Annotated in this window: 52 protein-coding genes (1 of these 52 running past the window's edge); 21 read left to right on the top strand and 31 right to left on the bottom strand. The window is 43.5% G+C overall.

From position 1 onward, the window contains the following. Positions 1-792, top strand: partial view of a fatty acid desaturase gene (locus FTV48_RS06425; RefSeq protein ID WP_074382733.1) — the 3' portion only. It extends 270 nt beyond the left edge of the window; only the last 792 of its 1,062 coding nucleotides appear in the window; its start codon lies off the left edge, out of view; the stop codon is at positions 790-792. Positions 793-833: 41 nt separating this feature from the next. On the opposite strand, the gene FTV48_RS06420 is transcribed toward FTV48_RS06425, so the two are convergent. Continuing rightward, positions 834-2,150 carry an alpha/beta hydrolase-fold protein gene (locus FTV48_RS06420; RefSeq protein ID WP_218945885.1) on the bottom strand — a complete coding sequence of 439 codons (1,317 nt, stop codon included), beginning with the start codon at positions 2,148-2,150 and terminating at the stop codon, positions 834-836. Between the two features lie 236 nt (positions 2,151-2,386). On the opposite strand from FTV48_RS06420, the gene FTV48_RS06415 reads away from it, so the two are divergent. Then, positions 2,387-3,097 (top strand): SGNH/GDSL hydrolase family protein, encoded by a 711-nt coding sequence (locus FTV48_RS06415; RefSeq protein WP_005097011.1) that lies wholly within the window; start codon positions 2,387-2,389, stop codon positions 3,095-3,097. A 32-nt stretch (positions 3,098-3,129) separates the two neighbouring features. Beyond that, positions 3,130-3,714, top strand: a complete 585-nt coding sequence (locus tag FTV48_RS06410) for a uracil-DNA glycosylase family protein (RefSeq protein WP_005097010.1) — start codon at positions 3,130-3,132, stop codon at positions 3,712-3,714. A 96-nt stretch (positions 3,715-3,810) separates the two neighbouring features. On the opposite strand, the gene FTV48_RS06405 is transcribed toward FTV48_RS06410, so the two are convergent. The 3 genes from FTV48_RS06405 to FTV48_RS06395 form a co-directional block, all read right to left on the bottom strand. After that, positions 3,811-4,287 carry a hypothetical protein gene (locus tag FTV48_RS06405; RefSeq protein ID WP_005097009.1) on the bottom strand — a complete coding sequence of 159 codons (477 nt, stop codon included), beginning with the start codon at positions 4,285-4,287 and terminating at the stop codon, positions 3,811-3,813. A gap of 161 nt (positions 4,288-4,448) precedes the next feature. After that, entirely contained in the window at positions 4,449-4,886 is a 438-nt protein-coding gene (locus FTV48_RS06400) for a hypothetical protein (protein WP_005097007.1), read from the bottom strand. A 168-nt stretch (positions 4,887-5,054) separates the two neighbouring features. Continuing rightward, positions 5,055-6,611 (bottom strand): phospholipase D family protein, encoded by a 1,557-nt coding sequence (locus FTV48_RS06395; RefSeq protein WP_179999728.1) that lies wholly within the window; start codon positions 6,609-6,611, stop codon positions 5,055-5,057. 120 nt (positions 6,612-6,731) lie between these two features. On the opposite strand from FTV48_RS06395, the gene FTV48_RS06390 reads away from it, so the two are divergent. The 4 genes from FTV48_RS06390 (at position 6,732) to FTV48_RS06375 (ending at position 11,597) form a co-directional block, all read left to right on the top strand. Next, positions 6,732-7,844, top strand: coding sequence for an S-(hydroxymethyl)glutathione dehydrogenase/class III alcohol dehydrogenase (locus FTV48_RS06390; RefSeq protein WP_005170751.1), 1,113 nt, complete (start codon positions 6,732-6,734; stop codon positions 7,842-7,844). Positions 7,845-8,054: 210 nt separating this feature from the next. Continuing rightward, positions 8,055-8,585, top strand: a complete 531-nt coding sequence (locus tag FTV48_RS06385) for a hypothetical protein (protein ID WP_005097004.1) — start codon at positions 8,055-8,057, stop codon at positions 8,583-8,585. A 514-nt stretch (positions 8,586-9,099) separates the two neighbouring features. Then, positions 9,100-10,149: a 3-deoxy-7-phosphoheptulonate synthase gene (locus tag FTV48_RS06380; RefSeq protein WP_100535139.1), complete on the top strand. Its 1,050-nt coding sequence runs from the start codon at positions 9,100-9,102 to the stop codon at positions 10,147-10,149. Between the two features lie 251 nt (positions 10,150-10,400). Further along, positions 10,401-11,597, top strand: coding sequence for a PilT/PilU family type 4a pilus ATPase (locus FTV48_RS06375; RefSeq protein WP_100328582.1), 1,197 nt, complete (start codon positions 10,401-10,403; stop codon positions 11,595-11,597). Positions 11,598-11,652: 55 nt separating this feature from the next. On the opposite strand, the gene FTV48_RS06370 is transcribed toward FTV48_RS06375, so the two are convergent. The 5 genes from FTV48_RS06370 to FTV48_RS06350 all read right to left on the bottom strand — a co-directional run bounded on the left by FTV48_RS06370 (position 11,653) and on the right by FTV48_RS06350 (position 17,018). After that, positions 11,653-12,837, bottom strand: a complete 1,185-nt coding sequence (locus tag FTV48_RS06370; protein WP_179999726.1) for an MFS transporter — start codon at positions 12,835-12,837, stop codon at positions 11,653-11,655. 241 nt (positions 12,838-13,078) lie between these two features. Beyond that, positions 13,079-13,453, bottom strand: coding sequence for a glycine cleavage system protein GcvH (gene gcvH, locus FTV48_RS06365; RefSeq protein WP_005097000.1), 375 nt, complete (start codon positions 13,451-13,453; stop codon positions 13,079-13,081). 82 nt (positions 13,454-13,535) lie between these two features. Then, positions 13,536-14,564: an AraC family transcriptional regulator gene (locus FTV48_RS06360; RefSeq protein ID WP_005096998.1), complete on the bottom strand. Its 1,029-nt coding sequence runs from the start codon at positions 14,562-14,564 to the stop codon at positions 13,536-13,538. A 151-nt stretch (positions 14,565-14,715) separates the two neighbouring features. After that, positions 14,716-15,165, bottom strand: a complete 450-nt coding sequence (locus tag FTV48_RS06355; RefSeq protein WP_179999724.1) for a MaoC/PaaZ C-terminal domain-containing protein — start codon at positions 15,163-15,165, stop codon at positions 14,716-14,718. Continuing rightward, positions 15,165-17,018 carry an ABC transporter ATP-binding protein gene (locus FTV48_RS06350; RefSeq protein ID WP_005096995.1) on the bottom strand — a complete coding sequence of 618 codons (1,854 nt, stop codon included), beginning with the start codon at positions 17,016-17,018 and terminating at the stop codon, positions 15,165-15,167. Before FTV48_RS06350 ends, FTV48_RS06355 begins: the two co-directional genes overlap by 1 nt. A 205-nt stretch (positions 17,019-17,223) precedes the next feature. Here FTV48_RS06350 and FTV48_RS06345 point away from each other — a divergent pair, with 205 nt between their 5' ends. Further along, a complete protein-coding gene (locus FTV48_RS06345; protein ID WP_179999722.1) occupies positions 17,224-17,880 on the top strand; it encodes a hypothetical protein in 657 nt (218 codons plus the stop codon). Positions 17,881-18,011: 131 nt separating this feature from the next. On the opposite strand, the gene FTV48_RS06340 is transcribed toward FTV48_RS06345, so the two are convergent. From FTV48_RS06340 to FTV48_RS06315, 6 genes are all read right to left on the bottom strand, one after another. Then, positions 18,012-19,250: a mechanosensitive ion channel family protein gene (locus FTV48_RS06340; protein ID WP_179999720.1), complete on the bottom strand. Its 1,239-nt coding sequence runs from the start codon at positions 19,248-19,250 to the stop codon at positions 18,012-18,014. Positions 19,251-19,437: 187 nt separating this feature from the next. Then, positions 19,438-19,974: a DUF2058 domain-containing protein gene (locus FTV48_RS06335; RefSeq protein WP_005096992.1), complete on the bottom strand. Its 537-nt coding sequence runs from the start codon at positions 19,972-19,974 to the stop codon at positions 19,438-19,440. A 15-nt stretch (positions 19,975-19,989) separates the two neighbouring features. Continuing rightward, positions 19,990-20,664, bottom strand: a complete 675-nt coding sequence (locus FTV48_RS06330; RefSeq protein WP_005170772.1) for a YoaK family protein — start codon at positions 20,662-20,664, stop codon at positions 19,990-19,992. A 42-nt stretch (positions 20,665-20,706) separates the two neighbouring features. Continuing rightward, a complete protein-coding gene (gene sstT / locus FTV48_RS06325) occupies positions 20,707-21,903 on the bottom strand; it encodes a serine/threonine transporter SstT (RefSeq protein WP_179999718.1) in 1,197 nt (398 codons plus the stop codon). 328 nt (positions 21,904-22,231) lie between these two features. Next, positions 22,232-23,980, bottom strand: coding sequence for a SulP family inorganic anion transporter (locus tag FTV48_RS06320; protein WP_005170778.1), 1,749 nt, complete (start codon positions 23,978-23,980; stop codon positions 22,232-22,234). Between the two features lie 221 nt (positions 23,981-24,201). Beyond that, the gene (locus FTV48_RS06315; protein WP_005170781.1) at positions 24,202-24,519 is read right to left on the bottom strand and encodes a helix-turn-helix transcriptional regulator; all 318 of its coding nucleotides are present in this window, start codon (positions 24,517-24,519) and stop codon (positions 24,202-24,204) included. Positions 24,520-24,800: 281 nt separating this feature from the next. Between FTV48_RS06315 and cysK the strand changes: the two genes are divergently transcribed. The 4 genes from cysK to FTV48_RS06295 all read left to right on the top strand — a co-directional run bounded on the left by cysK (position 24,801) and on the right by FTV48_RS06295 (position 29,366). Next, a complete protein-coding gene (cysK, locus tag FTV48_RS06310; protein WP_179999716.1) occupies positions 24,801-25,799 on the top strand; it encodes a cysteine synthase A in 999 nt (332 codons plus the stop codon). A gap of 191 nt (positions 25,800-25,990) precedes the next feature. Then, complete coding sequence (locus tag FTV48_RS06305; protein ID WP_179999714.1) at positions 25,991-28,693, top strand: heavy metal translocating P-type ATPase; 2,703 nt, start codon at positions 25,991-25,993, stop codon at positions 28,691-28,693. Further along, positions 28,690-29,097, top strand: coding sequence for a Cu(I)-responsive transcriptional regulator (gene cueR, locus FTV48_RS06300; protein WP_005096982.1), 408 nt, complete (start codon positions 28,690-28,692; stop codon positions 29,095-29,097). Before FTV48_RS06305 ends, cueR begins: the two co-directional genes overlap by 4 nt. 74 nt (positions 29,098-29,171) lie before the next feature. Continuing rightward, positions 29,172-29,366 (top strand): heavy-metal-associated domain-containing protein, encoded by a 195-nt coding sequence (locus tag FTV48_RS06295; protein WP_005096981.1) that lies wholly within the window; start codon positions 29,172-29,174, stop codon positions 29,364-29,366. Between the two features lie 65 nt (positions 29,367-29,431). On the opposite strand, the gene FTV48_RS06290 is transcribed toward FTV48_RS06295, so the two are convergent. Next, positions 29,432-30,037, bottom strand: a complete 606-nt coding sequence (locus tag FTV48_RS06290) for a TetR/AcrR family transcriptional regulator (protein WP_005096979.1) — start codon at positions 30,035-30,037, stop codon at positions 29,432-29,434. A gap of 532 nt (positions 30,038-30,569) precedes the next feature. On the opposite strand from FTV48_RS06290, the gene FTV48_RS06285 reads away from it, so the two are divergent. The 3 genes from FTV48_RS06285 (at position 30,570) to FTV48_RS06275 (ending at position 35,220) form a co-directional block, all read left to right on the top strand. Continuing rightward, positions 30,570-32,351: an acyl-CoA dehydrogenase C-terminal domain-containing protein gene (locus FTV48_RS06285; RefSeq protein WP_005170789.1), complete on the top strand. Its 1,782-nt coding sequence runs from the start codon at positions 30,570-30,572 to the stop codon at positions 32,349-32,351. A gap of 79 nt (positions 32,352-32,430) precedes the next feature. Then, positions 32,431-33,606 (top strand): thiolase family protein, encoded by a 1,176-nt coding sequence (locus FTV48_RS06280; RefSeq protein WP_179999737.1) that lies wholly within the window; start codon positions 32,431-32,433, stop codon positions 33,604-33,606. Between the two features lie 117 nt (positions 33,607-33,723). Continuing rightward, positions 33,724-35,220 (top strand): succinate CoA transferase, encoded by a 1,497-nt coding sequence (locus tag FTV48_RS06275; protein ID WP_074382747.1) that lies wholly within the window; start codon positions 33,724-33,726, stop codon positions 35,218-35,220. Between the two features lie 87 nt (positions 35,221-35,307). Here FTV48_RS06275 and FTV48_RS06270 read toward each other — a convergent pair whose 3' ends face one another. Then, a complete protein-coding gene (locus tag FTV48_RS06270) occupies positions 35,308-36,384 on the bottom strand; it encodes a putative zinc-binding metallopeptidase (protein WP_005096974.1) in 1,077 nt (358 codons plus the stop codon). Between the two features lie 403 nt (positions 36,385-36,787). On the opposite strand from FTV48_RS06270, the gene FTV48_RS15180 reads away from it, so the two are divergent. Both FTV48_RS15180 and FTV48_RS06260 read left to right on the top strand, forming a co-directional pair. Beyond that, positions 36,788-37,078 (top strand): GNAT family N-acetyltransferase, encoded by a 291-nt coding sequence (locus tag FTV48_RS15180; RefSeq protein WP_005096971.1) that lies wholly within the window; start codon positions 36,788-36,790, stop codon positions 37,076-37,078. A gap of 116 nt (positions 37,079-37,194) precedes the next feature. Then, positions 37,195-38,082 (top strand): DMT family transporter, encoded by an 888-nt coding sequence (locus FTV48_RS06260; protein ID WP_005096969.1) that lies wholly within the window; start codon positions 37,195-37,197, stop codon positions 38,080-38,082. A 69-nt stretch (positions 38,083-38,151) separates the two neighbouring features. Here the strand turns inward: FTV48_RS06260 and pcaD are convergent, their stop codons facing one another. From pcaD to FTV48_RS06200, 12 genes are all read right to left on the bottom strand, one after another. After that, positions 38,152-38,931, bottom strand: coding sequence for a 3-oxoadipate enol-lactonase (gene pcaD, locus FTV48_RS06255; RefSeq protein WP_005170799.1), 780 nt, complete (start codon positions 38,929-38,931; stop codon positions 38,152-38,154). A 63-nt stretch (positions 38,932-38,994) separates the two neighbouring features. Next, positions 38,995-40,200: a 3-oxoadipyl-CoA thiolase gene (gene pcaF / locus FTV48_RS06250; protein ID WP_005096966.1), complete on the bottom strand. Its 1,206-nt coding sequence runs from the start codon at positions 40,198-40,200 to the stop codon at positions 38,995-38,997. Positions 40,201-40,326: 126 nt separating this feature from the next. Beyond that, the gene (locus FTV48_RS06245; RefSeq protein ID WP_159515746.1) at positions 40,327-40,980 is read right to left on the bottom strand and encodes a 3-oxoacid CoA-transferase subunit B; all 654 of its coding nucleotides are present in this window, start codon (positions 40,978-40,980) and stop codon (positions 40,327-40,329) included. 19 nt (positions 40,981-40,999) lie between these two features. After that, positions 41,000-41,671, bottom strand: a complete 672-nt coding sequence (locus FTV48_RS06240; protein WP_005096964.1) for a 3-oxoacid CoA-transferase subunit A — start codon at positions 41,669-41,671, stop codon at positions 41,000-41,002. Between the two features lie 43 nt (positions 41,672-41,714). Then, entirely contained in the window at positions 41,715-42,929 is a 1,215-nt protein-coding gene (gene benE, locus FTV48_RS06235; protein ID WP_074382750.1) for a benzoate/H(+) symporter BenE, read from the bottom strand. 60 nt (positions 42,930-42,989) lie between these two features. Further along, positions 42,990-43,775 carry a benzoate diol dehydrogenase BenD gene (benD, locus tag FTV48_RS06230; protein WP_179999712.1) on the bottom strand — a complete coding sequence of 262 codons (786 nt, stop codon included), beginning with the start codon at positions 43,773-43,775 and terminating at the stop codon, positions 42,990-42,992. Between the two features lie 24 nt (positions 43,776-43,799). Continuing rightward, on the bottom strand, positions 43,800-44,816 hold the full coding sequence (benC, locus tag FTV48_RS06225) for a benzoate 1,2-dioxygenase electron transfer component BenC (RefSeq protein WP_005096960.1): 1,017 nt from the start codon (positions 44,814-44,816) through the stop codon (positions 43,800-43,802). 90 nt (positions 44,817-44,906) lie between these two features. Continuing rightward, on the bottom strand, positions 44,907-45,398 hold the full coding sequence (gene benB, locus FTV48_RS06220) for a benzoate 1,2-dioxygenase small subunit (RefSeq protein WP_005170815.1): 492 nt from the start codon (positions 45,396-45,398) through the stop codon (positions 44,907-44,909). Then, positions 45,395-46,783: a benzoate 1,2-dioxygenase large subunit gene (gene benA, locus FTV48_RS06215; protein ID WP_074382752.1), complete on the bottom strand. Its 1,389-nt coding sequence runs from the start codon at positions 46,781-46,783 to the stop codon at positions 45,395-45,397. The genes benB and benA overlap by 4 nt, the downstream gene beginning before the upstream one ends. A 74-nt stretch (positions 46,784-46,857) precedes the next feature. After that, positions 46,858-47,778, bottom strand: coding sequence for a catechol 1,2-dioxygenase (catA, locus tag FTV48_RS06210; protein ID WP_005170822.1), 921 nt, complete (start codon positions 47,776-47,778; stop codon positions 46,858-46,860). 157 nt (positions 47,779-47,935) lie between these two features. Then, positions 47,936-48,226: a muconolactone Delta-isomerase gene (gene catC / locus FTV48_RS06205; protein ID WP_005170825.1), complete on the bottom strand. Its 291-nt coding sequence runs from the start codon at positions 48,224-48,226 to the stop codon at positions 47,936-47,938. Positions 48,227-48,241: 15 nt separating this feature from the next. Next, complete coding sequence (locus FTV48_RS06200) at positions 48,242-49,351, bottom strand: muconate/chloromuconate family cycloisomerase (RefSeq protein WP_005170827.1); 1,110 nt, start codon at positions 49,349-49,351, stop codon at positions 48,242-48,244. Between the two features lie 115 nt (positions 49,352-49,466). Here FTV48_RS06200 and FTV48_RS06195 point away from each other — a divergent pair, with 115 nt between their 5' ends. The 3 genes from FTV48_RS06195 (at position 49,467) to FTV48_RS06185 (ending at position 53,403) form a co-directional block, all read left to right on the top strand. Continuing rightward, positions 49,467-50,378, top strand: a complete 912-nt coding sequence (locus FTV48_RS06195; protein WP_005096953.1) for a LysR family transcriptional regulator — start codon at positions 49,467-49,469, stop codon at positions 50,376-50,378. Between the two features lie 229 nt (positions 50,379-50,607). Then, positions 50,608-51,978 carry an aromatic acid/H+ symport family MFS transporter gene (locus FTV48_RS06190; protein WP_005170831.1) on the top strand — a complete coding sequence of 457 codons (1,371 nt, stop codon included), beginning with the start codon at positions 50,608-50,610 and terminating at the stop codon, positions 51,976-51,978. Between the two features lie 111 nt (positions 51,979-52,089). Further along, positions 52,090-53,403, top strand: a complete 1,314-nt coding sequence (locus tag FTV48_RS06185) for a DcaP family trimeric outer membrane transporter (RefSeq protein WP_179999710.1) — start codon at positions 52,090-52,092, stop codon at positions 53,401-53,403. 63 nt (positions 53,404-53,466) lie between these two features. Here FTV48_RS06185 and FTV48_RS06180 read toward each other — a convergent pair whose 3' ends face one another. Beyond that, positions 53,467-54,873, bottom strand: coding sequence for a PLP-dependent aminotransferase family protein (locus FTV48_RS06180; protein ID WP_179999709.1), 1,407 nt, complete (start codon positions 54,871-54,873; stop codon positions 53,467-53,469). Between the two features lie 471 nt (positions 54,874-55,344). Between FTV48_RS06180 and FTV48_RS06175 the strand changes: the two genes are divergently transcribed. Next, a complete protein-coding gene (locus FTV48_RS06175; RefSeq protein WP_179999707.1) occupies positions 55,345-56,982 on the top strand; it encodes a long-chain-fatty-acid--CoA ligase in 1,638 nt (545 codons plus the stop codon). A 150-nt stretch (positions 56,983-57,132) separates the two neighbouring features. Here the strand turns inward: FTV48_RS06175 and FTV48_RS06170 are convergent, their stop codons facing one another. After that, positions 57,133-57,444 carry a hypothetical protein gene (locus FTV48_RS06170; RefSeq protein ID WP_005096948.1) on the bottom strand — a complete coding sequence of 104 codons (312 nt, stop codon included), beginning with the start codon at positions 57,442-57,444 and terminating at the stop codon, positions 57,133-57,135. Positions 57,445-57,671 lie beyond the last annotated feature (227 nt).

Genomic DNA, 57,671 nt, shown 5'->3' with positions numbered 1-57,671 from the left:
ATGTATTTCAAAAAAACGCCCTGGGCACATCACTTGATGCTGGCTTTGGTGTGGTTGGCACGTCCAAATACCATTAGTCCGTGGGCACGTCGTCGTTTACACCTGCATCATCATAAATATTCTGGAACTGAACATGATCTGGAAGAACGTGGAATCAGCAATGGTATGCCCTGGGGAATTCGCCGGATTTTGATCATCAGTGATCAATTGATGTCGGTTTATCTGCGTCCTTTCCAGATGTTTAAAATGATCCATCTTTTTCTGGAAAAACAGCCTGAAAAAGAACGTAAAATTGCCATGATTTCCCAGCTATTGGGCTTTGTGCCATTAAGCATTCTTTATTATGGCTTGTTCTATTTATTTGTCGTGTTCCATGTTTCAAATGCAATCGTGCCTTTATTTGGCTATGAGATGCGCTGGTCGCAAGTCGTAATCGAAGCAATGCCAATCATTAATTTTATTGCAGTCATCTGGCTGATTCCCAATTTTATCCGTTCATTTAGCCTGCAATTTGTCAGCTCGAATATGCATTATTACGGCGATATTGATCCGAGGGATGTCATCAAGCAAACACAAGTACTGACGCCTTGGTGGATGATGCCATTTCAGTTGTTCTGCTGCAACTTTGGGGCCACGCATGCGATTCATCACTTTGTCGTTAAAGAGCCTTTTTATATTCGTCAAATGACCTCGAAAACGGCGCATAAAGTGATGAAAGAAGTGGGCGTACGTTTTAATGACCTAGGCACATTTAAACGTTTAAACCGCTGGAATGATATTCAAACAAAATAAAACTGAATTAAAAAAATCCTGCAAATGCAGGATTTTTTTATCTATTCTTTGGAATTTTCAAAGAAGTGCAGCAAAGCATCTTGTAATATCACCTGCCAAATTGCATAGGAATGTGCGCCTTCATAAACCTGATATCTGACCTCATGCCCTTTGGATTTTAAAGCTTGTGCCACGATGGGTGACGTTTCCAGAATACTTAAGTCATTGTTGGTACGCGAGGATTCATAACGATTCGCTGAAATATGAAAATACTGTTGAGGCTGATTCTTTAAGTTATGAATCAATTGATTCATACCATTGATTTTTGAGTGTGGTTCAGGTGACCACCAGAACGAGCCGGATAAAGGCACAGCATGACTAATGTGCTGTGGATTTTCCAAGGCAAGATAAGCGGCACTCAGCCCTCCCAAACTGGAACCGAGAAGAACTGTTTTTTGCTTATCACGTACAATTTTCTGATCGAGCCAAGGCAAAAATTCCTGATTAAAAAAACCTGAAAATTTCGGGTTTGGTGTCAGCTCTTTAGGACGAAGTTCACTATTCGGTGCATGTAAAAAAACCGCTTGAATCGGTGGAAGTTTGCCTTGTTCCACCAGAATATCCAGCACTTTTGGCACATCAACCAAATGGGCATATTCATTTCCATCAAAGAAAATAGCCGTGATATAAGATTGTTGTGCAGTTTTTTTAGATTGATAGATTTCAACACGACGTTGATTTTTTAAAAACTGGCTGGATAGCTGATAACGTTTTAGTTCAGGCTGCGGATGATCTGGATAGCGTTTAGGATCGATAAAGGGAGGGGCTTGATCCAGGGCGATAATATTTTCATTCCTCAGTTTAGAGGCAGTATTTTCTTTAAGCCAGCGTTTTGGATTCAATGGATCAAGTTGTAATACCTGCAATACAGCACGGCGCTGCGCCTGGGGTTCTTTGAGTTCTGGGTTTAAATGTGCACAGTAATTCGATAGATAACCGTCCAAATTTGGTAAATCCACTGCAAAACTATAACTGCCGATATAGCGACGGTTCACAATATTTTCCTTAAACCAGATATCGGTATCGGGCAGGCGAGTCAACCATTCATGATCATTACTCGGGCCACCGACCAGACGCACATTATGTTTGGCTGCTTTCCATAAAAAAATCAGTCGAACATGATCCTGATCAAGTGGCTCAATAATCGGTGTAGTTTGATTTTGCACTTTTTCCCAGAATTGTTGGATTAATCCCGCTCGGTTTTCAGGAGACTGCTTTAATTGCTGCTGTAAACTTTTTAACAGGTCGCTTTTGGGTTGAACTGCTTCACACGCTGCAGCATAGGGTGCTTGCTCTATTGAAGAAGGTGAATCTGTCAAACTATGTAATGATAGTGCGCTTAGTAAGAGTGTGCTTAAGTATAAGTAGTTCAAATCATCCCCAATTAATTTTAAAAAATAGTAATGATAATTATTATCAATTATAAACACAGATTTGTCTTTCAATTATTTTTATATATTTATTCAATTATTTACATGATGTTTTATCAAAATTCATAGCATGACAGGTTACAATAAAGTTCTAATTCATTGTTTTATATTTAAAGTATAGATTTATGTGGCTGAAAATATCGACTCTTGCATTAATTCCAGCATTGGTAATTCAGGGCAATCGCGTCAAAAAAAACACTGTGCAACTCCCAGAACCGGAGGGTGAACGTGAAGGAACGTGCGGTCAAGGCCAGCCGCTTTCTATACTGATTGTCGGCGATTCTGCGGCTGCCGGCGTTGGGGTAGAGCATCAGGATGATGCATTGCTGGGCGCCATTTTAAAAGATTTGCAGCATAACTTTAAAATTCAATGGAAATTGCATGCAAAAACAGGGGATAGCACAGCTAAAGTGATTCGTGCCATAGAACAACTGGAGACAGAACATTTTGATGTGGTCATTAGCTCAGTTGGTGTAAATGATGTAACCAAGCTCATGCCGGCTGATATCTGGATTCAAAAACAGAAAAAACTATATGCTATGATTCAGCAAAAATTCAGTCCTGAATTGGTCATTGCAGCAGGTGTGCCACCCATGAATATGTTCCCGGCATTACCAAATCCTTTGGCCTGGTTATTTGGACAATATGCCAAAAAAATGAATCAGCAACTGGCGAAATTCGTAGCAAGCCAAGACAGCATGCAATGGATTGAATATGATATTGAAAAATATCGTGCCATGAATTTAGAAATGGCTGCAGATGGTTTTCATCCGAGTAAGGAAGTTTATACACTTTGGGGACAAGAAGTGGCTAGCAAGATTCGGCAGACACTCTAAAATAGTTGAAAGTTCTCAATTTAAGGAATTCTATGTCTGATATTGAAACGCATCCATTACCGCCTTTTTTACCGCCAAATGCCAAATTACTGATGTTGGGTAGTTTTCCACCACCAGCAACTCGCTGGAAAATGAATTTTTATTATCCAAATTATCAAAACGATATGTGGCGGATTTTTGGTTTAATTTTCTTTCAAAATAAAGATTACTTTCTGGATATTGAGAATAAAAAATTTCAGGAATCATTGATCCGTGAATTTCTATTGGAGACTGGAATTGCGATTTTTGATAGTGCCTCTCAGATCAGACGGCTGACGGGCAATGCTTCAGATAAGTTTCTGGAAATTGTGGTACCGACCAATTTAAAGGATTTATTGCTACAGATCCCAGAATGTACCTACATTATGACCACCGGTGATAAAGCCACCGATACCATGATGCTGTCTATGCCTGAAGATGCAGAAAAGCCCAAAATTGGAGAGCCGACGCAAACCAACCTGGAAGGACGCGAACTGCATTTATATCGAATGCCATCTTCATCTCGAGCTTATCCGGTTTCTCTGGAGAAAAAAGCCGAAAGTTACCGGATGATGTTTGAGCATGTGGGTTTGGTTTAATATTTAATCTAATAATCAGATAAAAAATGGTTAAAGAGGTTTTAGGTTGTAGATAAGAAATAAACTTACTATTTGTAAGTTAGTAGCTTTATTCATTCACATATTTGGATATTTGACCCAGCGATAGCTATTGATTTTAATCTCCCGGACATGATGAAAGCTGGACCAGATTAACTGGCTACCTTTGGTCCATTTTAAAGCTCGAATACGAGACTCCACCTGCTGTATTTCCTCTGGCGAGGCCGGACGTAAAGGGCCAATTTCTGCATATAAGCGTACTCCTGGATAACGCTTAAATTTACCTTTAAGCAACGAATGAATCCAAAACAGTTTGCTACTGTTGACGGCCTGTATGCAGGCCATGGGTTGATGCTGTAAATTTTCAGAAAAAGTAGTGGAATAAGTATCAAAAAAGAAACCCGCACTGGTCTTTTTGTTGAGAAATATGGTTCCAATCGGAGTAATACTAGGAAAACCTTTGCAATTGACTGTTGCAATAGAGCAATGCATGGCAGCCCGTTGTGCATCAGCGACCACTTGGCGTATCTGATGCCATTCATTATCAGAAATCATGTCTTGATTCTCTTATTATTTTTTATAAATTTTATAACAACTTACTTAGCTTGGCATTGTCTGAAAAAATTGAAGATAGGGCAATTTAATCAATCTAAAATGCTATTTACATCATAAAAAAAGAGCCACATGAGCTCTTTAAAAAATAGAAAACTCGGCGATTAACCATCATATTCCACATAGTCCCACAGGTTTAAACGGGTTTTAATTTCCTGACGGATCTCTGGCAACATCGGCAATAACGTCCCATCAATCCATAAACTGAGCGCCTGTGCAGAGAGCAATTGCTGTTGTTCATCGACTAGTTGTGCGCCTTTTAAGATCACGCAGGTTTCTTCAAGCGCTTCAGTTTCGACACCTTTGAATAATACCTGTAAATCATGACCGCTATCGTGAATCAACCACTCTAACTCGAGCTGTATATTTTCACTGGATTTTAGAACAACTTGACCCTGAATAATATCGGATTCAGACAGACAATCATGTTCTACCCGAATTTTGGCCAAATACCATTCTTGCTGAGATAAATCATGGAGAGTTTTTACAGGCGTCAGAATATCACTGAATTTAAACTGACGGCTTAAATCAAAAAATTGCATGGGAGTAGAGGGCGAAAAAATCGCAAAATATTGGAAAAGTTGAATTTTAAAGCAAGGCTAATCGCCTGTAAAACCCTTTAAGCGATGATAGCGCCAGATGACTTGACGCTACCATGCCCGGAAAATAGATTCTGTACGTTGTGTAATACCAAAGTCATTACAATGTCATTACATTAGCCATTCCCCGGGGAATTTTGTCACCAGATTCATCATAAAACGCTGAAATTTTGTGGTTTCAGGGTCATGTACATGCTGAATAGTACGGCCATCTTTTTGGTGCTCTAACCAGATTATTTCATCTTTTTCATTTAGTTTGAGCTGATAGGCCACACGCGGTAAAAATTGATTCATCGCATTAGAGATTTCCTTTTGAAAATCTTCCGATTTAACCACCAAACCGACTTCGGTGTTCAGATAAGCTGAACGCGGATCAAAATTAAATGAACCCACAAACACCATACCATCCAGATCAAAAAATTTGGCATGTAGACTCGAACTGTTTTTATTTTTGGCCGGGATGATGTCACCAGTCATAATTTCATACCAAGTCCGTTCTGGCCGGACTATATACGGTTTAAACTCCCAGAGTTCGATGCCATTTTTCAAGAGCTGCTGACGATATTGCTGATAATAAGCATGTACCACAGCTACATCATTGGCCTGAAAAGAATTGGTCAGGATTCTAATTTTGACACCCTGTTGTGCACGCATACTTAAATAATCTGTGCCTTTTTGTGTGGGAATAAAATACGAGGAGACCAGTTCCAGATGATTTTTCGGCTCGCCCATCAGTTCAAGCATATGGGTGTAAATATAATCGCCATTTTTTGCATGAGGACGTGCTTTTGCGGGTGTATCCGCGACAAAATAAGCCAGTGCCCAGTAGATGGGTTGTTTCTTTAAGTGCTCTGCAACTTGTTTTTCGGCAATACCTACTCGGCGTTTTAATTCAGTTTCATCCACTTCTTCGCGCGCAAAATCAGCTCTTAGCCTTTTTAACATTTCCGGATGACCTGAATCATTCAGAATCTGCCGAACATCATAACTCAGCTTATCATTCCAGAAATTGATGAAGGTCTGATTGGCATTTTCGACGGGTTGACCTGCAAAGAAAATATCGACATCGGTAAACTGGAAATTTTCGCTGGCATCAAAGTATTCACTGCTGATATTGCGGCCACCAGTGACAGCTGCGGTACCGTCTGCAATGATCAGTTTATTGTGCATGCGATGATTAATCTGTTTCATTCTAAAGCCATAATCCAGCGCACGTAAATGACGGAATTTATAAGGATTAAAAATCCGCACTTCAAAGTTTGGGTGTTGGCTTAAGGCCAGCAGTTTATCATCAAGCTGGGTGCCATTTTGGTCATCAATCTGCACTCGCACCTTGACACCACGATCTGCGGCTTTTAACAGCTGGGCCAGCATTATGTTGCCGATAAAATCATCCTTCCAGATGTAATATTGCAGATCCAGATGATATTGGGCTTTATTGATCAGGTGCAAACGTGCGGCCATACTCATAAAACCATCATAGAGCGGTAAAAAAGCGGTTTTTCCTTCATTCATCTGCTGTTTTGAAATTTGATTATCAATCCAGTGCGCAGGTCGAACCGGCGTGATTTCTGCTTGTTCAGCAGTATTTGCAGCCAGTTCGCAGCCAGAAAGAATCATGCTCAAAGTTAAAATGTTTAAACAAACAAAAGGTGAAGGGTTAGTCATTGATGTTCCATTAATTATAGGATTTTTTATTCCTTATCTTCTGATGTTAATAGTTGAATCTCCGAATAGAAAGAGGTTACTGTTAGTCATCTGTAAATCAGCAAAAAAGGATAGTTTTACATGAAATCACGTGCAGCGGTTGCGTTTGGTCCAGGTCAGCCCTTAAAGATCGTGGAAGTAGATGTTGCTCCACCCAAAGCAGGTGAAGTATTGGTAAAAATTAGCCATACCGGAGTGTGTCATACCGATGCATTCACGTTGTCTGGTGAAGATCCTGAAGGCGTATTTCCGGCGATTTTAGGCCATGAAGGCGCAGGTGTGGTGGTCGAAGTTGGTGAAGGTGTCACCAGTCTGAAACCGGGCGATCACGTAATTCCGCTTTATACTGCTGAATGTGGCGAATGCTTGTTCTGTCAATCTGGCAAAACCAACTTGTGTGTGGCTGTGCGTGCAACTCAAGGTAAGGGTGTCATGCCGGATGGAACCACACGTTTTTCTTATAATGGTGAGCCGATTTATCATTATATGGGCTGCTCAACCTTTTCTGAATATACCGTGGTTGCTGAAGTTTCCCTGGCAAAAATCAATCCTGAAGCCAATCATGAGCATGTCTGCCTGCTCGGCTGTGGCGTAACCACTGGTATTGGTGCGGTGCATAACACGGCCAAAGTCCAAGAAGGCGACAGTGTTGCAGTATTCGGTTTAGGCGGTATCGGTCTGGCTGTGGTACAAGGTGCACGTCAGGCCAAAGCAGGTCGTATTATTGTGGTAGACACCAATCCGGATAAGTTTGAACTGGCAAAACAGTTTGGTGCCACAGATTTCTTAAATCCAAAAGAATTTGATCAGCCAATCCAGCAGGTAATTGTAGAAATGACGGGTTGGGGCGTAGACCATTCATTTGAATGTATCGGTAATGTTGATGTAATGCGTTCAGCGCTTGAATGTGCGCACCGTGGCTGGGGTCAGTCGGTGATTATTGGAGTCGCTGGAGCAGGTAAAGAAATTTCCACCCGTCCATTCCAGTTAGTCACAGGCCGTAAATGGATGGGGACTGCATTCGGTGGAGTGAAGGGTCGTTCACAATTACCAAGCATGGTAGAACAATCCATGAAAGGTGAAATTCAACTTGAACCTTTTGTGACGCATACCATGCCGCTTGAACAGATCAATGATGCTTTTGACCTGATGCATGAAGGCAAATCAATTCGTACCGTTATTCATTTTGAATAAGTGAGCGTTTGATTTTGAAAAGACTGGTTTAATACCGGTCTTTTTTATGTGCGTTTCACTTAATTCAGGATACATTAGTGCATGAAAGCCTGACAGAGAATCACTGAACTAACACAAAGCTGCTAATGTCATTACATTCGAGATGCTTATATTAAATAGAGCGTATCAAAATACGTGATTAAACCATTTTAAAGAATAAGGATAAGCGCTATGTCGAATGATAATTTTGATCGTGATGTAATAAAAAACTCTCCTAAAGATGTGCGTGATGATTTAAATGCCGATCCAATTACCGGTGAACCGGGCGCACACCCTGTTGGTACAGGTGTAGGCGCTGCAGGTGGCGCAGCAGCAGGTGTAGCCATTGGTGCAGCAGGTGGCCCTGTAGGTGCAGCTGTGGGTGGGGTTGTTGGTGCAGTGGTCGGCGGTCTGGCAGGTAAGGGTGTCGGCGAAGCGATGAACCCAACAGAAGAACAAGCTTATTGGCGTGATAATTCCATTAATACACCATACTATTCAGAGGCTCGTACCACCTATAGCGATCTGGATTATGACCGTGATTATGATACGGCGTATCGGGTCGGTTATGAAAACCGCGGCAGCTATGATGCCAATACCCGTTTTGAAGATGTTGAACCTGAGCTTAGAGTAAAATGGGAACAGATGAAGGGCCAATCGCGTTTAAACTGGGAACAGGCGAAATATGCGGTACGTGATGCCTGGAATCGCGTTACACACTAATTTTTAATCTGTGTATTGAATTTGATTGGCAAGACCTATATTAAATTTACAGGTTTTGCCAATTTTATCGATATTCAACACTATTCAGTAAATTGATAAATAAAAGTAGAAAAGTTAATAAATATTTTTTTATATTTAATGCTTGTCAAATGCGCAGAGACCGCGTATTTTAATTTTAGATTCACATTTTATGAAAGACATAACATGTTAAAGCAACCTATCATTTCAAACGCATATTTTTATTTCTGGCAGTTTAGATAATTGCCTGAATGCGTTTGGGCAATGAACAGGTTGCCCACCAGTTTATACCTGATCGGCAACCCTGATCAGGTTTTTTTATGCTTATCATTTTTACAAAACTTTGGAGACAGCCATGACAAACTTTAACTATTCATATTTTAACAACTTTTATTGGTCTTACTTTAGTCAGCTCATGACACTCTCGACCTCGTTAATTAGACCCATAACGCTCAAATAAAAGTTTGGACTGATTGCCAGTCCCAGGATTAAAGTCATGAATACCTTAAATACATCACAACAACATCACGCTGAAACCATTTTAACTTTACCTCAGCAACTGAAACAGCAATTGCCCCTGTCTGCGCAATTGGCTCATCAAGTCGCTGAACAACGTCAAACCATTCAAAATATATTAGAAGGCAAGGACCATCGTTTAATGGTGGTTACAGGCCCGTGTTCCATTCATGACGAAGCCTCGGCTCTAGAATATGCAGAAAAATTAAAACAGTTACAAGCCCAGGTGTCTGATCAAATTTTTCTGGTCATGCGTGCTTATATCGAAAAACCACGCACGACCGTGGGCTGGAAAGGTTTTCTTTACGATCCGAACCTCGATGGTTCTTCCAATATGCAATTGGGCCTGGAAAAATCCCGTGCTTTATACCTTAAAATTATTGAAATGGGCTTGCCAATTGCATCTGAAATTTTAAGCCCGATGGCAACTGCTTATTTTGATGATCTACTGGCGTGGGGTGCCATTGGTGCACGCACCAGTGAATCGCAAATTCACCGTGAAATCTCAAGTCACATGCCCTACAGCATCGGTTTCAAAAACGGCACTGACGGTTCAATCCAGATTGCTCTGGATGCAATCCAGTCTGCCTCTCATCCGCATCAATTCCTGGGCATGAGTCAGTCCGGTTTACCCTGTATTTTAAACTCTCAGGGCAATCCTAAAGCACATTTGATTTTACGTGGCTCAAACAGTGGGCCGAATTACCAGTGCTCAGAAATCGAGAAAATCAAAGCGAAATACTCAGCAGAATTGCCAGCACTGGTGATTGACTGTAGTCATGGCAACAGTGCGAAAAATCCAATGCTGCAAGCTAAAGTGCTGGAGCAAATCGTCGCAGAACGCCTGCAGACCAATGTTCGCGGCGTGATGCTGGAAAGTCATCTGGTGGATGGCAACCAGAAAATTTCTGCAGAGATGGTGTATGGTCAGTCAGTTACTGATGGATGTCTGGGCTGGGCAAAAACTGAACAGTTGTTGCTTGGCATTGCTCAGCATTTATCGCTTCGCTGTCTAAAACGCAGTGCATAAAGCTTTAAAAGCACTTTCTCTGAACAGGTTTGGTGAAAGTGCATTTTATTTTAGAAGCTTAAAGTGCTTCCCAGTAAATTGACTTAACATGAAATACATCACACAAATAAGATGATAAATTTTATAAAATAAATAAAATCTGTTTGTGTCCTCTTATAAATCCCTACACAATTAAAAGACAATATATCCATTTGAATATATAACCTTTTTTTCAATAATTTAATGTCATGGCAGGTTGTTTGGGGATCTTGATGTTTGCAACAGAGCTCTTAGAAGAAGCACGAAAATTCATGCACCACATGCTGACCAAAGTGGTCGAATATGGTGGTTCAGATTTATTTATTACCGCCGACTTTCCACCGAGTATTAAACATCAGGGTTTAATGAAGCCTTTTGGACAGCAAGAACTGACGGCTGAAAAAACCAAGCTGTTTGCCTATAGCCTGATGAATGAAAAGCAGCGCAAGGAATTTGAAACGGAACTGGAGTGCAACTTTGCTATCACTGTGCCGGGTGTTTCGCGTTTTCGGGTCAACGTGTTCCAGCAACAACTCAATGTTGGCATGGTGATTCGTACTATTACCGCAGAAATTCCAAATTTCCAGAAGCTCAAACTTCCTGATTCACTTAAACATGTGATTATGGAGAAACGTGGTCTGGTGCTGGTGGTCGGGGGAACCGGCTCAGGAAAGTCAACCTCGCTCGCTGCGATGATTGACTACCGCAATGAAAATTCAGCCGGGCATATTATTACCGTGGAAGATCCGGTGGAGTATGTACATAAACATAAAAAATCCATGATTACGCATCGTGAAGTCGGTGTGGACTGTCATTCCTGGCACAATGCGCTGAAAAATACCTTGCGTCAGGCACCCGATGTGATTCTGATCGGGGAAATTCGTGATACTGAAACCATGGAACATGCGATTGCTTTTGCCGAAACCGGGCATCTTTGTCTGGGAACTTTGCACTCCAACAATGCCAATCAGACTTTAGACCGGATTATTAACTTCTTCCCGGAAGAACGCCGCAATCAGTTATTGATGGATTTATCCTCGAATATGAAGGCGATTATTTCCCAGCGTCTGATTCGGACGCAGGATGGTAAAGGCCGTCGTGCAGCGATTGAAATCATGTTAAATACACCATTGATTTCCGACCTGATTTTGAAAGGTGAGTTTCATGAGCTGAAAGCGATTATGGCAAAATCCCGTGAATTGGGGATGCAAACCTTTGACCAGGCCTTATTTGAATTGTATAACCAGGGCGAAATTTCTTATGAGGAAGCGTTACGCAATGCCGACTCCACCAATGAATTACGCTTACAGATCAAGCTGAAAAGTAATCGTCAGGATAATGCAGCAGTCGGAGAAAGTACGCAGTTTTCTATGCTACAAGAACCAAAACCTGAAGAAAAATCAGCAGAAAATCAAAATGTAGCTGAATAAAGAGTGTCTTGAAGCACAATCAAAACAGGTAGATTTGAATTCTGCCTGTTTTGGGTTAGCTATTTTTGACTGCTTTAGCCTGAACCACCAGATGAAAATATCCCATACTACTTAGGGTCAAGACAGCACAAATCACAAAAGCAGTTTGATAACTATAAGCGGCAATGATAGCACCGATCAGGACTGAGCCAATGGCAATACCCAGATCATAGCAGGTATAAAAAGTCGAAGTTGCGTAGCCAATCCGGTGTTTTGGTGCACGTTGAATGGCTAAGGTTTGAATGCACGGTTGCACACTACCAAAACCGACTCCGACCAGAACCGCAGCCAGCATAAATCCCCATAAAGTCTGAATCTGGCTCAGTAAAAACAGACCCAGACTAAAAGCCAGCAGTGCCGGATAAATCACGTATTGTGGACCTTTGCGGTCATAAATTTTTCCAGTGATCGGACGCAGGCTCATCATGGAAATTGCAAATATCACAAAGAATAAACCGGCATAGGCCATTAAATCCTTACTGGCTGCAAATGGCGCGATAAAAGACATGATGCTGGCATAAGAAAAGGAAATCAGCATGGCAAGTCCTGCCACAGGCAGTGCTTTCTTTTCGACAAAATCAGTCAGCCCTAGTGATGTTTTCTTGTCGGTGTTGTCGATCATTTTTTCAGGCTCTTTGACCGGAATCAGTAAACAGAAGATAAAGCCGATAAAAACCAAAGCGATCAACAAGGTGCTGACCTGAAAATAAGACCAGTATTCAATTAAACTCAGACCAATTAAAGGCCCCAGGACAATTCCCAGATTGACAGACATGACAAAATAACCCATGCCTTCGCCTTTACGCTGTTCTGGAATAAACTGGTTGACCACCGGCACACAGGCTGTGGTCAGAATACTAAACCAGATGCCATGCAAGAAACGGATGATAAACAGAATCGTGAGCTGATCAGCGAGCAGGTAAGCTAAGGAAAAAAGACTGAAAAATATTTCTGAGACAATTAAAGTTTTGCGTATGCCGAATTTTTCGATAATTAAGCCACTAAAAGGACGTACTGCAATGGCAGAGACCATAAATAAGGTCATGGCCAGACCAGCTTGGGTCAGATTACCACCTAATTCCTTTAAGATATAAATTGGCAAAATTGTGGTTTGCGCAAAATAAAAAATAAATAAAAACAGGTTGTTGGCCAGACACAGTACAAATGACTTGGTCCATAACGACGCTACAATGGCATTCATGATTATCCTAAAATGATGGGTGATGAGACGCTGGTCTTAGAATGGAAAATTATTGTTATAAATAAGTGTGGCATATTCAGGAGTGCAGCGCGCCCTGTTCAGTACTTTAGGAAATATACGTGAAAAATACAATAATATTTTAATATGAATATATGTAATTGAAGCCGATTGGGAAAGCTGAACAATATCTATGGCATAAAAAAAATCAGCCCGCAGGCTGATTTTCTAAATATAAGCGGGTTTATAGGCCAGCTTCATATGCTGTATTGGAGAGCAGGTGTTCAACATCTGACATATTGTCTGGTTTGATTTTATAGATCCAGCCTTTGCCATAGGGATCGTCATTAATAAAATCAGGATCATCTTCAAGATCAGGATTGATTTCAACGACAATACCAGAAACAGGTGCATGAATATCAGACGCAGTTTTGACCGATTCAACTACACCGGCTTGCTGACCCGCAGTGATGTGTGAATCAAGATCTGGTGCCTCTACATAGACCAAATCACCTAATGCATCCTGTGCATGGTCGGAAATACCGGTCACAACAAGATCACCCTCAATGCGTACCCATTCATGCGTACTTGCGTACTTTAATTCTGAAGGATGATTCATTGATAACTCCTTAAAAATCTTTAGATCATTTTTGACATGTTTTATACATTCTTTTTGGCCAAAACAAAAGGCTTATGACCCTTTATAAATAAGGATCTTTGCGCCAGTTGCTCGGGCTGCGACCACTCCAGCGTTTAAATGCCCGGCTAAAATTGGCGACATCACTATAACCAAGTTCATCAGCAATCTGTTCCAAGCTAAAGTCGGTCCGGGACAATAACGACGTCGCATGCCGGTAGCGTACTTCATCGACCAGCGTAGAAAAAGAGGTACCTTCAGCCGCCAGCTGGCGTTTTAGGGTGCGGTCGGACATATGCAGACGATCTGCCACACTTTCAATACTCAGATAATGCTGCTCGGAATGGGTTAGAATATCACGAACCCGCATCGCAATCCGGTGTCGCTCGCCCAAGGCCGAGAGTTCAGTTTCACACTGGTTAATTGCAATCTGGCTGGCAATCGGATCGGCATGCACCAGCTTGTTCATCAGGTAGCTCTTATCAAAACTCAAGATCAAATGCGGCTGTTCAAAGCGAAACTGATGATGTGGAAATTTGGCCATAAAGCGTTCAAAGCCTTCCGGTTTTTTGAAATCAAAATCGATTTCTCCAGCGGCATAATCAATTCCGGTAATGGCCTTGGCCATACTGATCATGCCAAAAATCAGTGCAATCGAGATTTCGGTGCGTAAGGGTTCCAGCTGAATATCGGTTTGCAACTGGACTGTAGCCTTGGCACCAAAGGTCGAAAAGAATAGCTGTAAAAAGGGCATACGCAGCTGGATGAAACGGTTGGCCAGTACTAATGCATCGGTAATATCCTTGGCCGTCATGATTGCATAGCCAATAAAACCATGAATAGAAATCCGCATCTGGGTACCCAGATGATAACCAAGTGTCGGTTCACCGCTCAGCTTGAGGGCATGTTTGACCAGTTCATTGGCCACAGGTGTCGGGATGCGAAAATCAGGATCCGCCAGCTGCTCCGTACTCAGGCCAAAGGACTTGAACAACGATTCGTCATTATATCCCCAGCGGGAAATGACATCGAGCAGCAAAAGAGCGTATACACCTGGAATTCCCTGATCTTGGCGTGGAGCAATTGTTTTCATGCGCGATCCGTTGCACTCACTTAAATTTTTTTATTTATGGTCTGATATTGGCATGAAACTGCCATTTTTTTCATTAAAATTGTTGGACAAAGTTTTGGCTATTGCCACAATCATTGTGGCAGATTAGCCTGAATTTTGCCTAAAAATCAATTTAAACCGGAGAAAATCCTCGTTTAAATACCACAATTTTAGTGGTTGAACTAAAAATCATTTTATGATGCTGGTCAAATGCCTGCGTCTGGTAGCTTACGATCCCACGATCATTTTTGCTTCTGGAGGGCTGAATATCCATGATTTCGACTTCGACGTGAATCTCATCCCCGGGGCGGGTCGGACAAGGCCAACGCAGATGCGACTCTGAACCAATGAGCCCATAAGCCACAGGAAAACATTCAGTCCACAAGCGCATAACCACTGCCGCAGTATGCCAACCACTGGCGGCAATTCCCTGAAATACCGGATGGGCTGCAGCTTGCTGTTCATCAGTATGAAAGACTTGTGGGTCATAAGCCCGGGCAAAATTTTGAATTTCTTCCAGTCCCATATGATATTTACGGCTGCTAAAGCGGTCAGCGATGTTCAAATCTTCCAAATACAGCATTATTCACGATCCTTCGTTGCTTTGATCTGTTGTTGTATCAGTAATCCGCCCGTTTGACGCTGCCAAAGCTGGGCGTAGATTCCATTTAATGCTACCAGTTCATCATGGGTACCTTGCTCGGCAATTTTGCCTTGATCCATTACAATCAGGCGATCCATCTGGGCAATTGTCGATAAACGATGCGCAATGGCAATTACGGTTTTGCCTTGCATCAGATCATCGAGGCTGTTTTGAATGGCCGCTTCGACTTCAGAATCCAGCGCACTGGTGGCTTCATCCAGAATCAAAATGGGTGCATCTTTTAGAAATACCCGTGCGATTGCAACACGTTGACGTTGACCACCAGAAAGTTTTACACCACGCTCACCGACATAAGCCTCATAGCCTCTTTTGCCGCGTAAGTCGGTCAGATGAGGAATAAACTCTTCTGCTTTGGCTTTACGTACCGCTTCATACATCTCTTGATCGGTTGCATCAGGACGACCATATTTGATGTTCTCTGCAACGGTACGATGCAGCAGCGAAGTGTCTTGAGTCACTAAAGCAATGTTCTTACGCAAACTGTCCTGCGTCACATCTTCAATGTTCTGCCCATCGATTAAAATACGACCTTGGTCAAGATGATAAAAATGCAGCAATAACTGAATCAGGGTCGATTTACCTGCGCCTGAACGTCCCACAATCCCGATTTTTTCACCCGGGCGAATGGTCAGGTTAAACTGGTCAATGACATTTTTATCATTATAGGCAAAGCTGACATTGTCGAATTTAATTTCACCATGCTGAAGCTGTAGCTCTTTGGCATTGGGTTTATCTTCAATGGCAATCTTGCGGCCTAAAGTTTTCATACCATCCTGAATGGTCCCGACATTTTCAAACAGGGCAGAGGTCTGCCACATCATAAACTCGGCAATACTGTTCAGTTTGAGTATCATGGCCGTGGTGGCTGCAATAATGCCCAATTCGGCCTGTCCTTCCATCCATAGCCAGATGGCCGTACCCAACACACCGCCATAGAGAATAATGCTCAGAAATAAAATACTGATTTCATACTGAGCCCCCAGACGCATCTGTTTGTAAACCGTGACCATAAATTCCTGCATGGAGGTTTTAGCATACTGGCTTTCCCGGCCAGCATGGGCAAACAGCTTGACAGTCTGGATATTGGTATAGGCATCGGTGACACGGCCGGTCATGACGGCACGCGCATCGGCCTGTGACTTGGAAATCTTGCTTAAACGCGGAATAAAGTACCAGGCCGCACAGATAAATAGTAGTAGCCACACCATCAAAGGGATAACTAAATAGGGAGAAATATTGCCTAAAACGATATTGATGGTGACGAAATAAATCAGCACATAGGCCAGCATATCTCCCAAAATGACCCAGAATTCCCGGATGGCCAGCGCCGTTTGCATGACTTTGGCAGATAGACGTCCGGCAAAATCATTATGGAAAAAATCCAGACTTTGTTTCATCAGTAAATTATGAAAGCGCCAGCGTAACCGCATCGGAAAGTTGCTATACAAGATCTGGTGCTTGATCAGGGATTGGGCACTGGCAAAGAAAATATTGGCCAGCAGGATAATGCTCAGCAAGGTTAGGTTGCTGGCATGTTGCTCCAGAAAAGTATCTGGCTGGCTTTTGCTGAGCCAATTTACCAAATCGCCAATTTTTGAGTAGAGTAAGGCTTCAAAGCTGGCAGCACCGGCCGTACACAGCACCAGAATCAGCAAATAACGACGCACACCGTAGGCTGCCTGCCAGACAAATGGAAAAAACTTGGTCGGTAAAGGTTGATTCAGGTTTTTGGTGGGATAGGGATCAACCAGTCTTTCAAGCCATCGAAACATTATCGTACTCTTATCATGTATTTTGCTTTGGTGATTATAAAGGATTGAATTTTTTTAAGCCTAGGATTAGATGAAATAGCCACAAAATTATTATCCAAATCAGACTTTACTTTTCATGCCAGATACGTAATTCTAAATCCATAATTATATTAAGGTTTAAACCATTTTTCCTCATGAAAAGAATCAAAAACGAGAGAGCTTAAAGATGAGTATTTGGGTAGTGGCCAGCCGTAAACGAGGCTCAGGAAAAACCACAATTGCGATGTATATCACTGAGTTATTACGTGGGCAAGGCGCGACCTTGCTCATTGATGCCAATCTGGAACCCTATGGTTATGAATGGGCAAATCTGAAAAATAGACAATTTTCTTTCGAGCATCTGGATATCTTAAAACAAGATGGTCGTAGTCTGGATCATCGTCTGGAAAGACTGAAACAGCAGTTCGCCTATATTATTGTTGATATTGACGGGCAGGATACATCTGCCTTGCGTTCAGTCCTGAAACATGCAGATAAGCTGATTATTCCCAGTTCCATCAATCCAGAAGATATTCAACTTGAAACCGAACTGGTGCAATTGGCGATTGGGATCGCACAATATAATACTCAATTAAAAATTTATACGGTATTGAATAAAATTCCTGAACAGCAGCAACTTGCAGAAATGAAACAGACACAGCACCTGCTCAAGCATATGCCCGGTGCACAGTTTCTAAACACGGTGATTTATGAACATCAAAGCTATCATCATTTATTATTAAACGGCGAAAGGATCTGTGAAGAGCAGTTCGACTCAGAACATGATTTTTATAAAATGCTACAAGAACTGATGCAGCTGCAAGCGTCTGCAATCTCAGCCTGAGCATCTCAATACCCAATCTAATATTTGTTTAAGTTGTCGATTTTTATATTTTTATTTAATCAGACCAATCAAAAGCCTGAAACTGTAGCCAGTTTCAGGCTTTTATTTTATTTGAAGATTGTCGCAGCTCTTCAGGAAACGCTAAAAGATTCCTTGAGGTCGAAACCTGAAGGTGCCTGATACACCTTTAGTCCAAATTCAGGAATAATCGCCAACAGGTGATCCAGAATATCCGACTGGATATTTTCATACTCGACCCAGACCGTGGTATTGGTAAATGCATAAATTTCCAGAGGCAAACCTTCACTGGTCGGTTGTAACTGACGAACCATCAGGGAGTGATTTTTACTAATTCCCGGATGCTGTTGCAGATAAAATTCCACATAGGCACGGAAAGTCCCCAGATTGGTCAGACGGCGCTGGTTATATTGTGAATGATGGCTGAGCTGCAGGTTAAATTGCTGCAGTTCTTCAGTTTTGGTATTTAGATATTGATCCAGCAGTATAAATTCTTTCAGCTTGTTCTGTTCATCAGCTGACATGAAATGCACACTGCTCTGATCGATATGAATGGAACGTTTAATCCGGCGCGCACCGGCTTCCTGCATGCCACGCCAGTTTTTAAAGGTATCCGTCACCAGTTTATTGGTCGGAATGGTGGTGACTGTTTTATCAAAGTTCTGCACGGTAATGGTGTGTAATGACATATCAATGACATCGCCGTCCGCATTTAAAGATGGCATTTCAATCCAGTCACCAATACGCACCATATCATAAGAGGAAATCTGTACCGAAGCCACCAGCGATAAGATGGTATTTTGGAACACCAGCATCAGTACCGCAGCCATGGCACCAAAACCGGCCAGCAAGGTAAAGACATCTTTCTTGAGGAAAGTCCCCAGAATCATCAAACCACAAACGATGAAGATGATCAGCTTGACCAGTTGCAAATAGCCTTTAATCGGCTTGTTACGCGATTTCGGATTGCGCTGATAAATCAGGTTAAAGATATTCAGCAATTCGCCAATCGCCAGGGCAATGGTCAGGAAGATAAAGGCCTGCGCACCCATCTGGATAAAGGTCTCGACCTTGTCTGATAAATGCGGAACGGTGGTAATTCCATTCATAATCACAATGGCCGGCACAATATTGGCAATACGGCGGATCACGCTATGCTCGGCAATGATTTCATTATGTGCAAAAGGCATTTTGGAAATCAGTTTACGAATTCCGCGAACAACGACTTGTTTGGCAAATAAATTTGCAATAATTGCCAGTAAAATCACAATGCTCAATGAAGAGAGCATTTCTAGCCAGGGATATTGATCTGCCCACACTTGTATATTCTGGACAAGCTTAAACTGTTCCAACTTATCTTTTCTCACACTGTTAAAATTGTGAAAGAGTTTATAGCTTTAAGCTGAGTTTTTTAATTTTAATTAAACTTTTAATACATATCTTTGGAAAGTGTTTACCTGAAATAGCTTTTAGACTGTGATCTGATATAAAAAAACCGGCCTAAGCCGGTTTAGTATGATATCAAATACTAATAATAACTTACCACATCAGGTCATCCGGAATGACATAGGCTGCATACGGATCTTCTTCATCGGTAATTTGTTCATTTTTCTCTGAATTATTCACAATGATAAAGCCTTGCATCTTGGCATTAATACGATCTCCCAAAGCCTTAGGCAAGAACACATAACTGTCATTTTCACGTGCAATCACCAGACTGCCTGCCACCAGTGCATTATAGATCTGCTGGTTCAGGTAAACCTTCTTGATCTTGCTGTCATCAATAAACTGATACACCGCATCACCATCCGTATCGCGGATTTTGTGCTGGTTAATCATCTGGATGATCGCGGCTTTCAGTTCTTTTTCCTGTAAGGCCGCTTTTTTCTCTAACTCGATGGCTTGGTCTTTGGCCAGTTTCTGCTGCTTGTCTTGCTCAATTTTCGCCTTGATTTCAGCCTCGGTGCTATCACCGGTGCGTTTTTCATGCACAGCCTGTTTAGACAGTTTTTTGGCTTTTTTATTATCGACCAAACCTGCCTTTAACAATTGTGCCTGCAATGCATTTTTAACCATGAGAATGTCCAGAAATTAATCGTGTTGATGTCGATAACGTAAATAAATCACCCAGTAAATCAGACTGAGCATCAGGCTCAGCCCTGCCGGGATCAGGAATGCATTTAATTTTAAATAAGGATAAAGCCAGCTGGCAAGAATACCACCGCTTAAAAAACCGAGCAAAATAAGTAAATGTAAAACGACTCGGCGTGGTTCTACATCTAAGCCGCGTAAACGGTAACCCATGGCCAAGCCAAGGTCGGTCAGCACACCAGATAAATGCGTGGTGCGAATAATGGCACCTTTATAATGGCTGACCATGGCATTTTGCAGACCCATCGCGACACAGGCCCATAACAGGGCATAGCGCGGGAAATAGGGCAATAATAACCAGCAGATCAGAATAAAAAAAGCCACCAGGCTTAAAGGGTAACCATAAAGTCGTCCCAAGCGAAAGTGACTATTTCCTAGAATCAGCCCGCTATACAGAGAACCAATGACATAGCAGAGTGTGACCAGAAGCAGATATAGCATCATGTCTGGCTGCCAGTCCAGCAGCGCCATGGCCAGCATACTGACATTACCGGTCATATGTGAAACAGACTGGTGTAATACCGTCACCAGACCCAGGACGTTAATCATGCCGGCATTCACCGCAAGAAAGAACGCCCCTAATTGTATCCAGGTAGGTAAACGCTGTAATGGCATAACAACATCATTGGCAAAAAATATTGATTATTCAATATAAAATCAATTTGATGCGCGGTCTACTGCTGTGGTAAATAAAACATCCGTAGACGAGTTTAAAGCAGTTTCAGTAGAATCCTGCAATACACTGATTACTATACCAATCGCGACCACTTGCATAGCGATATCCGAAGAAATACCAAACAGACCACAGGCCAAAGGAATCAACAATAATGAACCACCGGCCACACCTGAAGCACCACAGGCCGAGATGGTTGCTACTACGGAAAGAATTAGCATGGTGGTGAAATCTACGCTAATGCCCAAGGTATTTACCGTTGCCAGTGACAATACGGTAATGGTGACCGATGCCCCAGCCATATTGATCGCAGCACCGAGAGGAATCGCGATACTTGCGGTTGATTCTTTGACGCCTAGACGTTTTGCCAGATCCAGATTGACGGGAATGTTGGCTGCCGAACTACGGGTAAAGAAGGCGGTAATGCCACTTTCACGCAAGCAGGTAAAGACGAGTGGATAGGGGTTGTGACGCGTCACTAAAGCCACCAACATTGGGTTAATTACCAGTGCAACAAAAGCCATCGTACCTAATAGTACCGCAAGTAAATGTGCATAACTGGTCAGCGTATCCAGACCGGATTCAGCAAAAGTCACTGCAACCAGACCAAAAATACCCACAGGTGCAAAACTGATCACTAAACGAATCACATAATTAACCGCAAAGGCGGCATCATTCAAAAGGGTCTTGGTGGTATCCGATGCATGACGGAAGGCGATGCCCAATGCCACAGACCAGGCCAGAACGCCAATGAAATTTGCTTCAGCAATAGCAACGACCGGGTTGGCGACAAAGCTAAGCAGCAGATTCTTCAGGATTTCTATCAGACTGCCAGGTGGCTGTAAGTCCGCTTGTGCAGCAATATCCAGAAACAGCGTACTTGGAAATAACATACTCGAAACGACAGCACTGAGTGCAGCAAGGAACATACCTACCGCATACATCATCATAATCGGTTTAATGGCGGTGTTGGATTGCCCCACTTTAAAATTTGCGATAGAAGCTAAAACTAAAATGAAAACCAGAATCGGTGCAACAGATTTCAAGGCTTTAATAAACAGGTCGCCCAATAGGCTTAATGAGGGAGTAGCTTCGGGAAATACCACAGCCACACCTACACCTAAAATAATGGCGATGATGATTCGAGAGACTAGGCTCATACGCATAAGGGCAGAAAACATAAGATTGCCTTGTGAAAATTACGAGGGCTAAATTTGGGAAAAAGTTGCGCTATTTTATACTTAATTTAAACAAGGCTTGAAATATATTTTTATATAAAAAACAAGTTATTGATATAATTGATTTATTCTAAAATTAATCAATATAAAAGAATACTTTTATTTGAAAAAACAATCTAAAGATGCTGAATAAATCATCTCTTTTAAAGTTATATTCATGAAATAAATATCAAAGTTAAATCGATAAATTCAAATTATATTTGAAAATTTAAAAAAGTTTGGCGTCATGACCGGTTTAAATCTCCGGCCATAAGTTTAACGATCTGCTGTCCTAAATCGTATAGTCTTTATGCTGCTCAAAGATTTCTGGAGCCAAGTCCCGAATTGCCTGAAAATGAGTCAGATAAATGTGGCCACTCAGATGAATCATCAGCTTCGAGGCTTGTAGCTTGTCCATCACCGGGCCTTTCACTTCGGCAAAATGCAGTCGAATGTTCAGTTTGGCCAATTCCGCATTTAAATCCTCCAGCATTTCCAAAGCGCTTAAATCAATGGCACTGATACTGGAGCAATTTAAAATCACATGTTGCAACTTGTCATTCAGGCTCATCTGATTGATCAGATAACCTTTGAAGCTATTGGCATTCAGAAAAGTCAGATTTTCATCAATCCGCAGTGACAGCACCCGATCGGAGGTACTGACTTGATGACGCTGAATATTACGAAAATGCTGTGTACCTTCGACCAGTCCGAGCACTGCAATATGCGGACGACTGATTCGCCATAACATCAGGATAAACGTCGATATGATCCCAATAATCAGGCCAGTGGAAATATCAATCAGCACCACACCCAGAAAGGTAATCCACATGGCAATACCATCGGCTTTAGAATAACGCCAGGCATCAAAGAAAGGCCGAAAATCGACCAGTTTCCAGATGGAAACAATAATCGTGGCGGCCAGAATGGTCAGGGGCAGATCTTCAAAAAATCCGGTAAAGAACAGGCTGACGAAAATAATCAGAATGGAGGACAAAACTCCTGCCATGGGGGATTTGGCACCGGCATCGGCATTGACCACGGTACGCGACAGACTGCCAGTAACCGGAAAGGCTGAACTGACGCCTGCACTGATATTGGCAATCCCCAAGGCAATCAATTCCTGATTACTGTTTAAATGACTGCGTTGTTGCAAGGCTGTGGCTTGAGCAATTGACAGTGATTCCACAAAGCTGATCATGGCGATCATGCTAGCACCCGGTAACAAGGTCATGACCAGTTCCCAGTTCCAGTGCGGAAAAGACAAGGGCGGAAAACCGGACGGGATTGCACCCACTGTTTTAATGCCTTGCCCCTTTAAATTCAGAAATACAATCGCTGCAATCCCGAGACATACCAGAATGAGAGGCACAGCCCGTACCAGAAAATCTGTAGAGCCGATCCGGCTTTGTACTGCCTGAGATTTTAGCAACTTGGGCAGATAGATCAGTAAAGCCATCGACAACAGGCCAAATAACAGGCTTGGTAAATGCAGGAGCGGCAGATACTCCAGAAGACTTGTTGTAAATTCTGGAATGTTATTGGCTTTTAAGGGTAGGTCGACCAAGAACTTCAATTGTCCAAAAGCAATTAATAATGCCGAGGCAATAATAAAGCTCTGAATGACTGGATGACTGATCAGCTGAATTAAGAAACCGAAACGGAATAATCCCAAGAGCAGGGAAATAATACCGACCATGAGTGCTAATAAGGTCGCAGCTTCGATATAGACCGGTGAGCCGACTTCAAACAGTGGATTGAGCGTGGCAAAAGTCATCATTGAAATGATCGCCACCGGGCCAATCGATAAAGTCGAACTGCCACCGAGCAACGCATAAATGATCATTGGCAGGATGCTGGCATATAAGCCCATGATCGGCGGTAAACCGGCCAGCATGGCATAAGCCATCCCCTGAGGAACCAGCATCGCCACGACAATCAGTGCGGCCAGCACATCGGATTTAAATTTGACCGGCGTATAGTCGCTTAACCATGCCCAGGCAGGCAGTCTATGCAGAAGTTTAGACTTGGAATTTGGCATAAAAAGGTCTAAATCACAAATATAGATATATTATGCACAAATTCTGCTAAGAAATCTTAAGGGGTCGAATTTGTGATGATTTATGTTTTTAAAATAAATCAGCTAGGTCTGGCCTCCATTTTCTTGAAGCAGCTATAGCGATTTTCTACAAAGTCGTTATTTCTGCCAGATCAATGGGGTAGAGAAGTGTGTTTTGGCGTTAAATAGTGTTTAAAAATAAACTATTTAATTTGATTCGCACAATACAGCTGATAAAGCGTAGTCAATACCACAATCAAATTTTGATCTTTAATTGAATAATAGATCTGTTTACCATCCCGACGGGTATTCACTACATCACTTTTGCGCAGCATCATCAGTTGCTGGGAAAGCGTCGGTTGTTTAATGTCGGTAATATCTTCAATTTGTGAAACATTCAGTTCCGCTTGAGAGAGATGGCATAAAATAAGGAGACGGTCAGTATTGGCCAGAGATTTTAAAATGCCGACGACCTGTTCTGCTGAATCGCGCATAGTCGTGATTTCAAAATCGGTTTTCATCTCATATGTCCATTATAAAATTACAGCCCGCACATTATAAGGGGCTCGATGATTAATACATTGATATAATATTTAAATATTATCGGGTTTTAATCAGGTTAAACATTAGTTAAAGTTATATTTTAAACGTTGATAAATAATATAAAATCATCGAATTATTTAAAAAATATTTTGGTTTAAATTACTGCGATCAAGTGCAAATTCCATCAAACATCTACAAACGAAAAAAATGCTTGTATGATGTTTAAATGACTTGAACCAATAACATCAGGGATATCATCATGAGTACAGATTCAGCTTTTCCAACACCAAATAATTTAGGGATAGCGGTTTATAGTAATAATGCAGACGCAATTGGAAATACACCGCTAGTTCGTATTAATCGTGTAATTTCAGCTCCGGTGACTGTACTTGCCAAAATTGAAAGCCGTAATCCGGCCTTTTCAGTCAAATGTCGTATTGGTGCAGCATTAATTAACGATGCAGAAAAATCTGGAAAACTCAAACCCGGTATGCACATCGTTGAACCCACCAGTGGCAATACCGGCATTGCATTGGCCTTTGTGGCAGCCGCTAAAGGTTATGAACTGACGCTCACCATGCCTTCAAGCATGAGTATTGAACGCCGTAAAGTAGTCAAAGCTTTAGGAGCCAATCTGGTCTTGACCGATCCGGCCAAAGGCATGAAAGGGGCGATTGAAGCAGCCGAGAGTCTGTTGAATGAGAACCCGGAGCAGTATTTCCTGCCACAACAGTTTGAAAACCCAGCCAATCCTAAAATTCATGAAGAAACCACCGGCCCAGAAATCTGGGAAGCTACGGCGGGTAACGTCGATATTCTGGTCGCAGGTGTCGGAACAGGCGGAACCATTACCGGTATTTCGCGTTACTTTGAGAAAGTTAAAAATAAGCCTCTATATTCGGTGGCGGTGGAACCTGCTGAATCTGCAATTATTGGTCAGGCCAAACGCGGCGAAACGCTGACACCGGGACCACACAAAATTCAAGGTATCGGAGCCAACTTTATTCCGAGCAACCTGGATTTAGATCTGGTCGATGAAGTGATTGCCATTAATAGCGCAGAGGCAATCGAGTGGGCACGCAAAACTGCAGCTCAGGAAGGTATTTTGGTCGGCATTTCAAGTGGTGCGGCCATGGCGGCAGCGGCACAACTGGCTGCACGCCCTGAAAATGCCGGTAAAAATATTGTGGTGATTTTGCCAGATGGCGGTGAACGCTACCTGTCTTCGGTTCTGTTTGAAGATATTTCTGCCGAATAAAATTGATGCATTCAATATTTTAAACACTGCTATAAAAGCCCGAAGTCATCTTCGGGCTTTTATTTGGTTCTTGGATGAGCATCCAATCGCAATACCGCTTTATCTTTCCTAAAATATTTAAATGAAAGACTTGACCTTGCCATGCTGGGAATGTTTAAGCTATAGCATCGGCAGCAAGTTGATGCATGGAGATGGGCATGGCAGAACAAGACAGCATCCGGTTATGTGAACAGCAGGTGCAGATTGGCGGTATGACCTGTGCATCCTGCGTGGCTCGGGTCGAAAAATCCTTGAAAAAAATTGAGGGCGTGGTTGAGGCATCTGTCAACCTGTCGACTGAAAAAGCTTTTATTAAAAGCCAGCAGCCGATTGCTGCCGCTGTGCTAGTTCAAGCAATTGAAAAAACTGGCTTTGATGTACCGACGCAACAGTTTGCTTTGAATATTGAAGGCATGACCTGTGCATCTTGTGTGGCTCGCGTAGAAAAAGCCCTAAAAAAAGTAGAAGGTGTACTGGATGCACACGTGAATCTGGCCACTGAAAAGGCGCATGTGAGTCTAATCAATTCTGTGCCATTATCCAAGTTGACTCAGGCGGTGCAAAAAGCCGGTTTTGATCTTCAGGCTGACCGGATTGAACTGGCGATTGAAGGCATGACCTGCGCCTCCTGCGTCGCGCGTGTTGAAAAAGCTTTATTAAAAGTAGACGGCGTCAGTACAGCACAAGTCAATCTGGCGACTGAAACTGCTTCGATTCAGGCATCCCGTCAGCACATCCCAGCTTTGATTGCTGCTGTAGAAAAAGCCGGTTTTAAAGCCACAGAAAAAACCAATACACATCTCTCGGCAGATCGCCATGGGGCTTTTCAGGAAAAGAAAGCCACTGAAACCGCGCAACTGAAACAGGATCTTTGGCTTGCTCTTATTCTGGCAGTCCCTGTGTTTATTCTAGAAATGGGTTCACATCTGATCCCGGCTTTTCATCATTTTATTGCGCAGACGTTGGGAACCCAGAACAGCTGGTATCTGCAGTTTGTGCTGACCACTTTGGTGCTGATTATTCCGGGACGGCGTTTTTATCAGCATGGTATTCCGGCTTTATTGCGTTTGGCGCCGGATATGAATTCTCTGGTCGCGGTCGGAACAATCGCAGCTTATGGATTTTCCTGTATTGCGACCTTTTTTCCGCAGCTGTTACCCCAGTCCACCGTCCATGTATATTTTGAAGCGGCAGCTGTCATTGTTGCGCTGATTTTACTGGGGCGTTATCTGGAAGCCAAAGCCAAAGGTAAAACCTCAGAAGCGATTCAGTATCTGGTCGGCTTGCAACCGAAAACAGCACGGGTACAACAGCATGGCAACTGGGTTGATCTGGCAATTGCCGATGTACAACAGGGCATGCTGATTGAAATCCGCCCGGGTGAAAAAGTCGCCGTCGATGGTGAAGTGGTTGCCGGGCAAAGTTATATCGATGAAGCAATGATGAGTGGGGAGCCTTTACCCGTGGCCAAACAGGCCGGGGATCAGGTGGTGGGTGGTACAGTGAACCAGAATGGAACCTTGCAAATCAGGGCCACTGCGGTCGGACAGGATTCTGTACTGGCGCAGATTATTGAGATGGTGGAACAGGCACAAGGCTCGAAACTACCGATTCAGGCGGTGGTGGATAAAGTGACTTTATGGTTTGTACCTGCCGTCATGGCACTGGCGGCCTTGACCTTCATGGTCTGGTTCCTGTTTGGGCCTGAACCCAATCTGACCTATGCATTGGTCAACGCCGTGGCGGTGCTGATTATTGCCTGTCCGTGTGCGATGGGGCTGGCAACGCCGACCTCAATTATGGTCGGAACTGGGCGTGCCGCTGAACTGGGCGTGCTGTTTCGTAAGGGTGAAGCTTTACAGTTATTGCAGCAAACCCAAGTCGTCGCACTTGATAAAACCGGAACCTTGACTGAAGGAAAACCGTTGCTGACGGACTTTGAAGTCACAGCAGATTTTAATCAGCAGACTGTATTGCAACTGGTGGCTTCGGTTGAAGCCAAGTCAGAACATCCGATTGCCCATGCCATTGTTCAGGCAGCTCATGAGCAACAACTGGAACTGAGTGAAGTCACAGATTTTGATTCGATCACCGGCGCAGGGGTCAAGGCACAGGTAGCTGGTCAGCAGCTGCATATTGGGGCTGAACGTCTGATGCAGGACTTGGGTCTAAATGTCGATCTGTTTCGGTCTACTGCACAAAAACTCGGTGATCAGGGCCGTAGTCCCTTATATGTGGCGATCAATCAAAAGCTGGCGGCTATTATTGCCGTCGCGGATCCGATTAAAGCAACTACCTATAGTGCGATTCAGGCCGTGCATGAGCAGGGTCTGAAAGTGGCGATGATCACCGGTGACAATCAGCATACCGCGCAGGCCATTGCCAAACAGCTGAAAATTGATCAGGTAATTGCGGAAGTTTTACCGCATGAGAAAGTGGATGCGGTACGTCAACTCCAGCAGCAATATGGCGTACTCACTTTTGTCGGAGACGGAATCAATGATGCCCCGGCACTGGCACAGGCTGATGTTGGCATGGCGATTGGTACAGGCACCGATGTCGCGATTGAGGCAGCCGATGTGGTGTTGATGTCAGGTAATTTACAGCATGTGGCCACCGGAATTGGTCTGAGTCAGGCCACCATGCGCAATATCCGGCAGAACCTGTTCTGGGCCTTTGTCTATAATATTGCTTTAATCCCGATCGCTGCCGGGGTGCTCTATCCATTCTGGGGCATCTTGTTATCGCCGATGTTTGCCGCAGGCGCGATGGCATTGTCTTCCGTGTTTGTTGTCACTAATGCTTTGAGATTAAAAGCCTACAAAGCGGTACAGTTCAAGGAGCAAGCAGGATGAATATTGGTCAGGCGGCAAAACGTTCCGGCATCTCTGCAAAAATGATTCGTTATTATGAAGACATCGGGTTGTTGCCTGCTGCGAAACGAAGCGATGCAGGTTATCGGGTTTATACTGATGCGGACATTAAAACCTTAAGTTTTATTCAACATGCACGCGAACTCGGCTTTTCTTCAGAGCAAATGAAAGAATTACTCGGCCTGTGGCTAAACAGCTCACGTCAGAGTAGCGAGGTGAAACAGCTGGCCGAAAAACATATCCAGTTTTTACAACAGAAAATTGCCGATATGCAGCATATGCTGGTGATATTACAGCAATCGGTGGAGCAGTGTGCCGGCAATGAACAGTCCGATTGCCAGATTTTAAAACAGATTGAACAGGGTGTCGTCCCTGAGCAGCACTGAGCTGATCTGCAGCTCAGGTTAAATATAGTCTACCCAATCACATTAATTTTTAAAGCGATCCTATGGAGCCAAATATGAAATTCCGTATTGAAAATATGACCTGTGGTGGCTGTGCACGCAGTGTGACTGCTACGATTAAAGATCTGGATGAAAATGCCACCGTTCATATAGATGTGGCGACTAAGCTGGTCGAAGTTGAATCGACAGTCACTGAGTCCGAGATTGTCGCGGCTTTAACCGAAGACGGATTTCCGCCAATTGCTGCTTGATATTTGTTAAGTCATTCAATTGAAATAAAATGCCGGATTCAATCCGGCATTTTTTATTATAGGGCTTAGACTGACGAGATTTTATCCGGGGTCATCAGCGCCTGATTAATATACAGTTTAATCAGGCGTTCACGTGAACCAATCGCTTTTTGATAATTGGTCGAATTTAATAATAGTGAAGCACCATAAGTCACGGTCCAGATATAAGACAAATAATCCCGAATCGACATGGCACTTTCTAAAGCCACCAGATAATCATGGGTCATGTCTTTAATCCGGATAATCCGTTCTTCGCGAATCCGATAAAGCTCCTGAAATAAATCTTTCAGATTCTTTTCATTATTGGTTAAACGCTCTTCAATCACATGCAACAGGATGGTGCGATTGGAATTGAGCATGTGATAGAGCATATATTGCGAAACATAATTTTTAATATCGTTATTATATTTTTTTGATATTTCCAGAATTCTTTTTTCATTCAGAATAATTAGTTCTAAATATAACTGGTTCTTGCTTTTGAAATGCTTGTAGATCGTTCCTTTCGCGATGTCCAGTTCACTGGCAAGTTCACTCAGGGTAATGTCCTGATTATTGTCCAGTAGCAGGCTTTCAGCCATGCTCAGGATCTTCTCTTTACGAAGAAGGAAGTTCTGCTGTCTTACAGTCGTCATCTTCTTGGTCCATATTTTTCGAAAAAGAACCTTTCAAGAATATTCAATTTTACCCAAGATAGCTATAAAACTAAGGTCGTGATATTTATCTAATTTTGTATATTTATGCAGCAACTGCTGACAATGAAAAATATATATGGTGTCAGTCTGGAAATATTGTCAAGAAAACTGAACCCTAGAGATCAACTTTGCTAAATAAAATTCCATTTTCAGCATAATTATTTTATTGTTTCAGCACATCAAGTGAAATCATTATTCGGTTTAAGACCGTCCTGGCAAAGGATTATAGTGGTGAATAAAGAATCATTTTAAGCCTGCTTGGTTCAGTAAATAACGGTGACATAAAGCTTGGGTTTTTAAATTTTATGTCGCTTATTTAGTTGAATGAGATTTACTGCTGGATTAATTCGAGATGATGATTTTCGATTGATATGCATTGATTGAAGTAAAATCATAAAAAAGATTTTCATTAATCAATGATTATAAAACGCTCAGCAACAGAATTGAGTATCACCAGTTAAGGAATGTAAGAATGCCTATTTATAATGCGCCGCTAAAAGACATGGAATTTATTTTAAATGATGTGTTTCAAGCTGAACAATTTTGGCAAGGTAATGAAAATCTTGCACATTTAGATATGGCAACTGCAAATGCAATTCTGGAAGAGATGGCCAAATTTTCCAAGAATGTCATTCTTGACCTGAATCGTCCTGCGGATGAAGAAGGTGGTGCTCAGTTTAAACATGGTGAAGTGACCACACCTACAGGCTTTAAAGATGCCTTTAAGCAGTTTGCTGAAGGTGGCTGGGTAGGTTTAGGTGCCAGTGAAGAATGGGGCGGGCAGAATATGCCAAAAATGCTGACCGTGCTGGCCGATGAAATGATCTGGAGTACTAATCCATCATTTATGCTTTACCCGCTGTTAACCGTAGGTGCAGGCATGGCGATCAATGATCGCGCTTCACAAGAACAGAAAGAAACTTATTTACCAAAATTCTATACAGGCGAATGGTCGGGCACCATGTGTCTGACTGAGCCACATTCAGGTACTGATCTTGGCATAATCAAAACCAAGGCTGAACCCAATGAAGATGGCAGCTATAACATCAGCGGTACCAAAATCTTTATTACCAGCGGTGAACATGACCTGAGTGAAAATATCATTCATCTGGTGTTGGCAAAAACACCAAATGCACCCGCCGGTTCACGTGGCATTTCCCTGTTTATTGTGCCGAAATTTCTGGTGAATGCAGATGGTTCACTCGGTGAACGTAATGCAGTATCTGCGGGTTCAATCGAACATAAGATGGGAATTAAAGGCTCAGCGACCTGCGTCATGAACTTTGATGGTGCCAAAGCTTATATGGTCGGTAACGAAAATGAAGGACTGGCCGGCATGTTCGTGATGATGAACTACGAACGTCTGTCGATGGGAATTCAGGGCATTGGCGCGGCAGAATTTGCTTATCAGAATGCGGCACAATATGCGACAGACCGTTTACAGGGACGCGCCTCGACCGGTGCGAAATCACCGGAAAAACCAGCCGATTCGATTCTGGTACATGGTGATGTGCGCCGTATGTTGCTGAATGTGCGCGCCAACAATGAAGCATCTCGTGCATTTGCTGTCTATGTCGGTCAGCAGCTGGATATCACCAAATATTCGACCGATGCTGAAGCGGTGCGTAAAGCGACCGACCGTGTGGCTCTGTTAACCCCAATTGCCAAAGCATATCTGACTGATAAAGCATTAGATTCTGCACTGGAAGCGCAAATGTGCTTCGGTGGTCATGGTTATATCCGTGAATGGGGTATGGAACAATGTATTCGCGATCTGCGCATTTCACAAATTTATGAAGGCACCAATGGTGTGCAGGCAATTGACCTGATTGGCCGTAAAACCACCAAATGTAAAGGTGCTTATATTGCAGAGTATATCGCTGAAATCCGCGAGTTCGCCCAAGGTCTGGATGATTCATTGACGATTAAAACGGCGACATTAGAGACCTGTCAGCAACTGGAAGACATCACCAGCTTTATCGTCGAGCAGTCTCAACTGAATCCGGACTTTGCTAACTCGATTGCGGTCGATTATCTGCATGCGGTGGGTCTGCTCAGTTTTGTGTATATGTATGCGCGTATCAGCAAAGCTGCAGCAACGAAAGACGATAGCTATTTCCAGAACAAATTGGTACTGGCGAATTATTATATCGCCAAAGTTCTCCCGGATTTGAGTGCCCGAATTCAACGTATTCAGGCAGGTGCAGAACTGGTCATGCAATTACCTGAAGACTATTTCACTGCACAGGCTTAAACCGGCAAGTATTGCGAAGGACAAACACTGCAGAGCTTCTGCTGTGCGGTGTTAAATAACAATGATGAAAAAGGATGAGATTAGAATGATTGTAATTGTAGAAGCTGTACGTACCGCAATGGGTGGTTTTCAAGGCTCACTTTCAAGCTGTACGGCGCCTGATTTGGGTGCTGTGGCGATCAAGGAAGCTGTAGCTCGTGCTGGTTTAACTGCAAACGATATTGATGAAGTCATTATGGGCTGTGTACTGCCGGCGGGTTTAAAACAGGGCCCGGCACGTCAGGCCATGCGTCAAGCCGGCTTACCGGATTCAACAGGTGCCACCACGATCAATAAAATCTGTGGCTCAGGCATGAAAGCGGTGATGCAGGCAGCAGATGCAATCAAAGCGGGTTCGGCTGAAATTGTGGTCGCAGGTGGCATGGAATCTATGTCTAATGCGCCATATTTGATGGACAAGGCACGTGCCGGTTTCCGTATGGGACATGGCAAAGTCACGGATCACATGTTCCAGGAAGGGCTGGAAGATGCAGAAACAGGTCTGTCGATGGGAATTCTGGCACAGGAAATGGCAGATAAAAAAGGCTATACCCGCGAACAGCAGGACGATTATGCCATTGGCTCATTAAACAAAGCGGTGACGGCTGTTCAGCAAGGCTTCTTTAAAGATGAAATCGTAGCAGTCACTGTCAGTAACCGTAAAGGCGATGTAGTGGTTGAGCAGGATGAACAACCTTTAAATGCCAAAACAGACAAAATTCCAAGCTTGCGTCCAGCCTTCAAAAAAGACGGAACCATTACCGCAGCAAATGCCAGTTCAATTTCAGACGGTGCTTCAGCACTGGTGGTCACCTCTAGTGAAATTGCTGCACAGCGTAACTTAAAACCCCTGGCTAATATTCTGGCCTATGCCAGCCATTCGCAGCATCCTTCGGAATTCACCATTGCACCTGTCGGTGCGATTGAAAAAGTGCTGAAAAAAACCGGTTGGGATGCCGCCGATGTTGACCTCTGGGAAATCAATGAGGCTTTTGCCATGGTGACGATGCTAGCCATTGATGGCTTTAAACTGGATACTGCAAAAGTCAACATCAACGGTGGCGCATGTGCGCTCGGTCATCCACTGGGGTCTTCTGGTTCCCGTATTATTGTGACCTTGATTCATGCCTTAAAACGTACTGGTGGCAAGAAAGGCATTGCCGCACTGTGTATCGGTGGCGGTGAAGCAACTGCGATTGCAGTGGAACTGGTTTAAGTCCAGCCAAAATTCAATGCTCGAATTAGCAAAATTAATTATTGATTGATTTAGACGCTAATGCTCTTGGTTCACCAGGAGCAGACGCCTCTTTATTTTATATTTTTGAGATTTTTTATGAACGGTTTAGAGCGCATTCGTTTGCTCCCATTACAAGATAAAGTCGTATCTGTCGAAAAAGCACTACAACTGATTCAAGATGGCGATGTAGTTGGTTTAAGTGGTTTTGGGGGTGCAGGTGAAGCGAAAACTGTGCCTTTGGCCTTGGCTGAATATGCACAGAAGTATCCAATTCATATTACCTTGGCGACAGGTGCAAGTCTGGGGAACCGGATTGATGGAAAACTCAATGAAGCACATGTCATAACCCGCCGTTATCCTTATCAGGCAGATCCTTCTTTACGTAAAGCGATTAATGCCGGTGAAGTGATGTATGTCGATCAGCATCTCTCTGAACTGGCCGATAATATCCGTCATAAAAACCTGCCAGCGATTAATGTGGCTGTAATTGCTGCAACTGCGATTACTGAAGACGGTCAGATTATTCCGACAGGCTCTTGCGGAAATTCTGCAAATTTCATCGAAATGGCAGATCGGGTCATTATTGAAATTGATATGACGATTAATCCCGTGCTGGAAGGCGTTCACGATATCTATGTACCTCAAGCACGTCCAAACCGCGGGCCAATTCCTCTGACCCAAGCCAGTGACAAAATTGGAACAATCGGGATTCATGTTGCACCTGAAAAAATTTCTGCGATTGTCATCAATGAGATTCCAGACACGTCCTTTGGCATGGACGAACCGGATCAAGAAACGCTGGCGATTGCCAGTCACCTGATTCATTTCTTTGAACAGGAAGTGGCAGCAGGGCGTTTACCTGAAAATCTGGGGCCGTTGCAATCCGGTGTGGGCTCCGTGGCCAATGCGGTATTTGCCGGCTTCGAACATTCCAATTTCAATAATCTGGAAATGTATTCTGAAGTCTTGCAGGATTGCACTTTCCAGCTTATCGATTCAGGCAAGATGACCTTTGCTTCAGGTTGTTCCATGACCCTGACCGATGACTGTGCCGCACGGGTGATGAACAATTTTGATCGATACAAAGATAAAATTGTCTTGCGTCCACAGGAACTTTCCAATAATCCCGAACTGATTCGCCGTCTCGGGATTATTGCGATTAATACAGCACTTGAGTTTGATATTTACGGAAATGTGAATTCAACCCATGTTACTGGAACCAAGATGATGAACGGTATTGGAGGCTCGGGAGATTTTACCCGTCATGCGCATATTGCCATCTTTGTGACCAAATCCTATGCCAAAGGTGGTGCGATTTCTTCAGTCGTTCCTCTAGTCAGCCATACCGACCATACCGATCATGACGTTGATATTCTGGTGACTGAGCAAGGTTTGGCAGATCTGCGCGGTTTGGCACCGCGTGAACGTGCCCGCAAGATTATCGATATCTGTGCTCATCCAGATTACCGCGAAAGTTTAAATCATTATTTTGAGCGTGCCTGTGCGCGTGGTGGTCAGACACCGCATTTATTGAATGAAGCTTTGTCTTGGCATGCCCAATTTGAAGAAACCGGTTCAATGAAAACCGCTTAATACGTTTAATCGCGTTGATCATTAAATAAAGCCCGTCGTATACGGGCTTTATTCATTTTATTGCATTCAGTTTTTTTCGTTTAGAGATCATTTGGATGATTTAAAAACTTTTTCCAGTACATGCCGATGTATAAATCGAAGCTTGTCTTTTACCGCTTCGGTCAGCTTGAATGGGTAGGCATCTTCCAGACCCATACAACGGTTCAAGGCATTTAAATTAAAGGTTAAGGTAACCCAGTTTGCAAGAATATGTTCAACGTCCTGTCCGCCAATTGGACATTCTTTAAAATCCATGCTGGCCAGATAGCCACCATTGCCAATAACGCGGATTCCAGCATAGTAAGCAGTTTCTAGTGTTTCCATCATATGCAGATAATGCGCCCAGGTTTCTGCCCAGTCTTCCCAGGGATGTGCGGTGGCATAAGCACTAATATAGTTTTCCTGCCAGTTGATCGGGGCGCCGTCATTATAATAAGTTTGCAGCGCCTCACTGTAATTTTGCCGCTCATCGCCAAAATAATGACGAAACTCTTCAATCAGTTCCGGATGTAAGTGTTGCATCAGTGCAAAATAGTAATGTCCGCTTTCATGGCGAAAATGGCCCAATAAAGTCCGGTAATTTTCTCCCATATTCACGCGTGTTGTTTCACGATACACCACATCCGCTTCAATCGCATTTAAAGTAATCACACCATTGGCATGACCAATCAAAACCGGCTGATCATCTTCAGGCAGTAAAAAATCAAAACGCAGGCCAAATGGATCATCTTCAGATTTTTTGGGGCGTGGCATCATGTTCATACGCTGCGCCAAATAAAGGAAGCGGCGTTTGGCCTCTTCCAGTCGAAACCAGTAAATCAGGTTCTCTGAATTTTCCAGATCAGGAATCACATGAGTGAGTTGACAGGACTCACAAAAATCTTCATCTTCATTACTGGGAATCATCCAGTTACATACCTGATAGTGCGTATAGTTATGACAGGGTTTATAACTGGCATGCTGATAACTTTTGGAGACTGGAATCCATTGATCAGCACTCTGCTTTTTAAATGCGCACAATTCTTTTTCCGAAGCGACATAGCCGATTGGTGACATACAATGATCACAGACTGATTTGTAAAAAAATAGCTGTTGCTGGCAGACGGCGCATTCAAAATGTTTCATCTAAACTCCCTGTAGGGAAGCAAACTGTCTAGAATGCCTACCTAAATTTCATCCTATTGTAATAACATCATAAAAATTTTAATAAAAACTCTATATGGCTGAATTGTAAATGGAGGATGCTTGGCATTATATTGTGAGCTAAATAACTCGTTATTTTTAAATAGAAAAAGATTGCTTAGAGAAATACAAATTGACAGATGATCTGTTTTTGCAACAAAGCCAGGTTAAGGTGAAATTTAAAATAATATGAACATTAGAAAAGCTACTGTTCAGGATACATCTGCTATCGTAGAAGTCATTGCACCATTTGTAGAGGCTGTCACTACGGCAGAAGAGGGACGCTTACGTTTTAAAGCTGAAGTAATTCAAACCATTTTTGAACGGCCAGATAATTTATTATTATGTGGCTGAAATTGACCGCAGAATAGTCGGTGTGGTGGCTTATATAGCACCTGTACATTTCATGCATTTTTTCTTGAATAAGGCTTATCAAGGTCAAGGTTACGGTCGCCAAATGTGGCGCTTTTTAGAAAAACATATTCGTAGCCAAGGTCATCAATCTATTACTGTAAAATCCAGTTTATATGCTTTGGATATTTATAAACGCTTCGGTTTTGTTGAAATGGGCGAATACACTGAGGAAAATGGCATTCGTTTTATTCCCATGCGAAAAGACTACTTAGCTGAAATTTAAACCATCTAAAAACAATCCAAACTTTCCGCTATTCACCTTCACTCCATTTTTAATTAGTCATGCCTTTTACTTAGGCATAGAATTGGTTCACTTTTGTTATATATGCAAATCATTTTATGGCAATCAGCTGGATCTTTTTCACCTTAATGGCTGCATTTATGCAGGCATGGCGTAATGCATTTCAAAAACAGCTGAGCACTACGGTCGATGTTTGGGGGGTCACGCTGGCACGGTTTATCTTTGCCTTGCCCTTTGCAATAATCTATCTGTCCAGTCTTTATCACTTCAAGCCCGTTGAAAATATTATCCATTTTACTCCCAGGTTTTGGGTCTATATTGTGATTGCTGGTTCAAGCCAGATTTTAGCGACTGCCTTGATGGTGAAGCTGTTTCAACAAAAAAATTATGCGATTGGGGTCGGTTTGGCTAAAAGTGAAGCCATTCTTGCCGCCGTCATTGGTGTCGTGTTTTTAGCCGATCATTTATCGGTACTGGCCTGGATCGGTGTGGTACTCGGTGCTTATGCTGTATTCCTGCTGAGTAAAGGCCAGCAGATCAGCGGATTTTCTGCCCAGACCTTAGCGATTGGAATCGGCAGCGGCTTAAGTTTTGCGATTACCTCACTCTTGGTCAGGGAGGCGAGTCTGGAGCTAAGCACATTGCCAACTGTCCATCGTGCTGCATGGGTACTGCTGATGGTCATCAGTTTTCAATGCATCAGTATGCTGATCTATCTGAGTCTATTTAGCCGCCAGACTTTAGTGGCCATGTGGCAACGCTTGAGATTAACCTTTAAAGTCAGCGTGTGCAGCTTTATGGCATCGCTGGGCTGGTTTACTGCCATGAGCATGATGAGTGTGCCCATTGTCAAAACACTAGGTCAAATCGAGATTTTATTTAGTATGCTGATTTCTGCATATTTCTTTAAGGAGAAACTGGCACGTGCCGAACATTGGGGGTTGGGCTTGGTGGTGATCGCTGCGATTTTGGTCATTTGGGCTTAATGCTGACTCCATCTTGATAAAAAAAAGCCACTGATGATGATCAGTGGCTTTTTTCTTTTTTTGAGCAGTTTAAGCTGCAATAAATGCCTGAACTGCCTGATTGAACGCTTCAGGTTGCTCGACATTGGAAATATGCGATGCATTGATTTCAAACAGTTGGCTATTGGCAATGCTGGCTTGCATCGACTGACCATCAGCAACAGTCGTTACAGGATCTTGCTGACCTGCCACAATCAATACAGGAACTGAAATTGTCTTTAACTGTTCACGTAAATCCGCTTTAGCCAAAGCTTCACAGCAACTCGCATAACCTTCCGGGCTGCCAGCTCCAAGGTCGTTTGAAAGTTCTGCAACAATTGCTGCGTTGCTTTGAATAAAGGGTTCGGTAAACCAGCGTGATGCTGCGGTCGATGCAATCGGTGCCAAGCCTTGCTCACGCACCAGTGCAGCACGTTCCAGCCAGGCCTGTTCCTGACCAATTTTGGCTGCCGTATTACACACAATCACTTGGTTAAAGCGTTCTGGGCGGTTAATTGCCAGCCATTGGCCAGTCAGACCACCCATGGAAATGCCACAGAAAGCAGCTTTCTGGATATTTAAATGATCCAGTAGATTCACTACATCTTGACCCAGTTGATCCAGGGTATATGGCCCTTGTGGTGCGCTCGAGCCACCGTGACCACGGGTGTCATAACACACCACGAAATAATCTTTCTGGAAAAATTCAATTTGTGGCTGCCACATGCTGAATTTGGTGCCCAATGAATTGGAGAACACAATTGCAGGTTTAGAGGCATCCCCAAAAGTCTGGTAATTAATTTGTGCATCGTTAGATGTAAATGTTGGCATTAAAATCCCTCCCGACCTCCCTTTAAAAAAGGGAGGGGAAATTTTCATTAAGTGATATTGCTTTTAGACGCGTTCGATAATCAAAGCAATACCTTGACCGACACCAATACACATTGAACAGAGTGCATATTGACCGCCAGTTTGTTCCAGCTGGTTCAAGGCAGTGGTCACCAGACGTGCACCAGAGGCGCCGAGTGGATGACCCAATGCAATTGCGCCACCGTTCGGATTGACTTTTTCCGAGCCGTCTTCAATGCCTAGATCACGGGTACATGCCAGTGCTTGGGCCGCAAAAGCTTCATTCAGCTCGATCACATCCATCTGCTCTAGCGTTAAACCGGTTTGAGCAAGTAGCTTTTTGATAGCAGGTGCCGGGCCAAATCCCATGATGCGCGGCTCAACACCCACAACTGTTGAGCCAATAATTTTGGCACGTGGTTTTAAACCGTATTGCGCAATCGCTTCATCAGACGCGATCAGTAGGGCGGCAGCACCATCGTTAATGCCTGAAGCATTACCGGCTGTAACTGTACCATCTGCTTTGACCACAGGTTTCAGTTTTGCCAGAGCTTCTGCAGTGGTAGAGGCACGTGGATGTTCATCTTTATCTACGACCACCGGATCGCCTTTACGTTGTGGAATCACCACCGGAATGATTTCTTTATCAAAGAAACCCTTGGCTTGTGCTGCGGCTGTACGTTGCTGGCTGCTCAGGGCAAATTTGTCCTGATCTTCACGGTTAATCCCAAACTGTTCAGCGACATTTTCAGCCGTTTGCGGCATGGTTTCTACGCCGTACATGTCTTTGAGTTTCGGGTTAATGAAACGCCAGCCCATGGTGGTATCTTCGATTTTCTGACTACGGCCATAGGCGGTTTCTGATTTACCCATGACAAAGGGTGCACGAGACATTGACTCGACACCACCGGCAATAATCAGATGGGCTTCACCCGCTTTAATCGCACGTGCAGCCATGGAGATAGTATCTAGCGATGAACCACATAGGCGGTTGACTGTAGTTGCAGGCACTTGATAAGGCACACCTGCAAGCAGCGCTGACATACGGCCAACGTTACGGTTATCTTCACCGGCCTGGTTGGCACAGCCATAGATCACATCATCGACCTGTTCCCAGTTCACCGATGGATTACGTTCTATTAAGGCTTTGATTGGAAGTGCACCGAGATCATCAGTACGAACAGGAGCGAGGCCACCGGCATAACGGCCGAATGGGGTACGGATGGCATCGATAATATAGGCGTTTTTCATGTTTTTACTTTCCAAATCTTTGAATCCCTCCCAACCTCCCTTTACTAAAGGGAGGCGTTTTTCCCGGAATTTAAAGGGTGAAAGTCCCTCCTTTAATAAAGGAGGGATTTAGGGAGGATTTATGAATTAGTTTTGAGTCGCATCAATCAGCTTGGCGCCAGTCAATGACTGCAATTCTTCGAATGACAGACCTTCGACTTTCTCAATCACTTTCATGCCTTCGCTGGTGATATCAATCACACACAGGTCGGTATAGATACGATCCACACATTTCAAACCAGTCGCCGGATAAGACAGTTCAGCCACAATTTTTGGCTCGCCTTTCTTCGTGACGTGATCGGTGGTGATGAAAACTTTCTTGGCACCCACAGCCAAATCCATTGCACCGCCCACAGCCGGAATCGCATCCGGTGCGCCAGTATGCCAGTTGGCCAGATCACCATTTTCAGCAATCTGGAAGGCACCCAATACCGCGATGTCTAAATGACCGCCACGCATCATCGCGAAGGAATCACCATGATGGAAGAATGAACCCCCTTCCAGTAAGGTTACGAATTCTTTACCAGCATTGATCAGCTCTGGATCACGGTCTTCTTCAGCAGGAGGAGGACCAAAAGCCAACAGGCCATTTTCAGAATGTAGGAATACATCTTTATCTGAAGGCAGGTAGCTGGAAATTTTGGTTGGCAAGCCGATGCCCAGGTTGACATAAGCACCATCAGGAATGTCTTGTGCCACACGTTCAGCGATCTGGTCACGGGTCAGTTTGCTATAGCTCATTATTTATCTCCGATGCCAATTATTGTGCAGGTTTAACTTGAACAACGTGTTGAACAAAAATTCCCGGGGTGATGATGTGCTCTGGATCCAGTGCACCGAGTTCCACGACTTCAGACACTTGAGCAATGGTGATATCTGCGGCCATCGCCATGATCGGGCCAAAGTTACGGGCAGATTTGCGATATACCAGATTGCCCCAACGGTCGCCTTTAGAGGCTTTAATCAAAGCAAAGTCCGCTTTAATTGGATTTTCTAAAACGAAGTCTTTGCCTTCGTAATTTAAAGTCGGTTTGCCTTCAGCCAGCAAGGTACCAAAACCGGTCGGCGTGTAGATTGGACCTAAGCCCATACCTGCGGCCTGAATACGGCAAGCCAGATTACCTTGCGGCACCAGTTCCAGTTCGATCTTACCTGCACGGTAAAGTTCATCGAATACCCAGGAATCAGACTGACGCGGGAAAGAGCAAATGATTTTACGTACAGCCCCGGCTTTCAGCAGTTTCGCCAAACCGTAGTCGCCATTGCCGGCATTGTTATTGACGATAATTAAGTCTTTGATACCCAATTCGATCAGACCATCAATCAGTTCAGCAGGCTGACCTGCTGTACCGAAACCACCAATCATGATGGTTGAACCATCTTTGATCTGGGAGAGTGCTTCTTTCAATGACAATGAACTTTTATCTATCATAATCTGGTCCTTTCATATCCTAAACTTATGGATGTCTTTAAACTCATTTTGAATCTGATGCTGCAAGCGGAACAGCGTTACGGTCTTTCTGTGACAATACAAAGTGCGCCACCAAACCAATACAAATCCCCCAAAAGACTGAGCTCAGTCCAAGGAACTGCATACCAGATGCAGTCGCCAAAAAGGTGATTAGGGCAGCATCACGTTGTGATTCTTTGCCCATTGCAACGGAAATATTGGTGGCAATTGCACCGAGCAATGCCAGTCCTGCCAAAGCCGCAATGAGTTCTTTGGGCATCAGGCTAAACAGCATGACAATGCTGCCGGCAAATAAGCCGCCTAAAATATAAAAAAGCCCATTGGCCACGCCGGCGATATAACGCTTTTCTTTCAGTTCATGGGCATCTTTACCCAAACATAAAGCAGCCGTGATTGAGGCCAGTACAATGGTAATGCCGCCTACACAGGCCACCGCAAGCGAAGCAATACTGGTCACACTAATAATAGGTTTGGCCGGCATGTCATAACCGCTGAGCTTGATAATACTCATGCCTGGTAAAAACTGGCCAGAAAGACTGACTAAAATCAGCGGTAGTGCCAGATTCAAGGTAGAGTTCCAGGTCCATTCCGGGGCAATAAATTGTGGAATCGCCAAGCTAAAATCAGCGGTTACCGGGTTAATTTTGCCCAGTAACAGACTTAAAACCACACCTGCCACTAATACCCAAACCATGGCATAGCGTGGGCTGAAACGCTTGGCCAGTAAAAATACTGCCAGCATGCCAAACACAATGTAGGGCATGGTATCGGTTGCCGTAAACAGACCTAAACCAAACTGCAATAAAATCCCGGCCATCATTCCGGCAGCCACTTCCTGAGGAATCCAGGACAGCAATTTGTCGAAATAACCGGTGATCCCAATGAAAAAAATCACCACGGCAGAGGTGATATAGGCAGCAACCGCTTCATTGAGCGAAATATCAGGAAAAAGCGTGACTAATAAAGCCGTTCCGGGTGCAGACCAGGCAGTCACCACCGGTATTTTGTATTTAATCGATAAGAAAATACCGGCAAGTGCAGCACCAATAGAAATTCCCCAAATCCATGAAATCATCATGTCTGGGGAAACTTGGGCTTGTTGAGCAGCCTGGAAAAAAATGATTAGTGGGCCTGAATAGGAAATCAGTACTGCTAAAAATCCTGCAACAGTTGCTGAAATTGACCAATCATTTTTTAATGTCTGAAACAGGGTGTTCATTGGTGATGTGCCTCCTTGCGTCAAACCATGATCCTGTTAAAAAAAAGTCATGATCAGGATTTAGCCCTGATCACCACCACCGACCGGTACGACGGTACCAGTCATATACGATGATTCATCCGAAGCCAGGAATACAATGGCATTCACCTGTTCCTGAATCGTACCGTAGCGACCCATAAAAGTACGGTCAATGGTCTGATCAACCACTTGCTGCATCCAGTCTTTTTCTGATTCAGTCAGCGGATTGGCATTGCGTGGCACTTTACGCGGTGGTGCTTCGGTACCGCCAGTTGCAATCGCATTGACACGAATTCCATCTTTGGCATGTTCAAAGGCGAGGGAAGCGGTCAAACCGTTCACACCACCTTTAGATGCTGAATATGGAACACGGTTAATACCACGTGTGGCAATAGAAGATACGTTTACAATTGTACCTTTCTGATTTTTAATCATTTCTGGAAGAACTGCACGGCAGCACCACAGCGTTGGGAACAGTGAGCGGTTCACCTCCTTGATAATTTCCTCTTCAGAAAATTCTTCAAAAGGTTTCATCCAAATCGCGCCGCCAACATTGTTGATCAGGACATCGACACGGCCATAAGTTTGCAGCGCTTTGGCGACAACAGATTCTGCGCCGGCAAAGGTTTCCAGATTGGCTTTGACAGTAATCGCATCACCGCCAGTGGCTTCAATTTCAGCCAGAACTTCCTCTACAAAAGGGGAAAGATCCGCCATGACGACTTGTGCGCCTTCGTTTGCCACTTGCAGCGCCACACCGCGCCCGATGCCTTGGGCAGCACCGGTCACGATCACGACTTTATTTTCAAATCTTTTTGCACGGTTCATTCTATTCTCCGGTTCAGTCTGAACTTAGTTTGCAGAGAATTTTTCAAACAGGAAGTTTGCAGGTTTAACGCCTTCAGCATCTAACCAGCCGCGAACTGCTTCAACCATTGGCACAGGACCACACAGATAAATATCCACCTCACCCGCATTGAGCCATTCTTTTTCGATATGACCGGTCACATAGCCTTTACGCTCATGATTAGATTCTGGATTCGCAATCACAGTACGGTATTCGAACCAAGGGAATTTATCTTGCAGCTCATTTAATTTTTCAATCGCCACCAGGTCAAAATCATTGGTCACACCAAACACCAGACGCACTGGATGTTCTGAACCTTTTTCTTCTAAGACTTGCAGCATCGACATAAACGGCGCGATCCCTGTACCACCCGCCAGCATCAGCACCGGCCGTGTCACATTACGCAGGTAGAAGCTACCAAATGGACCCGTGAAAGTCATTTTGTCGCCAGCTTTGGCATTGACGCTTAAAAATTCACTCATTTTACCGTTTGGCACGTTACGTACCACAAACCCGGTTAAACGGTTACCTGGTTTTGAACTGAATGAATAAGAACGGGTTTCAGTCGTTCCCGGAATACCGACATTGACATATTGACCGGCAAGGAAGTGAATGTCTGCCTGACCTTCGTCTAACTGAATATCAAAAGTAATAGTCGAGTCAGATAAGTTCTCTACGCGTGCCAAAGTACCCTGGAAGGCATGAATTTCAGTTTTACAGACCTCAGAAGATGCCTGGATCTGGAATACTGCATCTGAAGTTGGTTTACATTGACAAGCCAGAATAAAGCCTTCAGCGGCTTCTTCAGGCGTTAATGCATCTTCAATATAAGTTTCTTCAGGCATGTCATACGAACCTGATTCACAAAACGCACGACACGTTCCACAAGCACCATCACGGCAATCCAAAGGAATATTGATCTTTTGACGGTAAGCTGCGTCTGACAGTGTTTCTCCGTCAGAAACAGAAATAAAACGTGTAACGCCATCTTCAAATTGAAGTGCAACATTGTGGTTTGACATGGCTGAATATCCTATATAAATCTTTGTAACTGAGCCTTTCAGTCAATTTTCCATCTGACTGAAAGGCTTAACCTGGCTGTATGAACAGTCTTAGAGGTGATAAATATCGATGACCTGGTTGATGTAATCGTTTTTCAGTACCACGTATTTGCTTAAAATTTGTGGTTTATCGCCTGAAAAGTCGATTTCATAACGTGACATACCGAAGTAGCTGTAGCTGTTTTTGTAACGGAAACTCAAAGTGTTCCAGTTAAAACGTACAGTCACTTTGTCACCATCACGTTCTACAATTTCAATATTGCTGAGGTTATGGCAGGTACGTGTGTCCGGCATGGTTGCAGACGAACGTTCAGTCTTGATACGGAACACACGGTCTTCCAGTCCTTGACGATCCGGGTAGTAAATCAACGAGATTTCAGACTGTGGATCTGTGGTCAGTTTGTCGTCATCATCCCAGGCTGGCATCCAGAAAGACGCAGTAGGGGCATAACAAGTTAACCAGTCATCCCATTGCTCATCATCTAAAAAGCGTGCTTCCTGATACAGGAACTGCGCAATATTTTCTAAAGTGATGTCGCTCATGCGTTTTCTCCTTCAGTCGATGCTGCAATTTCTTTCTCAGACGCGATACCTTTCTTGATTAGTTCCAACCAATATTGATGCTGAGCCAGATACAGACCTTCATCTTCCGTTTTAATACCAGATAGTTTTGGTTTTAAACCGATTTCGTTCGCTGCATCATCTGGACCATGGATCCAGTGTTTTGAACCGCGACACATGTCGTTCCATTCCAGTGCAATACCGGCATAACCTGCCTGACAGGCACGGAATTCTTCAAGATCGTCTGGCGTTGCCATACCTGATGCGTTAAAGAAATCTTCATACTGACGGATACGACGGGTACGTGCTTCTGGCTCTTCACCGACAGGCGCGATACAGTAGATGGTCACTTCAGTCTTATCGACAGAAATCGGGCGCAGTACACGAATTTGTGAACCGAACTGATCCATGAAGTAAACGTTTGGATAGATACACAGGTTACGTGAACGTTCGATCATCCATTTCGCCATGGCTTCGCCATATTGCTCGGTGTATTCATCTTTCTTGGCAAAGTTAGGACGGTCTTCCGGGTTCGCCCATTGCGTCCAAAGTAGCATGTGACCATGTTCAAAGCCGTAAGAACCACCGCCTTGTTTGCCCCATGAACCTGCGCTCATGGCACGGATGTTATCACCCGCTTCTTTTTCTTTACGTTGCTGAGTCGTGGCAGCATAGTTCCAGTGTACAGCAGACACGTGATAACCATCGGCACCGTTTTCAGCAGTCAACTTCCAGTTGCCTTCATAAGTATAAGTTGAAGAACCACGTAATACTTCCAGACCTTGCTCAGACTGACCCACGATCATGTCAATGATTTTGGTTGCTTCACCCAGGTATTCTTCCAGAGAAGGGACATCCGGATTCAAACTACCAAACAGGAAGCCTTTATAGTTTTCAAAGCGCGCTACTTTTTTCAGGTCATGTGAACCATCTTTATTAAAACAGTCTGAATAACCTGCCTCAGCCGGGTCTTTAACTTTTAATAACTTACCGGAGTTATTGAACGTCCAGCCATGGAAGGGGCAAGTATAGGTCGCTTTATTGCCCTTCTTGTTACGGCACAACTGTGCACCGCGATGCGAACAGGCATTAATCATTGCATTCAGTTCACCTTGACGGTTACGTGCAATGATAATGGGTTGACGGCCCATATAAGTGGTATAGAAATCGTTGTTGTTTGGAATCTGGCTTTCATGTGCCAGATAAACCCAGTTGCTTTCAAAGATGTATTTCATCTCCAGGTCAAACAGGGCTTGATCTGTGAATACTGAACGGTGCAGTTTAAATTCACCAGATTCAAAATCATCCACCAGTAATTCGTCAATGCGATCTAAATGGCTGGTGTTAATTACGGGAATACGAGGCATGTCCTTTCTCCGACTTTCCTGGGGGGAAGTCAGCGGGATATATCTTTGAAACATACCCCGCTTCTATAGTTGTATTAAGCGCTAGCGCGGCGACGATCAACTTCAGTCGTTGGTGCAGCAGCTTGTTCTTTGACAAGTTCAATATCGAACTGGATGTGTTTGAAAGGACCTTTTAAGCCACGTTTTGCAATTTCAGCTTCATCAGTCACATCCACCGCAGTTGCCACCAGGCCTTCACGGGTTGCGAATGCAAAGTCATCCCACAGGTACTGGTCGCCTTCGATGTTGAATTGAGTGGTCAGCTTGCGGTAGCCCGGTGCAGATACGAAGTAATGCACATGCGATGGACGGTTACCGTGACGGCCTAATTTGTCCAGTACAAACTGGGTGGTACCTTCTGGAGGGCAGCCATAACCGACCGGCATTGTTGTGAGTGCAACGTATTTGCCGTCTTGGTCACTGAAGATAGAGCGACGTAAGTTGAAATCAGACTGTGACTTATCAAAGAATGAATAGTTCCCTAGGCTGTTGGCATGCCAAATTTCAACTTTAGCGCCTTCGATGATATTGCCTTCAGTATCCGTCACTGTCCCTTCAATGATCAACGTTGGGATTTTGTCTGATTCAGAACCATCATCCATACGTGCAAAGCCAACTGACTCTGGTGCACCTGAGACATAAAGTGGGCCTTCAATGGTACGTGGTGTACCACCGCTAATTCCTGCTTTTGCATCTGCTTCATCAGCACGTAGGTCCAAGTAATGCTCTAGACCCAAACCTGCAGCCAATAGACCTAGCTCGTTTGCTTGGCCTGCATCAGTAAAGTATTCAAGACCTTTCCACAATTCAGTTTGTGAAATATCAAGATCTTCGATCGCCTGGAAAAGATCACCGAGTAAACGTACAGTAATTTGCTGTACACGCTCATCTACAGGACCTGTCGCAGTGTCGACATTCATTTGTTTTACTAATGCATCAATTTCTTGGCGATTCATACTATTACTCCTCAGTATGTCTACATTCTTTTATGTGGCGCGCTGTTTAGCTTGCTCTGGCTGGCTAAATCTTGCTGGCCACAATCCTTGTTTGGTTACCCTCTGGTCTTGCTGTGAGAGGGGGAATAACGTTATTCCCCAATTCCCATATTCTTAATTAGCTGTCGTCATCACGAATAGAAGAAGGGTGACGATTCAATGCCATCACTTCGATCTTCATATAGGGATAGAGTGGCAGGCCCTGAAGCAGGCTGTGCAATTCTTCATTGCTTTCAACATCAAAAATACTGATGTTTGAATACTGGCCAGTGATTCGCCAGATATGGCGCCATTTACCCTGACGTTGCAAGTCGTGGGAATAGGCTTTTTCAATGGCCTTGATTTCATTGGCCTGTTCCACTGGCATATCCTGTGGAATGTTCACGTCCATCCGTACATGGAAAAGCATGGGTATCTCCTCGAATTATTGACGACGCAAGTTGTCAATCTTGTTTTCATCCAACTCAATCCCCAGACCAGATCCTTTCGGAATCTCAAGTTCAAAGTTTTGATAGTTGAGTGGGGTTTTCAAAATATCTTCAGTCAGTAGCAAAGGACCAAACAGTTCAGTACCAAAAGCTAATGTTTCAAAGGTTGAAAATACATGTGCCGAAGCAATCGTGCCGACCGGACCTTCCAGCATGGTGCCGCCGTACAGATCGATTCCTGCAAGTTTGGCAATATTTCCGACTTCACAACCTTCGATCAGACCACCTGACTGGGCAACTTTCACTGCAAAAACAGATGAACCGTTTTGTTTTGCAATTTCATAGGCTGAATGTGGGCCCATTAAAGATTCGTCTGCCATGATGGCAATATCAAAACGTCGGGTGAGACGGCGCATTGCATCGAGGTTATCAATCGCACATGGCTGCTCAATCAGATCAACACCGCCGTCTTGCAGCAACTGAATTCCTTTAATGGCGTCTAATTCTGACCAGGCACGGTTGACATCGACACGAATCGAAATGTCTTTGCCCAGGGCTTTTTTAATCGCCAGCACATGCTCAACATCTTCTTCAACTGGACGGGAACCAATTTTGAGTTTGAAAATGTTATGGCGTTTTGCTGCAATCATTTTTTCTGCTTCAGCAATATCTTTTTCTGTATTGCCTGAAGCCAAGACCCAAAGCACTGGAATACTGTCACGTAAGCGGCCACCTAAGACCTCACTGAGCGGCTGCTGCATGCGCTGTGCCTGAATATCTAGCAGGGCAGTCTGAATCGCGCATTTGGCAAAACGGTTACCATTAATATTCTTTTTGATCGCTTGTAATGTTTGTGCAACATTTAAACCGGATAATGTCTTTAAAAGGGGGGCGAAATAAGTTTCAATATTGACTTTAACGCTTTCCGGGCTTTCATCACCATAACCTAAGCCGCCGATCGTCGTTGCCTCACCCCAACCGATATAACCATCTTCAGTGGTGATTTTAACTAAGACCAGGGTCTGGGTTTGCATCGTCGCCACAGCCATCTTGTGAGGGCGAATGGTCGGGATTTCTACCAGCAAGGTTTCAACTGACTTATACATAATACGGATTCACATTCTTGCTTTAATGCTTCGATTTGATATACCTTAAAAGAATAATGTTGATTGGTCTAAGATCGATTTAGCATTTTTTTATACTTTAAAGGTATTCTAGATCATGGAACTTAGACATTTACGCTATTTTGTTGCGGTGGTAGAAGAGCAAAGTTTTACTAAAGCGGCAGAAAAACTATTTATTGCTCAGCCTCCTTTAAGCAGACAGATCCAAAACCTTGAAGCAGAGCTGGATATTCAGTTATTTGAGCGTGGTAGCCGTCCATTGAAGACCACAGAAGCAGGTCAGTTCTTCTATCAGCACGCTGTTAAACTTTTGTCTAATGCGGAAGAGATTAAGTCGATGACCAAGCGCATCGGCATTGCAGATCGCACCATTACCATCGGTTTTGTTGGTTCTTTATTGTTCGGTTTGCTGTCGCGTATTCTGTTTTTGTTTAAACAGCAGCATCCTTATCTCAAAATCGAGATGATGGAAATGAATACTTATGAACAGATTCAGGCCCTCAAAGAAGGCCGTATAGATGTCGGTTTTGGCCGCTTAAGAATCTCGGATCCGGCCATAAAGCGGGTGTTGTTGCGTGAAGAGCGTTTGGTGGTGGCAGCACATGCCAGTCATGTTCTTGCTCAACGCGAGAGCCTGCATTTATCTGAACTGGTCGATCAGCAGTTGTTTTTATATCCGAATACGGGAAAGGCCAATTTTGCCACCCAGGTGCGCGGCATATTTTCTGAGTATGGATTAGAGCCTAAAAATCTGCGGATTGTACGCGAATTGCAGCTGGCACTCGGTTTTGTAGCGGCGGGAGAGGGTGTTTGTATCGCACCGGAAAGTGCACAAAATATTAAATTGGCCCATCTCAACTTTATACCTTTAGCAGATGCATTTGCTGTGAGTCCTGTATTTATGGCCATGCGTAATATGGATGAAAGTGAATATATCCGCTACCTATTTGATGCTGTCTATCAAGTCTATGATCTTGAAGCATTAAAGTATGATCGTTCGGTGTTTTAAGTCCAATCAATCATTTCAAGAGGCACAGCAATCAGCAGCTCTTGGCAAGTTTATTAGCCTATATTAAAAAATATTCCACCATTCAATAATATATTTTTTAATTAATTTAAATGTTTAGCCTGAATCAGACTTTATAGGTATAAAGGCATGCCTATTCAGTTTTGGACATTATTCTGCATCTTCTTCATTGTGGCTTTCATAAATTGAACTTCACAATCTGGAGGTGGAGATGTCTACAAATAAAGTGAATATAAATACGCTGATTGATGAAGCAAAGTTCACGCCCTTTCATTGGGGCGTGCTGATCTGGTGTTTGCTGATCATTATTTTTGATGGCTATGATCTGGTGATCTATGGGGTCGCCTTGCCTCTGTTGATGCAAGAATGGTCATTAACTACAGTGCAAGCCGGGATGCTGGCCAGTACCGCATTATTTGGCATGATGTTTGGTGCCATGACTTTTGGAACCTTGTCCGATAAGTTAGGTCGTAAAAAAACCATCATGATGTGCGTGGCTATTTTTAGTGGATTCACATTCATCGGTGCTTTTGCGACATCACCGGTCGAATTCGGAATCTTACGTTTCCTTGCCGGCTTAGGGATTGGCGGGGTTATGCCGAACGTGGTGGCCTTGATGACCGAATATGCGCCTAAGCGTATCCGCAGTACTTTGGTGGCCTTAATGTTTAGTGGCTATGCGATTGGCGGTATGACCTCTGCGCTGTTAGGTGCATGGCTGGTGCCACAATATGGCTGGAAAATCATGTTCTTGTTAGCCGGTATTCCACTGTTACTTTTGCCAATTCTTTGGAAATACTTGCCAGAATCGCTGATGTACTTGACCAACAAGCAACAGACTGCACAAGCAAATGATATTATTCAAAAAATATCTCCGACACAGGTTATTACCAGTGACACCCAGTTTGTACTGAATGAAGTACAAAAAGGCGATGAAGCCCCATTAAAAGCACTATTTCAACAAGGTCGCAGCTTCAGTACCTTCATGTTCTGGCTGGCGTTTTTTATGTGCCTATTAATGGTCTATGCCTTGGGAAGCTGGTTACCTAAACTGATGATTCAGGCCGGTTACTCGCTAGGTGCCAGTATGATCTTCCTGTTTGCATTAAATATTGGGGGTATGGTCGGTGCAATTGGCGGTGGTTATCTGGCAGATCGTTTCCACATCAAAAAAGTCCTCACGATCATGTTCTTATGCGGAGCAATCGCCCTGATCTTGCTTGGCTTTAACAGTCCGCAGTTTGTGCTCTATACCCTGATTGCTGTAGCAGGTGCTGCAACGATTGGCTCACAAATTCTACTCTATACCTTTGTTGCGCAATATTATCCATCGACGGTGCGTTCTACCGGCATGGGCTGGGCATCAGGGATTGGACGTATTGGGGCGATTGTTGGTCCGGTACTGACCGGTGCTTTATTAACCATGAATTTACCGCATCAAATGAACTTCTTTGCTATTGCGATTCCTGGCGTGATTGCTGCGCTGGCAATTTTCCTGGTGAACTTAAAAAGCTCTGTAGATGGTCAAGCCCTTACAGCGAAGACTATTCAGCCAGATTCACTGGCAGAAAAGACCAGTTAATGAATTAAACTATAGTTAATAAAGATAGTATTACCAATGATATAGATCGCCATCGTAACGGGTGGTGATCTGTTGCTAGAATCTAGTCGAACAATAAAAAGCGAGTTTAGGATGAACACGACACTATTCACCACAACAATCAATAAGCCAACACGAAAACACACGCTTTTGATGAGCATGATTGCAATCAGTATGGGGAGCATGAGCTTATCGGTTCAAGCACAAACCACGCAAAGCAGTCAGCAGGAAATTGAACAACTGCGCCAGGAAGTTCAGGCCTTACGTGCCTTGATTGAACAGCAGCACGTTCAGAAAGCGGCTGTAACTGCGCCGGTCGTCGCATCTACACCTGCAACTCCAGCCAGCAAACCGGTGATGAAAATCGCCAGTGGTGCCGAGTTTAATCTATACGGAAACATTCGTGCCGATGCATCTTATCAGGCTGAAGGTGGTTTACCAGTCCGCATGTTCAACCAGATCGGTTCAGTACCACTTGAAGGTGCTGGGGAGCGTAGTGATGAGTTTAAGTCGACACTTTCTGCCACGCGTTTAGGGATGGATTTTAAAGCACCTGTAGGTGCTGGGGATAAAGCACTCAGCGGTAAAGTTGAGGTGGACTTTTTAGGTGGGGCCGGCTTTGACAACCTGCGAATTCGTCATGCTTATATCAGCTATGCTAACTGGCTGATCGGTCAAACCTGGTCAAACTTTGCCACGCCAGACTATATTCCGGAAACTGTAGATGCTCTGGTATATGCTGGGGGTTCGATTAAACGCACACCACAAGTGCGCCACACCAGCACTTTCAGCCCTGAAACCAATCTGGTCGTTGCAGTGGAAGATCCGAAAGACGGTACAATTAAACAACGTCTGCCTGCTTTAACCGCACGTTTAAATCATAAATTTGCCGATAATTTTGCAGTCAGTGCACGTGCCATGGGTCATGAAAAACGCATCAATGAAAATGAAGAAATGGCGTGGGGCGTAGGGCTGGGGGCGAAATATGACATTGTACCGGGGACGACTTTAAAAGCGGATTATTATCATGTCAAAGGCGATAGTAGCTTTGTCTCGAATGCCAATACGGGTGTAGTAGTAGCAGGCAGCGATCTTTACCAAAGTGAATTCGATTCGATTTCGGTAGGTTTAACCCAGCAATTTAATGACAAATTGCGCGGTACTTTGGGCTATGGTTATATGAGTTTTGATGAGGATGCTGGTTATTTAGCTGCTGTTGATCAAACCAAAACCAACAAGGATCTTTGGCAAGCGTGGGCAAACGTGTTCTATAGCCCAACCAAGCCACTCAGTTTTGGTTTGGAATATGTCTACGGTGAACGTGAGGCAGTAGCTGCAGCTACACCAAATGGCAGTAATAAAGGTGAAGACAACCGAATCAATGCGGTTGCCATTTACAACTTCTAAGATGCTTGTAAATTCGGGTATCTTGACCTAAAAAAAGCGTGGATGAACTCATTCACGCTTTTTCTATTTCTGCTGAATGGTATCTGCTAAAAGATTCACTGCATTTTCTATCTCGGCGGTCCATTCAAAAGAACAATTCAGGCGCATATAATGCTGACTGGCATGATCCGGTTTAAACAATAATGCAGGGGCGATTGAAATACCTTTCTGAATCAGTTGCTCATAAAGCACCTGTCCATCTAGACCATTTGGCAATTCGATCCAGAGAAAATAACCACTGGAATAATAGTAAATTTTACATGTAGGCGCTAAGCGGTTTTTGAGTTCCTGATAAAACTTCTTTTTATATTTTTCCAGATTATATCTTAGCTGTCGTAAATGTTTTTCATAATGATGATGCGAAATAAATTCTACCAGCGTGTTCTGGAGTAAGGGACTGACCGTTAAAGTGCTCATGAGCTGCAAATGCTGAATGGCATCGGAAAATGGACCGGCATAGACCCAACCGACGCGTGCGCCCATGCCTAGTGTTTTGGAAAATGAAGCACAGTGCAGCACCATCTGATGCTGGTCAAAATATTTAACCGGTAGCGGTTTGGATGAACCATAATTCAATTCCTGATAAACATCATCTTCGATTAAATAGACCTGATATTCATACAAAAGTTCAGCAATTCTCTGTTTAATTTCCGAACTAACAGTAAAGCCAATCGGATTATGCGCGTTCAGCATTAGCCAGCACACCTTGATCGGATACTGTTTCAAAGCCTGTTCAAATGATGCCAGATCAAAACCGAATTGCGGATGCTCAGGGATAGTAATCACCTGTAGCCCCAAACGCTCGGCTGCCTGCCAGGCCCCATAAAATATGGTTTGTTGCAGCAGGATAAAATCACCGGGTTGGGTCAATGCCTGTAAAGACAGATTCAGTGCTTCTAATGCACCGGATGTAATGACAATGTCATCTGCATGGCAAGCAATGCCTTGCAACTGGTAACGATTGGCAATCAGTTGGCGTAAATCCTGATTGCCAGGCGGCATATGATTCTGGTTGTTATAACTGCTTTTTCTTTTGGCCTGCTGCGCCAGAATCTGCATAAATTTGGCGTTATATAACAGCTCTGCATTGGGAAATGCGGAACCAAAAGGCACAATTTCTGCTGCTTGGATCGATTTTAAATAATTAAATACCACAGAGTTGATTTGAACTTTTGGGCTTAAACTAATCTGGATTGGTTGTTTGCTGTTGACCAGATCTGTAGAACGCTCTGCAACGTAATAGCCGGATTTATCTCTGGCATAAACCAGACCTTGCGCTTCAAGTTCCTGATAAGCATTGAGTACCGTCATCAGGCTATAGCCAGACAATTGGGTCTGTTCGCGGAGTGAAGGTAATTTTTCATGTACCCTCCATACGCCGTTTTCAATCATCTGACGGATATTCTGCGCCAGTTTTTCAGACTTATACATACACTTGCTTGAACTAAGACTGTTCTAATTATTTTGATTTATAGCATATTTCAAGATGCTCAATATAACAAATTAAGGTTAATGTGGTTGTCAGTCTATTTTCAAGCTGGCGTTCTATCGATCTGCTGTACTGTTCTTCTAAGATCAGTATCCAAGTAAATATTTCCATTCAAATGGGATGGTTGTATTAATCGGGTCGACATGAACTCAATACATGATCATTAAATTGAATATCAGGTCTCAACCTTTCTAGGGAAATTCTCTACCTCTCCATCAATCGTATTCTAATTTTTATACGCCTGAGTCACTTCTCTTAATTTGTCACAATTCGATACTTACAAATTCAGATTTACTTGCTAAATTCAGTCCACATGATGATAAAAACTATGTCACGGTCTTAGACCGAACCATCATGTATATATAACAACGATACGAATACACGGACCAATAACAAGCACAAAGGAGTGGACAATGCTCGGAAATATGATGTTTCAGCCTTTACTGATCAGCAGCATGATTGAACATGCAGGGCGCTATCATGCCGATACCGAGGTAATTTCCAAAAATACCGACACCAGCATTAAGGTGACCAACTGGGGCAAAATTCATCAAAACTCGAAACGTTTTGCCAAGGTATTGCAACAACTCGGCTTGGAACAGGGAGATCGGGTTGCCACCATTGCCTGGAATAATCATCGCCATTTAGAGTCCTGGTATGCTATTTCTGGCAGCGGTCTGGTCTGTCATACCATTAATCCGCGCCTGTTTCCGGAGCAGCTGATTTTTATTATGAATGATGCGGCAGATCGTGTGGTCATCTTTGATAAAACATTTGTACCTTTAATCAAAGCGGTAAAACCGCTGCTGACCTCAGTCGAGCATTTTATCTGTCTGGATGCTGCCGATCCGAGCGTCACTGAAGCCATTCCAGAAGTGCAATTTTATGATGATCTGATTGCCAGTCAACACACAGAATTTGAATGGCCAATCATTGATGAAAACTCAGCCAGTTCACTGTGCTATACATCAGGAACCACGGGCAACCCTAAAGGCGTGCTATATAGCCACCGCTCTACTGTATTACATAGCTATGCCATCATTTTACCGGACTCACTAAATGTCTCGGCTGCCGATATTATGTTGCCAGTGGTGCCGATGTTCCATGTGAATGCATGGGGCACGCCATACGCGGCGGCCATGGTGGGATGTACGCTGGTACTGCCGGGGCCAGGTCTTGATGGTGTTAGTCTGGTGAATCTGATTGATACGTATAAAGTTTCAGTGGCGCTTGGCGTGCCAACCATCTGGCAGGGTTTGATTGCCGCAGCAAACCAGTCAGGTTCCAAGCTGGAAAGTCTGAAACGTAATGTAATCGGAGGATCGGCCTGTCCACCGGCAATGTTACGAACTTTCAAAGAGCAGTTTAACTGTGAAACAATTCATGCTTGGGGCATGACGGAAACAGGTCCAGTGGCTACTGCCAATCAGCTCAAAGCCAAACATTTGCAGCTATCAGATGAAGAAAAACAGCAGATTCGTCTGTCTCAAGGCCGACCGCCATTTGGGGTTAGTGTACGTTTAACTGATGTAGAAAAATGTACGCATGAAATTGAACGAGATGGTGAAACTATCGGAAGTTTACAGGTGAAAGGGCACTGGGTTATTAATAAGTATTTCGGTAAGCAAGAATCTCCATTGACTGAGGATGGTTGGTTAGATACAGGGGATATTGGCACGCTGAATCAAGATGGTTTTGTAAAACTCAGTGACCGTTCCAAAGATTTAATCAAGTCTGGCGGCGAATGGATTTCATCGGTGGATCTGGAAAATATTGCCATGGGACATCCGGAAATTGCGATGGCGGCGGTGATTGCCGCCCAGCATCCAAAGTGGGATGAACGTCCGGTATTGATTGCAATTAAAAAATCGGACAGTCAGCTGAGTGAGACAGAGCTACTCGATTATTATGCTGATAAAGTCGCTAAATGGCAGGTTCCAGACAGAGTGGTTTTTGTAGACTCAATTCCACTAAGTGGAACTGGAAAGATGCTGAAAAAAGATTTGCGGGAACTCTATGGGAATATTCTTTTAGAGCAGGCTGTCGGTTAGAGCCTCAACATGAAATTTTGATTGAGCCATATATGACATATCTTTTGTCATAAGAAAAGCCTATTCTAGAGAGGATAGGCTTTTTATAAATACTCATATCATTGATTTTTAAAGTTATATATGGAGTTTTAGGGCATTGGTTTTAGAAAATTATAAAATCTTAAATTTCTTTTTCATAAAGTAAAAAGCTAATAAAACACTTAACCAAAATAAATAATTTAAAAGAAAATAGTTAAAGAGAAATTCATCTTGATCCCAGAAAATAAATAACACACTTATATTATTAGCAGGTGATGTAAAATCTCCATCAATTAAGAATACAAAAGGAAATCCTCCTGCAAGTCTATGTACTTCCTCAATTTGATCTACCACTATACGATTAATAGGGATGTATCTTTGATAAAACAAAGATACCGAGGTTAGTGCAAAAGATAAAATGCTGATATATAATATTTTTTTCATAGACTAATTCTTTGTCTTTTAAGTTTATCAAAAACAACCAATAACACAGCCAGGAAATAGAGTCAGAAGAATGGTTGGTATATTGCTATACATTTCAACTATTCTTTAAAAAACTACCCTTTACGAATTTGTCTAAAAAGAATAAAACTAACGTAGCAATAATTAGAGAAGCTAATATATACGGTTAGCAATTTAAGGATGCTATGTTATCAATTCAAATTACTAGA

The sequence above is a fragment of the Acinetobacter sp. YH18001 genome (assembly GCF_013416975.1).
Taxonomy (GTDB): Bacteria; Pseudomonadota; Gammaproteobacteria; order Pseudomonadales; family Moraxellaceae; genus Acinetobacter; species Acinetobacter pseudolwoffii.
Note: the sequence above shows the minus strand (reverse complement) of the source record. Positions and strands in the feature narration are given on the sequence as shown.

Coding starts and splice junctions, on each gene's coding strand:
- FTV48_RS06415 (WP_005097011.1), top strand. CDS start 2,387: ATGTGGCTGAAAATATCGACTCTTGCATTAATTCCAGCATTGGTAATT.
- FTV48_RS06410 (WP_005097010.1), top strand. CDS start 3,130: ATGTCTGATATTGAAACGCATCCATTACCGCCTTTTTTACCGCCAAAT.
- FTV48_RS06405 (WP_005097009.1), bottom strand. CDS start 4,287: ATGATTTCTGATAATGAATGGCATCAGATACGCCAAGTGGTCGCTGAT.
- FTV48_RS06400 (WP_005097007.1), bottom strand. CDS start 4,886: ATGCAATTTTTTGATTTAAGCCGTCAGTTTAAATTCAGTGATATTCTG.
- FTV48_RS06395 (WP_179999728.1), bottom strand. CDS start 6,611: ATGACTAACCCTTCACCTTTTGTTTGTTTAAACATTTTAACTTTGAGC.
- FTV48_RS06390 (WP_005170751.1), top strand. CDS start 6,732: ATGAAATCACGTGCAGCGGTTGCGTTTGGTCCAGGTCAGCCCTTAAAG.
- FTV48_RS06385 (WP_005097004.1), top strand. CDS start 8,055: ATGTCGAATGATAATTTTGATCGTGATGTAATAAAAAACTCTCCTAAA.
- FTV48_RS06380 (WP_100535139.1), top strand. CDS start 9,100: ATGAATACCTTAAATACATCACAACAACATCACGCTGAAACCATTTTA.
- FTV48_RS06375 (WP_100328582.1), top strand. CDS start 10,401: ATGTTTGCAACAGAGCTCTTAGAAGAAGCACGAAAATTCATGCACCAC.
- FTV48_RS06370 (WP_179999726.1), bottom strand. CDS start 12,837: ATGAATGCCATTGTAGCGTCGTTATGGACCAAGTCATTTGTACTGTGT.
- gcvH (WP_005097000.1), bottom strand. CDS start 13,453: ATGAATCATCCTTCAGAATTAAAGTACGCAAGTACGCATGAATGGGTA.
- FTV48_RS06360 (WP_005096998.1), bottom strand. CDS start 14,564: ATGAAAACAATTGCTCCACGCCAAGATCAGGGAATTCCAGGTGTATAC.
- FTV48_RS06355 (WP_179999724.1), bottom strand. CDS start 15,165: ATGCTGTATTTGGAAGATTTGAACATCGCTGACCGCTTTAGCAGCCGT.
- FTV48_RS06350 (WP_005096995.1), bottom strand. CDS start 17,018: ATGTTTCGATGGCTTGAAAGACTGGTTGATCCCTATCCCACCAAAAAC.
- FTV48_RS06345 (WP_179999722.1), top strand. CDS start 17,224: ATGAGTATTTGGGTAGTGGCCAGCCGTAAACGAGGCTCAGGAAAAACC.
- FTV48_RS06335 (WP_005096992.1), bottom strand. CDS start 19,974: ATGGTTAAAAATGCATTGCAGGCACAATTGTTAAAGGCAGGTTTGGTC.
- FTV48_RS06330 (WP_005170772.1), bottom strand. CDS start 20,664: ATGCCATTACAGCGTTTACCTACCTGGATACAATTAGGGGCGTTCTTT.
- sstT (WP_179999718.1), bottom strand. CDS start 21,903: ATGTTTTCTGCCCTTATGCGTATGAGCCTAGTCTCTCGAATCATCATC.
- FTV48_RS06320 (WP_005170778.1), bottom strand. CDS start 23,980: ATGCCAAATTCCAAGTCTAAACTTCTGCATAGACTGCCTGCCTGGGCA.
- FTV48_RS06315 (WP_005170781.1), bottom strand. CDS start 24,519: ATGAAAACCGATTTTGAAATCACGACTATGCGCGATTCAGCAGAACAG.
- cysK (WP_179999716.1), top strand. CDS start 24,801: ATGAGTACAGATTCAGCTTTTCCAACACCAAATAATTTAGGGATAGCG.
- FTV48_RS06305 (WP_179999714.1), top strand. CDS start 25,991: ATGGGCATGGCAGAACAAGACAGCATCCGGTTATGTGAACAGCAGGTG.
- cueR (WP_005096982.1), top strand. CDS start 28,690: ATGAATATTGGTCAGGCGGCAAAACGTTCCGGCATCTCTGCAAAAATG.
- FTV48_RS06295 (WP_005096981.1), top strand. CDS start 29,172: ATGAAATTCCGTATTGAAAATATGACCTGTGGTGGCTGTGCACGCAGT.
- FTV48_RS06290 (WP_005096979.1), bottom strand. CDS start 30,037: ATGACGACTGTAAGACAGCAGAACTTCCTTCTTCGTAAAGAGAAGATC.
- FTV48_RS06285 (WP_005170789.1), top strand. CDS start 30,570: ATGCCTATTTATAATGCGCCGCTAAAAGACATGGAATTTATTTTAAAT.
- FTV48_RS06275 (WP_074382747.1), top strand. CDS start 33,724: ATGAACGGTTTAGAGCGCATTCGTTTGCTCCCATTACAAGATAAAGTC.
- FTV48_RS06270 (WP_005096974.1), bottom strand. CDS start 36,384: ATGAAACATTTTGAATGCGCCGTCTGCCAGCAACAGCTATTTTTTTAC.
- FTV48_RS06260 (WP_005096969.1), top strand. CDS start 37,195: ATGGCAATCAGCTGGATCTTTTTCACCTTAATGGCTGCATTTATGCAG.
- pcaD (WP_005170799.1), bottom strand. CDS start 38,931: ATGCCAACATTTACATCTAACGATGCACAAATTAATTACCAGACTTTT.
- pcaF (WP_005096966.1), bottom strand. CDS start 40,200: ATGAAAAACGCCTATATTATCGATGCCATCCGTACCCCATTCGGCCGT.
- FTV48_RS06245 (WP_159515746.1), bottom strand. CDS start 40,980: ATGAGCTATAGCAAACTGACCCGTGACCAGATCGCTGAACGTGTGGCA.
- FTV48_RS06240 (WP_005096964.1), bottom strand. CDS start 41,671: ATGATAGATAAAAGTTCATTGTCATTGAAAGAAGCACTCTCCCAGATC.
- benE (WP_074382750.1), bottom strand. CDS start 42,929: ATGAACACCCTGTTTCAGACATTAAAAAATGATTGGTCAATTTCAGCA.
- benD (WP_179999712.1), bottom strand. CDS start 43,775: ATGAACCGTGCAAAAAGATTTGAAAATAAAGTCGTGATCGTGACCGGT.
- benC (WP_005096960.1), bottom strand. CDS start 44,816: ATGTCAAACCACAATGTTGCACTTCAATTTGAAGATGGCGTTACACGT.
- benB (WP_005170815.1), bottom strand. CDS start 45,398: ATGAGCGACATCACTTTAGAAAATATTGCGCAGTTCCTGTATCAGGAA.
- benA (WP_074382752.1), bottom strand. CDS start 46,783: ATGCCTCGTATTCCCGTAATTAACACCAGCCATTTAGATCGCATTGAC.
- catA (WP_005170822.1), bottom strand. CDS start 47,778: ATGAATCGCCAAGAAATTGATGCATTAGTAAAACAAATGAATGTCGAC.
- catC (WP_005170825.1), bottom strand. CDS start 48,226: ATGCTTTTCCATGTACGGATGGACGTGAACATTCCACAGGATATGCCA.
- FTV48_RS06200 (WP_005170827.1), bottom strand. CDS start 49,351: ATGTATAAGTCAGTTGAAACCTTGCTGGTAGAAATCCCGACCATTCGC.
- FTV48_RS06195 (WP_005096953.1), top strand. CDS start 49,467: ATGGAACTTAGACATTTACGCTATTTTGTTGCGGTGGTAGAAGAGCAA.
- FTV48_RS06190 (WP_005170831.1), top strand. CDS start 50,608: ATGTCTACAAATAAAGTGAATATAAATACGCTGATTGATGAAGCAAAG.
- FTV48_RS06185 (WP_179999710.1), top strand. CDS start 52,090: ATGAACACGACACTATTCACCACAACAATCAATAAGCCAACACGAAAA.
- FTV48_RS06180 (WP_179999709.1), bottom strand. CDS start 54,873: ATGTATAAGTCTGAAAAACTGGCGCAGAATATCCGTCAGATGATTGAA.
- FTV48_RS06175 (WP_179999707.1), top strand. CDS start 55,345: ATGCTCGGAAATATGATGTTTCAGCCTTTACTGATCAGCAGCATGATT.
- FTV48_RS06170 (WP_005096948.1), bottom strand. CDS start 57,444: ATGAAAAAAATATTATATATCAGCATTTTATCTTTTGCACTAACCTCG.